40 protein-coding genes and 1 pseudogene are annotated in these 47,506 nt (G+C 68.4%); 29 read left to right on the top strand and 12 right to left on the bottom strand.

Features of this window, described 5'->3' with window-relative positions:
• Both ACFXQA_RS14375 and ACFXQA_RS14370 read right to left on the bottom strand, forming a co-directional pair.
• The coding region (locus ACFXQA_RS14375) for a phosphatase PAP2 family protein (protein ID WP_394520561.1) at window positions 1-2,441 on the bottom strand (2,441 nt) is incomplete at its 3' end.
• Window positions 2,442-2,550: 109 nt separating this feature from the next.
• On the bottom strand, window positions 2,551-3,051 hold the full coding sequence (locus ACFXQA_RS14370; protein ID WP_394520560.1) for a MarR family transcriptional regulator: 501 nt from the start codon (window positions 3,049-3,051) through the stop codon (window positions 2,551-2,553).
• A gap of 102 nt (window positions 3,052-3,153) precedes the next feature.
• On the opposite strand from ACFXQA_RS14370, the gene ACFXQA_RS14365 reads away from it, so the two are divergent.
• Entirely contained in the window at window positions 3,154-3,504 is a 351-nt protein-coding gene (locus tag ACFXQA_RS14365) for a DUF7882 family protein (protein WP_394520559.1), read from the top strand.
• 82 nt (window positions 3,505-3,586) lie between these two features.
• Here ACFXQA_RS14365 and ACFXQA_RS14360 read toward each other — a convergent pair whose 3' ends face one another.
• Window positions 3,587-4,540 (bottom strand): manganese catalase family protein, encoded by a 954-nt coding sequence (locus ACFXQA_RS14360; protein ID WP_394520558.1) that lies wholly within the window; start codon window positions 4,538-4,540, stop codon window positions 3,587-3,589.
• Window positions 4,541-4,789: 249 nt separating this feature from the next.
• Here ACFXQA_RS14360 and ACFXQA_RS14355 point away from each other — a divergent pair, with 249 nt between their 5' ends.
• From ACFXQA_RS14355 to glmM, 4 genes are all read left to right on the top strand, one after another.
• Window positions 4,790-5,962 (top strand): alcohol dehydrogenase catalytic domain-containing protein, encoded by a 1,173-nt coding sequence (locus tag ACFXQA_RS14355; RefSeq protein ID WP_394520557.1) that lies wholly within the window; start codon window positions 4,790-4,792, stop codon window positions 5,960-5,962.
• 357 nt (window positions 5,963-6,319) lie between these two features.
• Window positions 6,320-6,766: a 50S ribosomal protein L13 gene (gene rplM / locus ACFXQA_RS14350; RefSeq protein ID WP_394520556.1), complete on the top strand. Its 447-nt coding sequence runs from the start codon at window positions 6,320-6,322 to the stop codon at window positions 6,764-6,766.
• Window positions 6,767-6,792: 26 nt separating this feature from the next.
• Window positions 6,793-7,263, top strand: coding sequence for a 30S ribosomal protein S9 (gene rpsI / locus ACFXQA_RS14345; protein WP_394520555.1), 471 nt, complete (start codon window positions 6,793-6,795; stop codon window positions 7,261-7,263).
• 14 nt (window positions 7,264-7,277) lie between these two features.
• Window positions 7,278-8,636 (top strand): phosphoglucosamine mutase, encoded by a 1,359-nt coding sequence (glmM, locus tag ACFXQA_RS14340; protein WP_394520554.1) that lies wholly within the window; start codon window positions 7,278-7,280, stop codon window positions 8,634-8,636.
• Between the two features lie 12 nt (window positions 8,637-8,648).
• Here the strand turns inward: glmM and ACFXQA_RS14335 are convergent, their stop codons facing one another.
• Window positions 8,649-9,329 (bottom strand): hypothetical protein, encoded by a 681-nt coding sequence (locus ACFXQA_RS14335; protein ID WP_394520553.1) that lies wholly within the window; start codon window positions 9,327-9,329, stop codon window positions 8,649-8,651.
• A gap of 480 nt (window positions 9,330-9,809) precedes the next feature.
• Here ACFXQA_RS14335 and ACFXQA_RS14330 point away from each other — a divergent pair, with 480 nt between their 5' ends.
• Both ACFXQA_RS14330 and ACFXQA_RS14325 read left to right on the top strand, forming a co-directional pair.
• A complete protein-coding gene (locus ACFXQA_RS14330) occupies window positions 9,810-10,352 on the top strand; it encodes an NADPH-dependent FMN reductase (protein WP_394520552.1) in 543 nt (180 codons plus the stop codon).
• Window positions 10,349-10,864, top strand: a complete 516-nt coding sequence (locus tag ACFXQA_RS14325; protein ID WP_394520551.1) for a flavin reductase family protein — start codon at window positions 10,349-10,351, stop codon at window positions 10,862-10,864. Before ACFXQA_RS14330 ends, ACFXQA_RS14325 begins: the two co-directional genes overlap by 4 nt.
• A 7-nt stretch (window positions 10,865-10,871) precedes the next feature.
• Here ACFXQA_RS14325 and ACFXQA_RS14320 read toward each other — a convergent pair whose 3' ends face one another.
• A complete protein-coding gene (locus ACFXQA_RS14320; protein ID WP_394520550.1) occupies window positions 10,872-11,804 on the bottom strand; it encodes a Ppx/GppA phosphatase family protein in 933 nt (310 codons plus the stop codon).
• 65 nt (window positions 11,805-11,869) lie between these two features.
• Here ACFXQA_RS14320 and coaA point away from each other — a divergent pair, with 65 nt between their 5' ends.
• From coaA to tsaE, 8 genes are all read left to right on the top strand, one after another.
• Window positions 11,870-12,832, top strand: coding sequence for a type I pantothenate kinase (gene coaA, locus ACFXQA_RS14315; protein WP_394520549.1), 963 nt, complete (start codon window positions 11,870-11,872; stop codon window positions 12,830-12,832).
• Window positions 12,833-13,131: 299 nt separating this feature from the next.
• The gene (locus ACFXQA_RS14310; RefSeq protein WP_394520548.1) at window positions 13,132-18,237 is read left to right on the top strand and encodes a choice-of-anchor G family protein; all 5,106 of its coding nucleotides are present in this window, start codon (window positions 13,132-13,134) and stop codon (window positions 18,235-18,237) included.
• Window positions 18,238-18,319: 82 nt separating this feature from the next.
• A complete protein-coding gene (locus ACFXQA_RS14305) occupies window positions 18,320-19,153 on the top strand; it encodes a DUF5819 family protein (protein ID WP_394520547.1) in 834 nt (277 codons plus the stop codon).
• Window positions 19,153-20,292 (top strand): HTTM domain-containing protein, encoded by a 1,140-nt coding sequence (locus ACFXQA_RS14300; RefSeq protein ID WP_394520546.1) that lies wholly within the window; start codon window positions 19,153-19,155, stop codon window positions 20,290-20,292. Before ACFXQA_RS14305 ends, ACFXQA_RS14300 begins: the two co-directional genes overlap by 1 nt.
• A 69-nt stretch (window positions 20,293-20,361) precedes the next feature.
• Window positions 20,362-22,212: a glutamine--fructose-6-phosphate transaminase (isomerizing) gene (gene glmS, locus ACFXQA_RS14295; RefSeq protein ID WP_394520545.1), complete on the top strand. Its 1,851-nt coding sequence runs from the start codon at window positions 20,362-20,364 to the stop codon at window positions 22,210-22,212.
• A 49-nt stretch (window positions 22,213-22,261) separates the two neighbouring features.
• Window positions 22,262-22,627: a holo-ACP synthase gene (locus tag ACFXQA_RS14290; protein ID WP_394520544.1), complete on the top strand. Its 366-nt coding sequence runs from the start codon at window positions 22,262-22,264 to the stop codon at window positions 22,625-22,627.
• On the top strand, window positions 22,624-23,748 hold the full coding sequence (alr, locus tag ACFXQA_RS14285) for an alanine racemase (protein ID WP_394520543.1): 1,125 nt from the start codon (window positions 22,624-22,626) through the stop codon (window positions 23,746-23,748). Before ACFXQA_RS14290 ends, alr begins: the two co-directional genes overlap by 4 nt.
• Window positions 23,745-24,248 (top strand): tRNA (adenosine(37)-N6)-threonylcarbamoyltransferase complex ATPase subunit type 1 TsaE, encoded by a 504-nt coding sequence (gene tsaE / locus ACFXQA_RS14280; RefSeq protein ID WP_394520542.1) that lies wholly within the window; start codon window positions 23,745-23,747, stop codon window positions 24,246-24,248. The genes alr and tsaE overlap by 4 nt, the downstream gene beginning before the upstream one ends.
• A 36-nt stretch (window positions 24,249-24,284) precedes the next feature.
• On the opposite strand, the pseudogene ACFXQA_RS14275 reads toward tsaE, so the two are convergent.
• Window positions 24,285-25,025, bottom strand: a pseudogene (locus ACFXQA_RS14275) (alpha/beta fold hydrolase); the annotation flags it as partial.
• Window positions 25,026-25,212: 187 nt separating this feature from the next.
• Between ACFXQA_RS14275 and tsaB the strand changes: the two are divergent.
• From tsaB to ACFXQA_RS14255, 4 genes are read left to right on the top strand one after another with little or no spacing between them, the layout of a single operon-like run.
• Entirely contained in the window at window positions 25,213-25,860 is a 648-nt protein-coding gene (gene tsaB, locus ACFXQA_RS14270; RefSeq protein ID WP_394520566.1) for a tRNA (adenosine(37)-N6)-threonylcarbamoyltransferase complex dimerization subunit type 1 TsaB, read from the top strand.
• A complete protein-coding gene (gene rimI, locus ACFXQA_RS14265) occupies window positions 25,857-26,354 on the top strand; it encodes a ribosomal protein S18-alanine N-acetyltransferase (protein WP_394520541.1) in 498 nt (165 codons plus the stop codon). The genes tsaB and rimI overlap by 4 nt, the downstream gene beginning before the upstream one ends.
• On the top strand, window positions 26,351-27,403 hold the full coding sequence (gene tsaD, locus ACFXQA_RS14260; RefSeq protein WP_394520540.1) for a tRNA (adenosine(37)-N6)-threonylcarbamoyltransferase complex transferase subunit TsaD: 1,053 nt from the start codon (window positions 26,351-26,353) through the stop codon (window positions 27,401-27,403). The genes rimI and tsaD overlap by 4 nt, the downstream gene beginning before the upstream one ends.
• A complete protein-coding gene (locus ACFXQA_RS14255) occupies window positions 27,400-27,900 on the top strand; it encodes a hypothetical protein (RefSeq protein WP_394520539.1) in 501 nt (166 codons plus the stop codon). Before tsaD ends, ACFXQA_RS14255 begins: the two co-directional genes overlap by 4 nt.
• 247 nt (window positions 27,901-28,147) lie before the next feature.
• Here ACFXQA_RS14255 and ACFXQA_RS14250 read toward each other — a convergent pair whose 3' ends face one another.
• Window positions 28,148-29,341, bottom strand: coding sequence for a class I SAM-dependent methyltransferase (locus ACFXQA_RS14250; RefSeq protein ID WP_394520538.1), 1,194 nt, complete (start codon window positions 29,339-29,341; stop codon window positions 28,148-28,150).
• Between the two features lie 170 nt (window positions 29,342-29,511).
• On the opposite strand from ACFXQA_RS14250, the gene groES reads away from it, so the two are divergent.
• From groES to ACFXQA_RS14235, 3 genes are all read left to right on the top strand, one after another.
• Window positions 29,512-29,808, top strand: coding sequence for a co-chaperone GroES (groES, locus tag ACFXQA_RS14245; protein ID WP_394520537.1), 297 nt, complete (start codon window positions 29,512-29,514; stop codon window positions 29,806-29,808).
• A gap of 160 nt (window positions 29,809-29,968) precedes the next feature.
• Entirely contained in the window at window positions 29,969-30,922 is a 954-nt protein-coding gene (gene rarD, locus ACFXQA_RS14240) for an EamA family transporter RarD (RefSeq protein ID WP_394520565.1), read from the top strand.
• Window positions 30,923-31,100: 178 nt separating this feature from the next.
• Complete coding sequence (locus tag ACFXQA_RS14235; RefSeq protein WP_394520536.1) at window positions 31,101-32,381, top strand: ABC transporter substrate-binding protein; 1,281 nt, start codon at window positions 31,101-31,103, stop codon at window positions 32,379-32,381.
• 150 nt (window positions 32,382-32,531) lie between these two features.
• On the opposite strand, the gene ACFXQA_RS14230 is transcribed toward ACFXQA_RS14235, so the two are convergent.
• The 4 genes from ACFXQA_RS14230 to ACFXQA_RS14215 form a co-directional block, all read right to left on the bottom strand.
• A complete protein-coding gene (locus ACFXQA_RS14230; protein ID WP_394520535.1) occupies window positions 32,532-33,269 on the bottom strand; it encodes an ABC transporter ATP-binding protein in 738 nt (245 codons plus the stop codon).
• Window positions 33,266-34,195 carry an ABC transporter ATP-binding protein gene (locus ACFXQA_RS14225; RefSeq protein ID WP_394520564.1) on the bottom strand — a complete coding sequence of 310 codons (930 nt, stop codon included), beginning with the start codon at window positions 34,193-34,195 and terminating at the stop codon, window positions 33,266-33,268. The genes ACFXQA_RS14230 and ACFXQA_RS14225 overlap by 4 nt, the downstream gene beginning before the upstream one ends.
• Window positions 34,196-34,277: 82 nt before the next feature.
• Window positions 34,278-35,258, bottom strand: a complete 981-nt coding sequence (locus tag ACFXQA_RS14220; protein WP_394520534.1) for a branched-chain amino acid ABC transporter permease — start codon at window positions 35,256-35,258, stop codon at window positions 34,278-34,280.
• Between the two features lie 8 nt (window positions 35,259-35,266).
• Complete coding sequence (locus ACFXQA_RS14215; protein WP_394520533.1) at window positions 35,267-36,607, bottom strand: branched-chain amino acid ABC transporter permease; 1,341 nt, start codon at window positions 36,605-36,607, stop codon at window positions 35,267-35,269.
• A gap of 267 nt (window positions 36,608-36,874) precedes the next feature.
• Between ACFXQA_RS14215 and guaB the strand changes: the two genes are divergently transcribed.
• Both guaB and ACFXQA_RS14205 read left to right on the top strand, forming a co-directional pair.
• Window positions 36,875-38,377, top strand: a complete 1,503-nt coding sequence (gene guaB, locus ACFXQA_RS14210) for an IMP dehydrogenase (RefSeq protein ID WP_394520532.1) — start codon at window positions 36,875-36,877, stop codon at window positions 38,375-38,377.
• A gap of 19 nt (window positions 38,378-38,396) precedes the next feature.
• Window positions 38,397-39,032 carry a TMEM175 family protein gene (locus ACFXQA_RS14205; protein ID WP_394520531.1) on the top strand — a complete coding sequence of 212 codons (636 nt, stop codon included), beginning with the start codon at window positions 38,397-38,399 and terminating at the stop codon, window positions 39,030-39,032.
• Window positions 39,033-39,149: 117 nt separating this feature from the next.
• Here the strand turns inward: ACFXQA_RS14205 and ACFXQA_RS14200 are convergent, their stop codons facing one another.
• A complete protein-coding gene (locus ACFXQA_RS14200) occupies window positions 39,150-40,598 on the bottom strand; it encodes an MFS transporter (protein WP_394520530.1) in 1,449 nt (482 codons plus the stop codon).
• An 81-nt stretch (window positions 40,599-40,679) separates the two neighbouring features.
• Between ACFXQA_RS14200 and ACFXQA_RS14195 the strand changes: the two genes are divergently transcribed.
• The 5 genes from ACFXQA_RS14195 to ACFXQA_RS14175 all read left to right on the top strand — a co-directional run.
• Window positions 40,680-41,306, top strand: a complete 627-nt coding sequence (locus tag ACFXQA_RS14195) for a TetR/AcrR family transcriptional regulator (protein WP_394520529.1) — start codon at window positions 40,680-40,682, stop codon at window positions 41,304-41,306.
• 72 nt (window positions 41,307-41,378) lie between these two features.
• Window positions 41,379-42,494: a GuaB3 family IMP dehydrogenase-related protein gene (locus tag ACFXQA_RS14190; protein WP_394520563.1), complete on the top strand. Its 1,116-nt coding sequence runs from the start codon at window positions 41,379-41,381 to the stop codon at window positions 42,492-42,494.
• Between the two features lie 65 nt (window positions 42,495-42,559).
• Window positions 42,560-43,330, top strand: coding sequence for an SURF1 family protein (locus ACFXQA_RS14185; protein ID WP_394520562.1), 771 nt, complete (start codon window positions 42,560-42,562; stop codon window positions 43,328-43,330).
• 276 nt (window positions 43,331-43,606) lie between these two features.
• The gene (locus ACFXQA_RS14180) at window positions 43,607-45,760 is read left to right on the top strand and encodes a purple acid phosphatase family protein (RefSeq protein ID WP_394520528.1); all 2,154 of its coding nucleotides are present in this window, start codon (window positions 43,607-43,609) and stop codon (window positions 45,758-45,760) included.
• A 2-nt stretch (window positions 45,761-45,762) separates the two neighbouring features.
• A partial coding sequence (locus ACFXQA_RS14175) for a purple acid phosphatase family protein (protein WP_394520527.1) occupies window positions 45,763-47,506 on the top strand: 1,744 nt, incomplete at its 3' end.

Genomic DNA, 47,506 nt, shown 5'->3' with positions numbered 1-47,506 from the left:
AACGAAAACATCACAAACCCCCCCCCCCCCCCCTCCCCACCCCCCCCCCCCGGGGCCACCGCGGTCACGGTGAGTCCTGCCGATGCGGTGATCGCGCTGTCGGAACCGGTCGCGACGATCGTGTGAGCCCCGCCGGTCGTGCTGGTCGGGATCGTCACCGACGCGCGGAACGTGCCCGTGGGTCCGGCGACCACCGTAGTCAGCGTGACGGGGGTCGACCGCAGCTCGAGCTGCACCGACTCGCCCGGACGGAATCCGGCACCGCTGACCGTGACCCGGTCGCCCGCCGTCACCGACGAGTCGCTGAGGGAGAGGTCGGCGGAGACGAGACCGGATGCTGACGCATCGCGCGTCTGCGGAGCGAAGCCCGCCTTCGTTCCGGTGACGCTCACGCTGAGCTGCTGCCCGACGTCGGCGAACCCGGGGGTGTACCGGGCATCCGTCGCACCGTCGATCGGCGCGCCGGCCCGGTTCCACTGGTAGGTGAACTCGACGGGTGCCGGTCCCCACGTACCGGGCGCGGCCTCGAGCGGCTGGCCCGCGACGGGCATTCCCTCGATCGAGGGGACTCCGGCCGACAGGGCGCCGACGACCGGCGTGGAGTTGACCAGGTGCACGGCGCCGTCGCGCAGCTCGATGGTGGGGGTGTAGCCCGCCGGGAGGCCCGAGAACGTCACATCGTCAGCGGTGAACTCGGCCTGCGTGCCCGCGTAGGTCGCGATCACGAGGTCATCGGCGGGGGTGAAGCCCTCGGCGATGGCGACGTTCAGCGATCCGTCGAAGTCGACGCCGCCCGCGACCTGCACGGCGGGTGCGGCGGAGTCGACGGTCAACGCGAGCTCCCCGTCCGCATCGACGACGAGGTCTCCGCCGATCGTGAGGGGCGCGGCGACGGTCTCGGAGAGAACGCCATCCGCGACCGTGACCGAGCCCGAGCCGAGGGCGGTCTCAGAGGCGGCCACCAGCGAGCCTCCTTCGACGAGCGTCTCGCCCGCGTACGAGTTCGCGCCCGAGAGGGTGAGCATGCCGCTGCCGCTCTTGGTCAGCGACCCGACGCCGTCGATGTCGTTGCTCCAGGTGTCGGCGGCGCTGAAGCCGCCGTCGGCCGCGTCCATCTCGACGGACACGTCGGTCGAGAACGCGCTGTAGCCGTCGGCCGCGGCGAACAGGTTGAGGCGACCCCAGCCCTCGGCGTCGTCGAGCAGCGCGTGACCCGACGGCAGGCCGGTGGACTGCAGCACCCAGCGGCGCTGTTCGGCCGTGAGGTACGGCTGACGGGTCTCGAGGAGCACCTCGGCACCCTTCGGGACGACGACGGGCAGGGTGGTGTCCCCGACGACGGGGAGGCCGTAGGTGAGGCGCTCCTGGAACACCTTCTCGTTCGCATCGGCGTCGGCGAAGACGTCATCGCCCACCGGTGCGGTCGCCAGCAGGGCGGCGGCGTTCTCGCGTGCGCGCTCCTTGACCTCCGCGTTGGCGGGGAGGTTGAGAGCTGCGGCGGCTACCGCCGTCGACATCATGCGCCCGCCGATCACGTCGGCGGGGGAGTGCATCCCCGCCACGATCCGCGTGTTGCCGATTTCGGAGGCGCTCGTCAGCAGCTCCTGGAAGCGCTCGGGAGTCGAGTAGGCGAGACCGTAGGTGGCAAGCCAGGCGGCGTTCGTGTGGCCGCTGGGGTAGCCGCCGTCGGCGAGTGCTTCCGCGTCGATCCGCTTGGCCGGCATGAGCGTCGGAAGCACGATGACGTCATCGCTCCACCGGAACGGGCGTGCGTAGTTGTAGTAGGCCTTCGACGGATTGGTCGAGGCGGAGCTGTTGCGGAACAGGTTGATCAGTTCGACCATCGGGCCATAGGTCGTGTCCACATCGGCCCAGGCGCCGTTCGAGTTGCCGGCGTCGTCGTACTTGACCGTCGTCGCGTCGGCGGGGATCTCGTCGGGGATGGTCGTGCCGGCGTTGGTGCCGGTGCGGAACTCCGCAGCGTAGGGGCCGAGTCCGGCGATGGCTGAGTAGTTCTGGTTGCGACGATCGGCCAGATACGCAGCGGTCGCCTGCTCGGCGGTGCGGGTCTGCGTGATCCGGGCAGCCTCGGCGATGTTCGCATCGAGCACCGCGCGGTTCTTGACCGTACCGACGCTCTCGGGGAGGAATTTGCCGTTCGCGTCGAACTCGGCCGACGCCGTCTCTTCCGGGGTCCAGTAGTCGAGCATCGGGGAGAGCAGGCCGATGGCCGCGTTGGTCACCGGCGTCTTGTTCGCCGTCGTGTTGGAGGCCCACGCGTCGACGTAGTAGCGGCCCCACGCGTCGGGCTGGGGGTCGATCGAGGCCGTGGGGGCGGCCTGGGCGGGGGCGGCGATGCCGCAGGCGAGTACGGCAGTGAGCGTCGTCGCGACGACGACACGGACCCGGCGCTTGTGGCGCACGCGGCTTGTTACGTTCATTCAGGAGTCTCCCGGAATCGGCTGTTCATGCTGGCGCAAGAATCTTTGCCAGTGAAGCCAACTCCGGTAGCGCACAGACGGCCTGGAGGTGAACGACAGGCTCTCCGATTCAGGCCGGGTCGGTGGAGACCTGGTCGACGGCGTCGGTCATCCGCTCGAGGAACGCCACGATCGCAGCGGCCGCGACGTCGTCGATGTCGCGTGTCGCCCCCATCATGCGCTCGTGCATGTCTCCCAGGGCGGCGCGCACCGATTCACCGGCGCTCTCGGTCGCCGTGATCGTCACGCTGCGCCGATCAGTGGGATGCGGGCGACGGGCGATGTGGTCTGCGCTCTCGAGCCGGTCGAGGAGTGCGGTCGTCGACGCGGTAGAGACTCCGAGGTACTTGGCGACATCCGTCGGGGTGACGAGGTTGCGCTGTTTGCCCGCTCGGATGATGAACCGCAACGCGGCCAACTCGTTCTCACCCATCGACATCGCGCTCCGAGTGCGTCGGCGCATCGCGACTTCGGCCGCCTGGTAGGTGCGGAGCGACTGAAGCAGTTTTCGCCCCCGCTCGGCTTGGTCCTCGCTCGAGTACCAGAAGGTACTCGTCTCATTCAGGGCCACCGAAACCATCCTCGAATATGCGTTTGCCTAATTGCTAGTCTAACTAGTAACGTGAGGCCCGAGCAACAAGGCCTGGGAGCTTCGACGAGACGGGGATCGGTCATGGGGAACCTTTATTACGGCAACAGCGTCGAACCGATCGAGATGCCCGACCGGCTGCTCGCCCACGTCAAGGTGGTCCTCGCGACGAAACTGCGCCGGAACGAAAGCTTCACGATGTCGTGGCAGCACCCCGGCGACGCCGTCGGCTCCCGGTCCACCATCTGGATCCAGCCGTCGATACCCCTGCGATTCGTGTTCTCGTCGGTGGAGCCCGAGACCCTCGACCCCGCTTTTCTCAAAGATCTCGCGAACGCGGCCAATTCGTCCGCCGGCCTGACGATCGACCCGAACGGCTCTGTGACGCCCGACACCGAGCCGAGCCCGCCGCACGCCGCCCTGCGGGCGGCGTGAGTCCCACTCGTCGTTCCCCGCGCCTGACAGAACGAAGACCCGGTCGCCCTCGACGGCGACCGGGTCTTCGTTGTCTACCGCATCAGCCCTTCATCGCTCCGAAGGTCATCTCGATGTCGGCCATCTCCATCGCCGCCGTCGCTTCGATCAGCGCACGCAACTCCTTGTCGGCGCCGGGGGAGAACTCCTCCGGGCGCTCGGGAGCGATGTCCATCGGAGTGCCCACGGGGGCCTGCTGCGAAGCATCCAGGTCGGTGCCGTCGTTCGACGGTGACATGCCCTGGAAGATCTTTCCCGCCTGCGACTGGTCGCCGAGGTCGAACGAGAACTGCTTGCTCTGCAGCCCCATCTCGATGAGCTTCTTCACCTCGGGGAACTTCTCGGCGTTCGTCTTCGGGATCGGCAGCGAAGTCTTCCAGTTCACGCCGAGCGTCTCGAGAGCCTTCGCGTAGGCGTTCTCGTGCGCCTGGTCGCGGACGATCAGGTAGGAGATCGTCGAACGAGCCGTCTTGTTGTCGGTCATCTCGTAGAGGCGGCACTTCTGCAGGCGGCCGGTCGACTCGAGCATGAGGTTGTACAGGAGGTCGAGCACGAGGTTGCCCGAGTTGTAGACGTAGCTGCCGCTCCACGGGTTGCCCGCGGCGTCGACCGGAAGAGCTCCCTGCGCACCCACGAGGTAGTGGTGGATGTTGTTCTCCGACATGGCGATGGTCAACGGCGTGGCGCCACCGGCGCCGGGGGCGTCGACAGGGTCGGTGGGCTTGCCGTTGTAGCGCGGCGAACCGTCGAGGAGGCGCGAGATCGTGGTGCCGATGAGCTCGACGTGCGAGATCTCCTCGGTGCCGATGCCCTGGATGAGGTCCTTGTAGGGCTTCGCAGAAGGCCCGCGGAAGTTCATGCTCTGGAACAGGTACTGCATCATCGTGCGCATCTCGCCGAACTGGCCGCCGAGACCCTCCTGGAGGGCGTTGGCGGCTGCCGGATCGGGCTCGTCCTGCTCGATGGGATTGATGAACTGCTGGAGGTGGAAGTACACGGGGGATCCTTTCGAGGGGGGATGCGGCTCACCCTCGGCGTTCTGAGGCCGTTGTCCGACGGGGTAGCCCTGTCACGTGCCATCGGGTACTGTCCGCGACCCGGCAGCTCGGCCCGCGCCGTTCGGAGGGGGGCTTTCGCACCGGCTGTCGGAAGAGGACACTCGGTAAAGAAGTGTCAACCCCCTCGGTCCTCGCCAGTTGCGACCGGAGGGTGAGCAACATTCCCATCGAATGGAGCGTGCTCTGACATGAAGGCTCTCACCTGGCAAGGGCGACGCGACGTCGCTGTCATCGAGGTTCCCGATCCGCAGATCGAGCACCCGCGCGACGCGATCGTACGCATCACCTCTTCTGCGATCTGCGGGTCCGATCTGCATCTGTACGAGCTGTTCGGTCCGTTCCTCGACAAGGGAGACATCCTCGGGCACGAGCCGATGGGCATCGTGGTCGAGGTCGGCCCCGGCGTGACCACGCTCAAGGTCGGCGACCGCGTCGTCGTTCCGTTCAACATCTCGTGCGGCGAGTGCTTCATGTGCCGTCACGGTCTGCAGTCGCAGTGCGAAACGACCCAGGTCACCGAGTACGGCAGCGGCGCCTCCCTCTTCGGGTTCACGAAGCTCTACGGTCAGGTTCCCGGCGGACAGGCGGAGTTCTTGCGCGTGCCGCTCGCCGACTACAACACCGTGGTCGTCGGATCCGAACTGCCCGACGAGCGCTACCTCTTCCTCAGCGACATCCTCCCGACGGCGTGGCAAGGGGTGCAGTACGCGCAGGTGCCCGAGGGCGGCACTCTCGCCGTCATGGGCCTCGGACCGGTCGGCCAGTTCGTCGCCCGCATCGGCATGCATCTCGGTTACCGCGTGATCGCGGCGGACCCGGTGGTCGAGCGTCGCGCGATGGCCGAGAAGTACGGGGTGCAGGTCGCCACTCCCGAGGAGATCGCCGGTCTCGTGAGCGAAGCCACCGAAGGTCGCGGCGTCGACGGAGTCGTCGATGCCGTCGGAATGGAGGCGCACGGCAATTCGATGGTCTCGGCGTTCCAGAAGGCGACGGTGGCCTTGCCGGATGCTGTGGCTCAGCCGCTCATGGAGCACGTGGGCATGGACCGACTGGCCGCGCTCCACTCGGCGATCGACCTCGCCCGTCGCGGCGGCACGGTGTCGATCAGCGGTGTCTACGCCGGCGATGCAGACCTGATGCCGATGAAGACGATGTTCGACAAGCAGCTCACGCTCAAGATGGGCCAGTGCAACGTGAAGCGGTGGGTGGACACCATCCTGCCGCTCGTAGAAGACCCCGCCGATCCACTCGGCACGACCGACCTCGTCACGCACACCGTGGGACTCGACGATGCGCCTCACATGTACGAGGTCTTCCAGAAGAAGGAGGACGGATGTATCAAGGTGGTGGTGAAGCCCTGAGCGGGCGATGGGCGCGAAGCAGCGCCACCCGCCCGATCGAGATTGCGCACCTTCCCCCGCTCGCCCCGCGCACGTCGCGGAGCGCCGGGGGAAGTGCGGGCGTCGGCCGCGAGGCCGGCGACGGCGAGAACGGTGCGCGCGGAAACCGGTCGACCGCGGCGTGACGCCCGTGCCCTCGCCTACGGGCGGGGTTTGGATGCTGCGCCCTCATGCCGTAGTCTGTCCCTTTGGTGCCTCCGCCTGCCGGAGTGCATCGCGAACGTGAGCCCTCCACCGGCCTGTTCCCTCCACGGGGGTGAACGACCACCGGAGTGGGATTCACGAACTTCTCCGTTCGAACCAGAAAGCAGTCTCACTGTGACGCGCACATACACCCCCAAGGCTGGCGAAATCCAGCGCGAGTGGCTTGTCATCGACGCGACCGACGTCGTTCTCGGTCGCCTCGCCTCCCACGCGGCGGTTCTCCTCCGCGGCAAGCACAAGCCCACCTTCGCGAACCACATGGATGCCGGTGACTTCGTCATCATCATCAACGCCGAGAAGGTGGCTCTCACGGGCCAGAAGCTCGAGAAGAAGATGGCGTACCGCCACTCGGGTTACCCGGGCGGTCTGAAGAAGATGTCCTACGGCGAGCTGATGGAGAAGAACCCCATCCGCGCGGTCGAGAAGGCCATCCGCGGAATGCTCCCGAAGAACAGCTTGGGCGCACAGCAGCTGACGAAGCTGAAGGTGTACACGGGTGCGGAGCACCCCCACGCCGCACAGCAGCCCAAGGCCTACGCCTTCGACCAGGTCGCCCAGTAAGCGCGAGAGACTTAGAGGACAAAATCGTGTCGGACATCGACCCCACCAACTATTCCACCGAGACGCCGCTCGACCAGGCGGCCGCCGAGGCCCCGCGTCCCGTGCTCTCCGTTCCCGGCGCAGCCGTCGGCCGTCGCAAGCAGGCCATCGCCCGCGTGCGTATCGCCCCCGGCTCGGGAACCATCACGGTCAACGGCCGCGCGTTCGAGGACTACTTCCCGAACAAGCTGCACCAGCAGCTCATCAACGACCCGTTCACGGTGCTCAACCTCACCGACGCGTACGACGTCATCGTCCGCGTCTCCGGCGGTGGCCCTTCCGGCCAGGCCGGTGCGGTTCGCCTCGGCATCGCGCGCTCGCTGAACGAGATCGACCTCGAGAACAACCGTCCCGCGCTGAAGAAGGCCGGCTTCCTCTCCCGTGACGCTCGCGTCAAGGAGCGGAAGAAGGCTGGTCTCAAGAAGGCCCGTAAGGCGCCTCAGTACTCGAAGCGCTGAGTCCGGCTGCCCGTATGCCGTTGTTCGGCACGGACGGGGTGCGGGGGCTGGCCAACGGCCCCCTCACCGCCGATCTCGCACTTCACCTGGCCCAGGCGACTGCCGTCGTCCTGGGCCAGGGCCGTTCTGCCGAGGCGCGTCGCGCCGAGGGCAAGCGGCTCACCGCGGTCGTCGCTCGCGACCCGCGGATCTCAGGGGAGTTCCTCTCCGCCGCAGTGGCGGCCGGACTCGCCTCATCGGGTGTCGACGTTCTCGACGCCGGCGTTCTTCCGACCCCGGCGGCCGCCTATCTCATCGCCGACATCGACGCCGACTTCGGCGTGATGGTCTCGGCGTCGCACAACCCGGCGCCCGATAACGGCATCAAGATCTTCGCGCGGGGTGGCGTGAAGCTGCCCGACCTCGTCGAGCAGCGCATCGAAGCCGCCCTCGACGCCGACAAACTGCAGCCCACCGGCGCGGGCGTCGGACGGATACGCGTCTTCTCCGACGCAGAAGACCGCTACGTGCTCCACCTCCTCGGATCCCTCCCGCATCGTCTCGACGGAATTCACGTCGTCCTCGACTGCGCGCACGGCGCAGCATCCGGTGTGTCTCCCGAGACCTTCAAGGACGCGGGAGCGACGGTCACGGTGATCGGCGCGGATCCCGACGGCCTCAACATCAACGACGGCGTCGGATCGACCTACCTCGACCATCTCGCCGAGGTCGTCGTGCGTCTCGGTGCCGATGTCGGCATCGCGCACGACGGTGACGCCGACAGGTGTCTGGCGGTCGATGCCGCGGGCAACCACATCGACGGCGATCAGATCATGGCGATCCTGGCGGTCGCCATGAAAGAACGCGGCGCGCTCGCCTCGGACACCCTCGTCGCCACCGTCATGAGCAACCTCGGCCTCCACCGGGCGATGGAACAGCACGGCATTCGCGTGCTCCAGACGGCTGTAGGCGACCGGTACGTGCTCGAGGAGATGACGAAGGGGGCCTACTCGCTGGGAGGCGAGCAGTCCGGACACGTCATCATGAGCGACCACGCCACCACCGGCGACGGCCTGCTGACGGGTCTGCACATCGTCGCCGAGATGGCGCGCCAGCAGAAGACGATGGCCGAGCTCGCCTCGATCATGACCGTCTTTCCGCAGGTGCTGGTCAACGTGCGCGGCGTCGACCGCGACCGGGTGGCGACCGACAGCGAGCTGCAGCGCGCCGTCGACGAGGTCCGTGCCGAGCTCGGCGACACCGGCCGGGTGCTGCTGCGTGCCTCGGGCACCGAGCCTCTCGTGCGGGTCATGGTCGAGGCGGCCGACGAAGCATCCGCGCGCGATGCGGCCGACCGCCTGGCCGAGGTCGTGCGCGAACGCCTCGCGCTCTGAACCGTCCGGCGTTCAGCCGACCGGTTCGGTGAGGCCCTCGATCATCGCCAGATAGGTCAGCGCACCCAGGGTCCACTCGACGGGTTCACCGTCGATCCCCGGCGCCATGATGCGCTCCACGGCGACGGGCGAGCCCATGCGGCGGCGGCTGACGATGCCTTCGACGATCGCCGCTCCGGCCGTGACCACGTGCCGCCACTGCACGCCGGGTCGTGGGCGCAGGCCCATCTGCACGAAAGCGACCGCGTAGAACTCGGTCATCCCGTCGCTGAATCGCGCCTCGGCCGCACGCAGGGCCTCGGCGACGCGCTCCCGTCGGCCGGCAGGGAGGCTGGGCACCGTCGCCGCGAGGGCGAGGAACGTCCGCCATTGAGCCGACGACGCGGTGTCTTCCACGTTCTGGCGAAGAGTCACGCGCACGACCTCGCGGAGCACGGCGGCCGAGCCGGCGGGGTCGCGCGTGCCGTCCGAACGCAGCATGCGACCCGCGTGCTGCGTCATCGATTCGTTCGCAACCCGAACGGTCTCGGGGAAGAACCCGGCGGGGGCGCCGTCTTCGGCGTCGAGAAGCTGCACCATGAGCTCGGTGAGCAGCTCCTCCTTGCCTCCGAACGCCGCGAACGCCGAGCTGCGGGGCACCCCCACGTGACGGATGAGTTCTTCCATGTTGAGGTGGTGGAGGCTGACCGTCACCCCACCCTCGCCCAGAAGCGCGCTTCCGGCTTGAAGCACGCGGGTTCGCAGCTCGGCTTTCGACAGACGTTTCGGGCGATCGTTCTGGACTTGGAGTCTTGAGTCTTGTGATGCTGCGGGCTCTGCCATATCGTCGAGAGTACCGACGGGATGCGCGACGTGCTCCGGATACGAAGCCGCATCGGACCGGGGGGTCGTCGGTACTCGGTGCTGTGCGCTCGGGAAGCCCGTGGGGACACGCTTCCCGGGCGCGCTGCCCGAGGCTCTTCGCGGGGAGATGACGCGGAGGGTCACACTGGTCGTCCTCCCCGTTGATCGTGTTTATAGTGGAAGCGCAACGTAAGCCGTTGTGGGCCACCGGGCCAAAAGATCTCGGTGGAATGTGAGAGACGTCGACGTCGGTCGGGTCCGCATCTCCCTGCAGCTGCGGTCGGCGCGTCGTCTCACCTCCTGTTCATCGGCGGAAGTGTGAGTTTTCGAATGACGCTAAAAGCAACCGTGGTCGTGGGTAACCCCAAACCGCAATCGCGCACCCTCAAGGTCGCGACCACCCTGATCGAACGCCTGCTCGAGCCGGGATCGTTCGATCTGACGGTGATCGATCTCGTCGAGCACCAGTCCGAGATCTTCTCCTGGCCGAGCGAGAAGATGGCCGGGCTCAACGCTCACGTCGCCGAGAGCGACGTGGTGGTCTTCGCTTCGCCCACCTACAAGGCGACGTACACCGGACTGCTCAAGGCCTTTCTCGATCGCTACCCGGCCAACGGGCTGAAGGGGGTCGTCGCTCTTCCCGTGCTGACCGGCGCCGACGCGACCCACTCCATGGGACCCACCTTCACCCTGGCACCCCTTCTCGTCGAGCTCGGAGCGACCGTGCCCGGCCGCGGGTTCTACTTCGTGTCGAGCCAGATGGACCGGCTCGACGAACTCGTCGACGCAGCGGCCGCGGAATACCGCGACAACCTCTCACGCATGGCCGCCCTGGCCGCGTCGGCGTCTCGCACGGCGGCGGTGACCCGATGACGACTCCCCAGCCTCCGTCGTCCGGGATCGACCAGCGCGCACTGCGCGACACGCTCGGACACTTCGCGTCAGGCGTGACGATCATCAGCGGCACCGACGACGAGGGGCCCATCGGCTTCACGTGCCAGTCGTTCTACAGCGTCTCGATGGACCCGCCGCTCGTCTCGTTCAGCGTCATGAAGACGTCGACGACCTACCCGCGCATCCGCGAGACCGGCTCGTTCGCCGTCAACGTGCTGTCGCACCACCAGCACGACGTCTCATCGCAGTTCGCCCGCAAGGGCACCGACAAGTGGGCGGGCGTGCAGTGGCAGCCGACGGCCTCCGGCAACCCCGTGATCCTCGACTCGTTGACGTGGCTCGACTGCGACATCTGGGCCGAGCACGAGGCCGGCGACCACCTCATCGTCATCGGCAAGGTGAACGAGACCAGCCCCGCGGAGTGGCATCGGCATGACCCGCTGCTGTACTTCAAGGGTGCCTACCGACACCTGCGCGACCTGGCCAGCTGAGTCGGGGTCAGCCCACGGCGAGCGACTCGATGTAGCGCAGCAACACTCCTTCTCGGAGCGCCCACGGCGAGACCTCGAGTTCGTCCACATCCATCGCCTTCATCGCCTGGTGGAGCACGACGGCGCCGGCGACGATCTGGAAGGTGCGGTCGGGAGTGATCCCGGGGAGTTCCTGCCGGGCTTCGGCGGGAATCCGCGCAAGCCGGGGGATCCAGTCCTTGAGTGCCGACCGGGGGAGGACCATCCGCTCGATGCCCGACCAGCCGGGCACGGGATAGCCGGCGAGTTTCGCGAGCGACCGGATCGCTTTCGATGACCCGACCACGTGATCCGGACGCGGAAGCGCGGCGAATCGCTCCGCCACGGGGGCGAGGGCGGATGCTGCGTGCTCGCGAAGCGCGTCGATCTCGTCGTCGCGCGGAGGATCGTCGGGCAAGAACTGCAGCGTCATCCGTCCTGCACCCAGCGGAACCGATTCCGCCAGATCGGGGAGCTCGTCGCCGCCCCCGGCGATCTCGAGTGAGCCCCCGCCGATGTCGAACAGCAGAATCTGCCCCGCCGACCAGCCGAACCAACGACGCACGGCGAGAAACGTGTAGCGCGCCTCGGTCTCGCCCTCGAGAACCTGCAGCGGCTGCCCGAGTGCCGCCTCGACCCGCGCGATGACGTCGGCGCCGTTCGTCGCGTCTCGCACCGCGGAGGTGGCGGTGGCGAGAAGCTCGTCGACGCCCTCCGCCTCCGCTCGTTCTCGTGATCGCGTGACCGCGGCGACGAGTGCGCGCACGCCCTCCTCGGAGATGGCGCCTTCGGGGGTGAGGTAGCGCATCAGTCGCAGCACCGTGCGGTCGCTCGTTCGAGCGGTCGGACGCCCGCCGGCGCGGGCACTGGCGACGAGGAGATGAACGGTATTCGAGCCGATGTCCAGAACCCCGAGTCTCACCCTGCGAGCCTACCCGGGCGCCTCCGTCGACCCGCTTCGCAGTGCGGGCGCGCGGCGCCGGTAGCATGGGGCGGGTGTCTGCCGCCGAGACTGCTGCTTCCGCACCGTCGCTGAGCCCGTACCGCGAGATCGCCCGCGCCGACTGGGCTCGGATGGCCGCGGGCATGCCGCAACCGCTGACTGAGAACGAAGTCGTTCAACTCCGCGGCATCGGCGATCGCCTCGATTTGCGCGAGGTCCGCGAGGTCTACCTGCCGCTGAGTCGACTGCTCAGCCTGTACGCGACCGCGACTCGGCGTCTCGGGGCCGCGACCAGCGACTTCCTGGGCGAGCCCGACACCACCACCCCGTTCGTCATCGGGGTCGCGGGATCGGTCGCGGTCGGAAAGTCGACGATCGCCCGCCTGCTGCGCGAGCTGATGAGCCGGTGGTCCGACACTCCTCGCGTCGAGCTCGTGACCACCGATGGCTTCCTGTACTCCAACGCCGAACTCGAACGCCGCGGCATCATGCACCGCAAGGGCTTCCCCGAGTCGTACGACCGTCGAGCTCTGGTCGACTTCGTGAGGCGCGTGAAGAGCGGCGATCCCGAGGTGCGGGCGCCCTTCTACTCGCACGTTCGGTACGACATCATGGCCGATGCCCACGTGACCGTGAGCCGCCCCGACGTCGTGATCGTCGAGGGTCTGAACGTCCTCCAGCCGCCGCCGTCGCCGAACGAGGTGGCGGTGAGCGATCTGTTCGACTTCTCGATCTACGTCGACGCGGCGTCGGCCGATATCGAGTCGTGGTACGTCAGCCGCTTCCTCGCGTTGCGGCAGGGCGCGTTCGCCGATCCGTCGTCGTACTTCCGGGTCTTCGCCGAACTCACCGACGACCAGGCCGCCGAGACGGCCTTGAAGTACTGGAACGACATCAATCTCCCCAACCTCGAGGAGAACGTGCTCCCGACACGTCACCGCGCCACGCTCGTGCTGCAGAAGGCGGTCGACCACGCCGTCGAGCGCGTGCTGTTGCGGAAGGTCTGATCCCCAGCATCCGCCCCGCCCCCAGTGCGGACTACTGGTGTCGAGCACCGGAGTGTTCTCAGTAGCCACTGAGACGCGGATTTCCCTACGGGGATGCATTCGCCAGGGTTCAGCCCGCTCATAGGTTCCCGTACGTTCGGCCAGAACGCCGCGCTCTCGCCCACAGATGCGCGGTGAACGGCAGCGACGGCACAGGAGTCGGGGAGTTGGCCCACATGAATCGCGAACGTACGTACGGCCCGAAGATCAGGAAGAACCGGCGCGCGAGGACGAGGAGTCTCGGACTTCGCATCACGGCCATGGTGGGCGTCACGACGCTGGCCGTTTTCGGCGGCGCCACTGCCGCGAACGCGGCCGCCGGCGACTCCTCGAATGCGACGGGCACCTTTCTCGGAGGGTCGATCCTCGACCTGATCGACCTCGACGCCGTCGCCGACCTCGAAGGCGCCGCGGCGAGCAACGACGGCGTGGGGCCGACCGTAGAAGACTTCAACACCCTCGACCTCACCGCGCTCGGTGCGATCACCGTGACCGTGCCCGGCGGCATCCAGATTCCCCTCAACCTGGCCGACGCCGGTGTACTCGGCCAATACGCGAGCGCCGACCCCGACGGCTCGTCGTTCGGCGCCTCGGGCGCGGTGGGCTCCGACGGCGTGGTCGGCGTCGGGCCGGTCCCCGGTGATCCGCCGGGTCCTCTCACTCTCGACCTCACCGACGCGGTCGGGTCACTCGGTCTGCCGACGGCCCTCGCTGACGATGTCGCCGACGTCGACCTGTCGGTCGGTGCGGTCACGGCGGAGGCCGCCCTCGTCGGATCCACCGGCATCACCCGCGACTACACGATCGCCGACGCGTCGCTGACGCTGCAGAGCGACACGGTCGCGGGCTTCGCGGGCACGGTGAACACCGCGATCGCGCCGCTGCAGTCCGCCGTCGACGGGCTCGAAGACACCGTTAACGATGCGGTCGACGCGCTCGACGGCTTCGTGCTCGAGGCTGACCTCACGGTCGGCACGGCGAGCCTGACCTCGGCGGTGTCCGGCTTCCTCTCCGGCCCGATCACGAGTGACGAATACGACGGTGTCGTCGTCGACCTCAGCACCGGGGTGATCTCGGTCGACCTTGAGCAGATCGTCGACCTGAACAACCTGGGCGTGGGGCAAGAGATCCTGAGCGGTGCGACCATCCAGTACATCCAGGATGCTGTGCTCGATACCATCGAAGACACGCTCGCCGACGTGACACAAGAACTCGTCGACGCGATCGAGGACATCACGATCACCGGCGGCGTGGGTATCGACCTCGGCCTCGGCGTGCTGCCCGCGCTGACGGTGGACACCACGGTGGGCGAGGTCGCGGCGGGGGACGCGTCCGGCATCACTCTTCTCGAAGGTCTCCCCGTCCCGCTGCCGGGGCTGGTGGGTGCGGTCTTGGACGCCCTCGCGACCCCGCTCGACGCTCTCATCGCCTCGGTCGCCGACGTCGCCACGGCCGCGCTCGCTCCGGTCAACGACGTGCTGCTCGAGGTGATCGACCTCGTGCTCCCGGGCATCGTGAGCCTCACCGCGAACAACCAGTCCGAGGCGGCGGGGGTCTACTCGATCACCGCGCTGATCCTCACCGTGCTCCCCGGGGCAGGCGGCGCACTCGCGATCGAACTCGCCAACGCGACGGTCGGTCCGAACGTCGTCGACGGCAACCCCGACGTGACCATCACCGCGCCGACGGAGGGCGAGATCTTCGTCGTTCCCGACGTCGATGACGTCTACGACGCGACGATCACCGGTACCGGCGCCGAAGGGGCGACCATCGACGTGGCCGTCACCGGCCAGGCGACGCAATCCGTCACCGTCACCGGCGGAATCTGGACCGCGGAGTTCCCCGACCTCCCGGTCGGCACCTACGCGGCCACGGCGACGCAGACGGTCGACGGCTCGACCGCATCGGTGACCTTCTCGGTCGCGGCCGCACCCGACGTCGTGATCACCGACCCGATCGACGGTGACGAGTTTCCGGTCGCCGGCCCCGCCGACACCTACGACGTTCCCGTCTCGGGCACCGGCGCCGCCGGATCGATCGTCGACGTCGAACTCGACTCGGGCGAGACGGAGCAGGCGACGGTGACAGCCGAGGGCATCTGGACGGTCACGTTCGATGACCTCGCGGTCGGCGCGTACACGGCCACGGCGACCCAGGCGATCGACGGCTCGACCGACGAGGTGGACTTCTCGGTCGTCGAAGCGGTCGATGTCTCGATCACCGAGCCCGTGGAGGGCGAAGAGATCGTCGTCGATGGTCCGGCTGACACCGCCGACGTCACGGTGGCCGGCGATGGCGCCCCGGGTGCGAGCGTTGCGGTCACCATTCCCGGCGTCGGCACCGAGACCGCCGAGGTCGATCAGGACGGCGAGTGGGCGGTCGTGTTCGATGACCTGCCGGTTGCCGACTACACCGCGACCGCGGTGCAAGATGCCGACGGCTCGACCGACAGTGTGTCGTTCGAGGTGGTCGCCGCCGAAGACGTGATCATCGAATCCCCCGTCGAAGGCGCCGTGATCTTCGTCGACGACGCGGACGACACCGCATCGGTGACCGTGTCGGGTACCGGGCAAGCGGGTGAGACCGTGACCGTCTCGATCCCCGGTGAGCCCACCCCGCCGGCCGGGACCGTCGAAGAAGACGGCTCATGGGCCGTCACGTTCCCGACGCTCGGTGTCGACGTCTACACCGCAACGGCGACGCAGAGCGACGGCTCGACCGACACGGTGAACTTCTCCGTCGCGGCCGAGACCGATGTGGCGATCGCGACGCCGACCCCCGGCCAGGTGTTCGTCGTGCCGGATCCCGGTGACACCGCCGACGTTCCGGTGACCGGAACCGGTCAGCCGGGTGCGGTGGTCACCGTCGTGCTCGACGGTGACGACGACAACCCCGAGACCGACACCGTCGCGGACGATGGCACGTGGAATGTGATCTTCGAGAACGTGAGCCAAGGCAGCCACGAGGCCGTCGCGACGCAGGACGTCGACGGCTCGACCGACAGCGTCGAGTTCTCGGTCGAAGAAGCCGACGACGTCGAGATCGAGTCGCCCCTGGAGGGCGAGGAGTTCTCGGTCGACGGCCCCGCCGACACCGCCGATGTGGAAGTCACGGGAATCGGACAACCGGGAGCCGTCATCACGCTGACGGGTGTCGGCATCACGACCCAGACGGCCGACGTGTCGCCGCAAGGGACGTGGACGGCGGTCCTGCCGGCGCTCGGCGTAGGGGACTACTCCGTGACCGCGACGCAGAACATCGACGGGTCGACCGATTCGGTCGACTTCGAGGTCGACGATCGCGACGACGTGCAGATCACCGACCCCGATGAGGGCGACGTGATTCTCGTTCCCGACGTGGGCGACACCACGACGGTCATCGTCACCGGAACCGGAAACCCCGGTTCGACGGTGACGGTCACCGTCGGCGATCTCGACCCCGAAACGACCACGGTCGAAGAAGACGGATCGTGGACGGTGCCGGTTGCCGGCGTGCCCGAGGGCGAGCACGTCATCACAGCCGACCAGGACGACGGGTCATCGAGCGCGGTGACCATCGAGGTCGCCGCGGCCGCCGACGTGACGATCACGGAGCCGGACCCCGGTCAGGTGTTCACCGTGGACGGCGTCGATGACACGACCGACGTGGCCGTGACCGGCACGGCTGAGCCGGGTGCCACCGTCACCGTGGTTCTGGAGGGCACCGATTCCATCGAGACCGCCGAGGTCGCGCCGGGCGGATCCTGGACCGTGACATTCGATGATCTGCCGGTCGGCGATTACTCCGCCGTGGCGACCCAAGACGTCGACGAATCGGAGGCGGAGGTCGCGTTCGTGGTCGAAGCCGAGATCGCGCCGGTCGAAATCATTGCCCCCGAGGACGGCGACGAGATCTTCGTCGACGAAGCGGGCGACACGGCCACCGTCACCGTCTCGGGGCAGGGCGAACCCGGCGCCGAGGTCGAGGTGGAGCTCGACGGCCTCGCAGAAACCGAGATCGCCGAGGTCGAGCAGGACGGCAGCTGGAGCGTCACGTTCGAGGAGGTCGAGGTCGGCGAGTACGTCGTGACGGCGACGCAGGACGTCGATGACTCGACCGACTCCGTCGACTTCTCGGTGGCTGTGGAGGGGGCCGTCGATGTGGTGGACGCGGATGCTGACGCGGACACCGATGCTGACGCTGACGCGGATGCGGATGCCGACACGGATGCCGACGCGGACACCGATGCGGATGCTGATGCTGACACGGACGCGGATGCGGATGCCGACACGGATGCGGATGCTGACGCGGACACCGATGCTGACGCGGACACCGATGCGGATGCCGACGCTGACGCTGATACCGATTCAGACGCGGATGCGGATTCAGACGCTGACGCTGACGCTGACGCTGACGCTGACGCGGATGCGGATGCGGATGCGGATGCGGATGCGGATGCGGATGCGGATGCGGATGCGGATGCGGATGCGGATGCGGATGCGGATGCGGATGCGGATGCGGATGCGGATGCGGACGCCGACGCCGACGCTGATGCCGATTCAGACGTCGACGCGGATACCGACGCCGACGCGGACGTAGATGCCGATGCCGACGCGGATGCGGATACCGACGTGGATGCAGACGTTGACGCGGATGCCGATGCTGACGCGGATGCGGATACCGACGTGGATGCCGATGCTGACGCTGACGCGGATGCTGACGCCGACGCTGATGCCGATTCAGACGTTGACGCGGATACCGACGCCGACGCCGATGCGGACGTGGATGCAGATGCCGACTCGGATGCTGATGCTGATGCTGATGCCGACGTCGATGTGGACACGGACGCCGATGTCGACGACGATACGGACATGGATACGGACACCGACGCCGACGCTGACGTGGATGCCGACGCGGACACCGACACAGGTACAGACGCCGACGCAGACACCGACGGTGGAGACACCGCTCAAGCGGAGGCAACGGTGACGCAGACGCGCATCGTCCGCGGAACCGGCACCATGCAGGTGGTCGTCGGAACCGGGTTCGAACCCGGGGAGACCGTCTCTGCGACGGTCAACTCGACGCCGTTCGAGCTGGCGCCGGTGGTCGCCGACGCGGCCGGCAATGCGCGGTTCACCTTCCCGGTCGGGTCCGCCTTCGAACTCGGTACCCACCGCGTCGAGGTGCGCGGGTCGGTCTCGGGTGAGATTCCGTTCGAGCGGGAGAGCACCGCCTTCACGGTGGTCGCTGCTCCGTTGCCGGCAGCCGGGCTACCGGCGACCGGTGGAGAGCCGAACGGTCCGGCGCTCGGTGGTCTCGGTATGGCGATGCTGATGGCCGGTGCCGCCGCGCTGGCGATCCGCCGCCGGAGCACCGCTGAGTAAAAGTGGAGCGGCGGGGGCGCCTCGAGCAGGTGTCCCCGCCGCTCCATCCGACGTCACCGGCGACGAGGCCGCTCCGTCGCCGGTGACGACTCCGTCTCGGGTCGGTCGTCTACAGGCGCTCGCGGCGGTCATCACCGTCCTCGTGGTAGCGGGTTATGTCTTCGTCAGTGCGACGTTCACGCTCCCGGCCACACCCGCGCAGGCATCGGTGAGAGAAGTCTTCGCCCCGTACTTCTCACAGCAGTGGAACGTCTTCGCGCCGAACATCCTGCGCGTGAACCGGGAGCTTCAGGTGCAGGTGCAGTGGCGTGAGGAGGGTGAACTCGTCCACAGCGACTGGGTCGACGTCACGAACATCGAGTTCGCGGCGTCCCGCGGCATCCCATTCCCGTCCCGCATCTCGAAAAGCTCGTTCAACGCGACGCAGGCGTATCTCTCGCGCTATCGCGCGCTGTCGGGTGCGCAACAGACGCGCGTGCGCGACACGTTCATCGAGTCGGCGGGCCAGGGCGGGTTCTCTGCCATCGAGAACTCCGAACTCATCGACGAGATCGATAATGCGCGTGCCGGTGACGGGCAGGAGTTCGAACCACTCACCGACGGCGACGTCGTCGATGAGAGCGCGGCGACCGAGCCGACCGGCAATCGTTCCGCCGTGGTGCGCTTCTTGCGCTACGACTACATGCTGACGAGGTTCGCTGCAGCTTTCGGCTCTGCGTACTTCGACGAAGACGTCGAGCGCGTGCGCTGGCGTGTGCAGACCGAACGCCCGAATGATTTTCTCCACCGCTTCGACACCGAGCCGCAGTCACCCGTCTCGTATGCGACCTTCGGGTGGCGTCAGCCGACCGTCGAGACCGACCCCGAGGTGCTGGACATCTTCGACGACGTCGTGGGGAGGTACACGGGGCGATGATGACGACGAACACGACCAGGCGGTCGCCGGCGGTCTGGGCAGCGCAGACCCTCGACCCGGCGACGCTGTGGTCGGGATTCCGAGGCTGGCTCTCGGGGCGCCAGCACTCCACGATCAGCTTCTCGGTGATGCGCGTCCTGCTGTCGGTGGGCATGCTCGCCGTGCTCGTCCCGAGTCTCCCCGATCGCCTCTACCTGTGGGGCCCCGGCTCGTGGTGGGTCGAGCCCGAGGCGCGTCGCCGCGGGTGGTGGGAGCCGCTGCGGCTGATCTTCTCCAAAGAGAGCGTCTTCTGGTTCGACGTGGCCTACGGGGCGCTCCTCGTCTTGGTGCTCCTCTTCCTCGTGGGGTGGAAGACGCGGTGGGTGACACCGGTACTCCTGGTGTTCTGGGTCGGACTCTCGACGAACAGCACCCTGCTCACCAACGGGGGCGACACCCTCATGCGCATCGTTCTGCTCTTCGCCGTCTTCGCGAATCTGAGTGCCCACTTCTCGGTCGATGCCTGGGTGCGCCGTCGACGACCGCCCGGTGCCGTGGCGCCGCGCCGGCGGATACCGAGGCCGCCGGAGTGGGTCGCGAACTGGACGCACAACACGGTGCTGATCCTGTGCGTCTATCAGATCCTGCTCGTCTACCTGGTCTCGTCTGTGCTGAAGCTCGCCGGCGAGGAATGGCTCGAGGGAACAGCGATCTATTACGCGCTGAGCATCGACCAGTTCCGGGTTCTCCCCGTCCTCAGCGACACGGTGTGGCAGTTCACCCCCGCCGTGATGATGGCGACGTGGACCGCCCTGTGGGTGCAGCTGCTGTTCCCGGTGCTGATCCTCTGGCGCCCCACGCGCTACGTCGCCATCTTCCTCATCACCGGAATGCATCTCGGCATCGCGGTTCTCCTCGGACTCTGGCCGTTCTCGCTCACGATGATCGCTCTCGATCTGCTGCTGATCCGCGACCGCTCGTGGGTGCGGGCGGGCGGCTGGGCGACCCGCGCGGGACGAGCCGCCAGGCGGGTCGTCTCCCACGCGTGGCGGGGCGACCACACGCGTCCGCGCGACCGTGCGGGTGGGCCGTCGGGCACCCTCCGCCCGCCTCGCAGGCCTCGACGGCCCGCCCGCGAGTCGCACCATCCGGCGCTCTGACCCTCGGCCGACGCGCCGCCTCCGGCCTCGAAGCCGACGGCCAGGCCGCCCGGCTTAGGATGAACCCCTATGTGCGGAATCATCGGATACGTCGGCCCCCGGCAGAGCCAGGGCATCCTTCTCGCGGGCCTCGCCCGTCTGGAATACCGCGGCTACGACTCGGCCGGTGTCGCGATAATCGATGCCGACGGCGACCTGGGCATGCGCAAGCGCGCGGGCAAGCTGGCCGTTCTCCGTGACAACCTGGCCGAGCAGCCGCTGAACGACGGCACCACGGGCATCGGCCACACCCGCTGGGCGACTCACGGCGGACCCACCGATTCGAACGCGCACCCCCACCTCGCCGACGATGACAAGCTCGCCGTGATCCACAACGGGATCATCGAGAACTTCGCCGAGCTGAAAGCCGAGCTCGTGAGCGACGGCTACACCTTCCAGAGCCAGACCGACACCGAGGTCGCCGCCGTTCTCCTCGGCCGCGAGTACCGCGCCACCGGCGATCTCGTCGCCGCATTCCGGGCCGTCGTGTCGCGGCTCGAGGGTGCCTACACGCTTCTCGCCATGCACCGCGATCACCCCGGTCTCGTCGTCGGCGCGCGCCGCAACTCGCCGTTGGTGATCGGCCTCGGCGAGGGCGAGAACTTCCTCGGTTCCGATGTCGCCGCATTCGTCGAGCACACGCGCCACGCACTCGCCATCGGGCAGGACGAGATCGTCGCCATCACCCCGTCGGGCGTCGAAGTCACCGACTTCGCCGGTCAGCGGGTCGAGGTCGAGCCGTTCGAGGTGACGTGGGATGCTTCGGCCGCCGAAAAGGGCGGATGGTCGTCCTTCATGGCGAAGGAGGTCTCGGAGGAGCCCGACGCCGTCGCGAACACGTTGCGCGGACGCATCCGTGACGGCGAGGTCGTCATCCCCGAGCTCGAGGGCCTCGACGAGCTGTTCCGCGACGTGTCGCGCATCGTCGTCATCGCCTGCGGCACGGCGGCGTACGCCGGCCAAGTCGGCAAGTACGCCCTCGAGCAGTGGGCGCGGGTGCCGGTCGACGTCGAACTCGCGCACGAGTTCCGCTACCGCGACCCCGTGCTCGGCCCCGACACCCTCGTCGTGTCGATCAGCCAGTCCGGCGAGACGATGGACACCCTCATGGCGGTCAAGTACGCCCGCGAGCGCGGTGCGAAGACCCTCTCGATCTGCAACACGCAGGGCGCGACGATTCCCCGGGAGTCCGACGCGGTCGTGTACACCCACGCCGGCCCCGAGGTCGCGGTCGCTTCGACGAAAGCGTTCGTGGCGCAGATCACCGCGCTCTACCTCTTCGGCCTCCACATCGCGCGACTTCGCGGATCGCTGACCCCGACCCAGATCGCGGAGCACATCGTCGAGCTCGACGCGGTGCCCGGCAAGATCGCTCAGATCCTCGAGCGCGAGCAGCCCCGTATCGAGCAGTTCGCGCACTGGATGGCCGACACCCGCTCGGTGCTCTTCCTCGGCCGTCACGTCGGCTTCCCGATCGCGCTGGAGGGCGCGCTGAAGCTGAAGGAGCTGGCCTACATCCACGCCGAAGGGTTCGCGGCGGGCGAGTTGAAGCACGGACCGATCGCATTGATCGAGCCCGGCCAGCCCGTGTTCGTCATCGTGCCGTCGCCGCGCGGGTCGGGTGAGCTGCACCGCAAGGTGATCTCGAGCATCGAAGAGATCAGTGCTCGAGGCGCTCGGGTCATCGCGATCGCCGAAGAGGGCGACGCCGCCGTTCTGCCGCAGGCCGACGAGGTGCTGCGCATCCCGCTCGCCGGGCCTCTTTTCGAGCCGCTCCTCGCCGTCGTGCCGCTGCACATCTTCGCGATGGGTCTCGCCAGAGCCAAGGGACTCGACGTCGATCAGCCGCGCAACCTCGCGAAGTCGGTCACGGTCGAGTGAGCGCCGTCGCATGAACGCCGTTCGAATGAACACCCCCGAGTAGGGCGCCGTGATCGTCGGCATCGGGGTCGACCTCGTCGACATCGCGCGTTTCGAACGCTCCATCGCTCGCACCCCGCGCTTGCTCCCGCGGTTGTTCTCTCCCGCCGAGCGGATGCTGAAACCCCGCTCGCTGGCGGCGCGCTACGCCGCCAAAGAAGCGCTGATCAAGGCTCTCGGCGGTTCGGACGGCGTGCACTGGAGTGAGATCGAGATCACCTCCGAAGCATCCGGTCGTCCGCTGTTCCGCCTGTCGGGGTCGACCGCGCGCGTCATGGCCGAGCGCGGCATCACCGCCGTGCACCTGTCGATGAGTCATGACGCGGGAATCGCCACGGCCTACGTGGTCGCCGAAGCTGACAGGGTTGCCGCATGAGCAGGCTGCCCCCGGGTTCGATGCGCGAAGCCCGCATCGACGTCGACGCGATCGCCGACAACGTGCGACACCTGCGCCGACTGACCGACTCCGAGATCATCGCGGTGGTGAAAGCCGACGGCTACGGTCACGGCGCGTTCCGTTCGGCGGTGGCCGCCCTGCGGGGCGGGGCCACGAGGATCGGCGTTGCCGACGTCGCCGAGGCGCTCGCGCTGCGTCGCGCCGGCATCCGGGCGCCGATCGTGGCGTGGCTCCATGCGCCGGGCGCGTCGTTCGACGCGGCCGTCATGGCAGACATCGAGCTCGGCATCTCAGGAATCGATCAGCTGCTGCAGGCGGCGGCATCAGCATCCGCTTCTCGTCCGGTGTCGGTGCACCTGAAGATCGAGACCGGGCTGTCGCGCAACGGCATCGCCCCGGCCGACTATCGCATCGTCTTCGCCGAGGCTGCCCGTCTCGAGCGCATCGGCAAGGTGCGGGTGGTCGGAATCTTCTCCCACCTCGCGAACGCGTCGGAGGCCGACGATCGCGCGGCACTGGCTGCGTTCGAAGAGGGCGTCGTCGTCGCGGCGGCGGCGGGCCTGCACCCGCCGCTGCGGCACATCGCCGCGACGCACGCCGCGATCGCCCTCCCCGAGTCGCGCCTGGGCTGCGTGCGCATCGGGATCGGACTCTACGGACTCTCGCCTTTCGCCGATCGCACGTCTGCGGATCTGGGGCTGCGGCCGGCGATGACCCTGCGCGCCGCCGTCGCCGCGGTGCGACGCGTGCCCGCGGGGAAGGGCGTGTCGTACGGGTACGACTACCGCACCGACCGCGACACGACGCTGGCCCTCGTGCCGGTCGGCTACGCCGACGGCGTGCCGAGGCAGGCCTCGGGGTCGGGCCCGGTGTGGATCGGGGGGCAACGCTTCACGGTCGCCGGTCGCGTCGCCATGGACCAGTTCGTCGTCGACGTCGGCGAAGCGCCCGTTGCCGTGGGCGACGAGGCGGTGCTCTTCGGCGATCCGACGCTCGGCTTTCCCGCCGCGTCGGAGTGGGCGGATGCTGCGGGCACGATCGACTACGACATCGTGACGCGGATCGGCCCGCGCGTGCCGAGGGTGCAGGTGTCGGGATGAGCGTGCCCGACGAGCTGCTCGGAGCGCGCGAAGTGGCGTCCGCGGCTGAGATGGAAGACCTCGGCCGCGCGATCGGCGCGGCACTGACGCCCGGCGACGTGGTCGTGCTCACGGGGCCGCTCGGGGCGGGGAAGACCACGCTCACGCGCGGCATCGGCACGGGCCTCGGCATCAGAGGGCCGGTCCAGAGCCCCACCTTCGTGTTGGCCCGCACGCATCCTTCACTCGTGGGCGGTGCGCCGCTCGTGCACGTCGACGCCTACCGGCTCGGTTCTGCGGTCGAACTCGACGATCTCGATATCGACGTCGCGGGGTCGGTCGTCGTGGTGGAGTGGGGCGGTGGAATGGCCGAGTACCTCGCCGATGAGTGGTGGGAGATCGAGCTGGTGCGCCAGACGGGCGGTCGCGGCATCGATTCGGCCTGCGGCGACATCTCGCGGGCGGCGGCTGAGCTCGACGCCGACGCGCCGCGCACGGTCACGATCTCGCGTCGACCCTGAAGGGCGCATCACCGGCGCGAGAAGGCGAAGCACGTCGTCGGGCCGCTCGACCGCGGCGTAATGCCCGGCCGTGCTCAGCCTGGTGACCGCGTAGTCGGCGATCCGCCGTGCGAACCACGCGTCGTCCGAGCGCCGTGAGAACACGTCACGTTCTCCGACGACGGCCCGCACGGGGCAGTGGATGCGGCGCCACCGGCGGTCGTCGTACGCGCGTGCCGCGCGTGCCGCCCGCAGAAAGGCCACGGGGCGGATCTCGTCGGCGAGGGCATCAGACACCGACCGGTCGACGTCGAGAGGGTGGCGGAAGAGCGGCATCGCCAGGATTCGAAGGAGGCCGATTCTCCGAAGGAACCGCAACAGCGGGGGAGCCGCCCGACCGAGCCGGTGCAGCAGGTGCATCGCGAGCAGCATGCCGGTGAAGCCCCGGAGCCGCATGCCGCCGCGCACCGGGCGCCGCAGCGCGTCGAGCACGCTGCCGCCGGTCGCCGAGACCAGCCCTACCGCGAGCGTCTCGTCGGGGTGTCGCGCGGCGATGTCGAGCGCGACGAATCCGCCGAGGGAGTGCCCGACCAGCCGCCAGCGGCTGTATCCGAGCGCGTGCACCGCGGCGACGACCGCGGCCGAGAGGTGCGCGATCGAGGGGGCGCGTTCGCCGCTGGCGCCCCAGCCGGGGAGATCGATGAGCACGACGTCCGTGAGCGGGTCCAGCGCCCGATCGGCCGCGGCGAGCAGGGGCGTCCAGGTCGTCCAGCGCGCGGCCGCGCCGTGCAACAGCACCAGCGCAGCGCCTCCGGAGCGGCGACCCGCGTAAGTCGTGACCGCGCCGACCGCCGTCGGCACGACGACCCGGCTAAGCCCCAATCGAAGCTCGTTCGTCTCGAGGGAGGTCGGCGCGGTCACGGGCCGTATTCGGTGCCGACGCCGAATCGGATGGGGTGGGGCGGTGGACGATTATCCTGGACGAGTGTTCCTCGCCATCGATACCTCCCTCGGCACGTCCGTGGCGGTCGTCGAAGACGATGGGGTCATCGTCGCCGAGGCGAGCAGCGACAACCCCCTCGGTCACGCCGAGGTGATCGGCGACCTCCTCGCGCGAGTGGTGGGCGAAGCATCCGCCCCGCTCACGCACGTGGCGTCTGGCATGGGTCCCGGCCCGTTCACCGGACTGCGCGTGGGTATCGCCGCGGCGCGCACGTTCGCGCTCGGTCGCGCCCTCCCCGTCGTGCCCGTGCCCAGCCACGACGCCGTCGCGCTGGGTGTGCTGCTGCAGCGCGCGATCATCGACGGCGCTGACGCCGCGCCCGAGCGCTTCGCGGTCGTGACCGATGCGCGCCGGCGCGAGTTCGCCTACTCGGTCTTCGAGGGGCTCGACGACGACGGGCTGCCGGTGCGCACCGACGGCCCGGCGCTCGCACCCCGCGACGATCTCGACGGCATCGTGGCAGAACTGCGGGCCGTGCGGATCGACGCGGCGTCGGTCCCCGCCACGATGATCGCCCTGATGGCCGCCCGGGCGGTCGCGGCGCGACGCAAGCTGACCTCGTCGGAGCCGCTCTATCTGCGAACACCCGACGTCACGGTCGGCGCCGTACGCAAGCGGGTGCGCACGTGAGTTTTCGACCCGCAACCCCCGACGACCTCGAGGCGATCATGGTCCTGGAGCGCGCGTCGTTCCAGGGTGATGCGTGGTCGGACGCCGTGATGCGTGCGGAGTTGGCGTCGGAGCACACCTGGTACGTCGTGGCTCAGACCGCGGGCGGTATCGAAGGCTATGCCGGGCTCCGCGCCCCCGCGGGCGGAACCGACGCCGACGTGCAGACCATCGCGCTCGCCGAGTCGGCGCGCGGCCGTGGCCGTGGCCGTGCCCTTCTGCGGCAGCTGTTGACGGAGGCGTCGCGCCGCGGCATGCGCGAAGTCTTCCTCGATGTCCGCGACGACAACGACACCGCGCAGAAGCTGTACCGGTCGGAGGGTTTCGTCGAGATCGGGCGTCGACCGAACTACTACCCCGCGGGCAACGTCGACGCGGTGGTCATGCGTCTCGACGTCGCGGGATGGCGGCAGGCCGCCGAGTCGTCTGCGACCGACGCGGGAGCGTGCTCGTGAGCGGCGCGCCCCTGGTGCTCGGGATCGAGACCAGCTGCGATGAGACGGGGATCGGGATCGTCCGCGGGCGCACGCTGCTCTCGAACACCATCGCCTCGAGTATGGAGGAGCAGGCCCGGTACGGCGGTGTCGTCCCCGAGGTCGCCGCCCGCGCGCACCTCGAGGCGTTGCAGCCCGCCATCGAGGCGGCGCTTCGCGAAGCATCCGTTCGTCTCGAAGATCTCGATGCGATCGCGGTCACCAGCGGGCCCGGGCTCGCGGGGGCGCTCATGGTGGGTGTCGGCGCCGCGAAGGCGCTTGCGGTGTCGCTCGACAAGCCCCTGTACGCGGTGAACCATCTCGTCGGCCACATCGCCGCCGACATCCTCTCCGACGACGCGCCGCCGCTGGAATACCCGACCGTCGCCCTGCTCGTCAGCGGTGGGCACACTTCGCTCCTCCTCGTGCGAGACCTCACGGGTGATGTCGAGCTGCTCGGCGAGACGATCGACGACGCCGCCGGCGAAGCGTTCGACAAGGTTGCGCGCATCCTCGGGCTGCCCTACCCCGGCGGCCCCGAGATCGACCGGGCGGCCGCGGCCGGCGACCCCGCTGCCATCCGCTTCCCCCGGGGACTCTCGCGGTCTTCCGACCTGGCCGAGCACCGCTACGATTTCTCGTTCTCGGGGCTCAAGACGGCGGTCGCGCGGTGGGTCGAGCAGCGCGAAGACGCGGGGGAGCCGGTGCCCGTGGCAGACGTGGCCGCGTCGTTCCGAGAGGCCGTCGTCGACGTACTCGTGACGAAGGCCCTCGATGCCTGCGCCCGCCACGACGTGCCGCGACTGTTGCTCGGGGGCGGGGTCATCGCGAACCGGCGCCTTCGCGACGTGGCTCTCGAGCGAGCGGATGCTGCCGGGGTCACCGTGCGCATTCCACCCCTCACCCTCTGCACCGACAACGGCGCGATGATCGCCGCGCTCGCCGCCGAACTCATCAGCGCGGGACGCGAGCCGTCGACGCTGTCGTTCGGCGCTGACTCCACTCTGCCCGTCACGGAGATCCAGGCATGAGCGAGCCTGAGCGGCCGGCCGACGCGGAGTCTGCTGCGCAGCTTCCCGGGCCGCCGCCACCCCTCCCCGACCTCGCGGCGGTGTCGGCGTCGATCGAACGACCTCGCCTCGCGTCGCCCGCCCCGCGCGCGGTGGCCCACGCTCCGGTGGCACCGGTGTCGGCGGTCCCCGTCGCGGCGGCCCCGGTGGGGGAGGCGCCCGCGGTCGAGACGGGTGAGAGCCTCGCGCAGTGGGCGCCCGCTGAGCCGCGCGCGCCGCGGCCCGTCGTCGGACCGTGGGCCCTCGGGCTCGCGATCGTGGCGCTCGCGGCATCGTTCGTCGTGGGATGGGGGCTGCCGGTCGGACTCACGGCGATCCTCGTGGCGATCGTCGCACTGCGCCGGCCGGTCGAGCGGCGGGGTGTCGCGGTGTGGGCCCTGGTGCTCGGCGTTCTGTCGGTTCTGTACAGTGCGGGCTGGCTGCTGTGGGCCGCCTGGCAAAGCGGCCTCATCGGCTGAGCCCCCCCCCGCCACCGCCCCCCTCCTCCTGACCTTCGCTGTCCCCTCCCACGAAATGGGCTTCCCCTGTCGCAAGTGGTGAGCCAGGGGCGCCGTTCGTGACAGCGGAAGCGCAGTGGAGCACGCTCGCCTGTCACGAACGGTGAGCGGCACCCGCCTTATGCGACAGGGGAAGCACGTGAGGGCGGATGCCGCGGGGGTGGGGAGACGTCGCCGGAGCAGAGGGCGAGGGGCGGATGCTGCGGGGTCAGGCGACGCGGTCGGCGAGGAGGGCGAGCCGACGCGAGCCGACGCGCGTCATCAGCAGCGTCGCGGAATCGTCGCCGCGCAGGGCGAGCTTGGTCCGCAGAGCGGCGGGATCGATGTCGACGCCGCGCTTCTTGATCTCGAGCGACCCGATCCCACGGGCACGCAGCACCTTGGTCAGCGCCCGCGTGTCGGCGGGAACCTCCTCGCGTACGCGGAAGGTCGACACGAACGGGCTCGTCAGCGCCGTGTCCGACGTGAGGTAGGCGATGCCGGGGGCGAGCATGCCCGCATCGAGGGCGCGGGCGACATCGCCGATGAGCCGGGAACGGATGACCGCGCCGTCGGGTTCGTGAACGAAGGCGCCCAGGTCGCGGGCCGGTGCGTCTTCGGCGTCGGCGGCACTCGTGATCTCCCAGGTCTCGGCGCCGCGCATCACGAGCGCGGCGCGGCGCACGCCCTCGCGGGCGAGTCCGCCCGACCAGAGCACGAGTTCGACCGTCGAGCCGTCGGAGCTCACCCACTGCGCTTCGAGATCGTCGGGGATCGCATCGCGGTCGTGCGCGGGCCCGAGCTTCATGCCCCCGGGAAGCCGGTTCATCGTGTCGAAAGCCCAGTCGAGAGGGGGCGAGTAGTCCGCCGCCGAGACCCGGGTGGTCTCGGTGTGCCCCGGCGTCCGGCGTGCCGGGTCGAGCCAGACTCCGTCGACACCGGCGAGGTCGGTCTGCTCGGCGGTGCCGTGGCGCACGTCGACCGTGCCGCCGAAGGGGGCGAGGTTGTAGGCCGCGATGGCCGCCGTGACCTCGTCGGCATCGACGGCGCGGACGTTGAGCCCGAGGGCCGCGAGCCCCATCGCGTCGCCGCCGATACCGCAGCCGAGGTCGGCGACGGTGATCATGCCCGCATCGCGGAAGCGTGCCGCGTGACGCCCCGCGATCGACAGGCGCGTGGCCTGTTCGAGCCCGGCCCGGGTGAACAGCATCCGCTCGGCGAACTCACCGAACTTCGCCGAAGCGCGGCTGCGAAGCCTGGCTTGACCGACGACGGCCGAGACGAGTTCGGGGGAGTGGCCGGCCGCGCGGAGGCGCGAGACAGTGCGTGCCACATCGTCGGCAGCCCCGGGGGTGGTCGAGGTCTCATCGAGCAGACGCAGCCCGTCGGGGGTGAGGAGGGCTGTCAGCTCGGCGATGTCCATCGCTCCCACACTACGGGGCGGAGCCGCGAGGATCGGGCTACCGCAGGCGCCGTCATTGGCACTCGCGTTGCATGAGTGCCAGCAGTTCCCTAGACTTGGGTTTAGCACTCTCCACGTGCGGGTGCTAACGAGTCTTCCGTACCGAAGCGTCAAGAAAGAAGAGGTAGACCGTGTCGGTTTCCATCAAGCCGCTCGAAGACCGCATCGTCATCCAGCAGGTCGAGGCTGAGCAGACCACGTCCAGTGGTCTCGTCATCCCCGACACTGCCAAGGAGAAGCCCCAAGAGGGCAATGTCGTGGCTGTCGGCCCCGGCCGCATCGACGACAACGGCAACCGTGTTCCGATCGACGTCGCCGTCGGCGACCGCGTCATCTACAGCAAGTACGGCGGCACCGAAGTGAAGTTCGGCGCCGACGACTACCTGGTGCTCTCGGCGCGCGACGTCCTGGCGGTCGTCGTTCGCTGATCGCGATCTGTTTCGCGAAGGGCTCGGATGCTTCTGCATCCGGGCCCTTCGTCATCCCCGGGGCAACTGGCAGTAATCGCGTCAGTCTCGGCAGTCGGCGGGCCATGAACGCCGCCTCCGTGTCTCCGGCGAGACCTAGGCTTGTCGAGTGACAGACCGGATGACGAAGCCCGCACCCGGTGCCACCGGTTCACCTTCTCGCGAGATCGCGGTCGGTGGGTTCTACGCGTTCATCGCTTATCTGCTGTGGGGCTTTCTCCCGCTGTACTTCCTCCTCCTCGTTCCGACCGGCGCGTGGGAGGTCGTCGGGTGGCGCATCGTGCTCTCGCTCGTCTTCTGCGCCGTCCTGCTCGCCGTCGTCCGCGGGTGGTCTGCCCTGTGGCGGATCGTCCGACAGCCGCGACTGCTCGGGCTCACGGCGCTCGCCGGGGCACTCATCTACGTCAACTGGCAGGTGTTCCTTCTCGGAACCCTGAGCGGTCACGTCATCGAAACGAGCCTCGGCTACTTCATCAACCCCATCGTCACCGTGCTCCTCGGCGTCCTGGTGCTCCGCGAACGGTTGCGCCTCACGCAGTGGATCGCGATCGGCATCGCGGTCATCGCCGTGGTCGTCATCATCGTCGGGTACGGCACGTTCCCCTGGATCGCGCTTTCGCTGGCCGCGTCCTTCGGGTTCTACGGACTCGTGAAGAAGAAGATCGGCCCCGCCGTCGACGCCGTCAGCGGTCTCACCCTCGAGTCGGCGTGGCTGCTTCCCGTCGCCCTCATCCAGCTCGCCGTTGTCGCCGCGACCGGTGGCCTCACCTTGTTCACCGCCGGCGCCGGCCACGCGACCCTTCTCCTGCTGGCGGGGGTCTTCACCGCGACGCCGCTGCTGTTCTTCGCGGCGGGCACCCGGCGTGCACCGCTCAGTCTCGTGGGGCTGCTGCAGTTCGTCGCGCCCATCCTGCAGTTCATCACCGGGGCGTGGCTGCTCGGAGAGCCGATGCCCCCCGAGCGGTGGATCGGTTTCGCTCTCGTCTGGGTCGCGCTCCTCGTTCTGACCGTCGACTCGCTCGCCGCCGCCCGCCGCGGGCGCACCGCGCCATCGGACGTCGCCGAACTCACCTGAGCGCCGCTGACGAACACATCGTGCGGCGCCGCGCATCATTTGTGCGTTGATAACGATTAAGTCGCGTTACACATCGTTAACGAACGGCAACACCGGCGAGACGAGCGGACCAATAGGTTTAGGGCACTGGGCCGGTTCCCGAACCGCGCGCCCGCAATCATTCACAGCAAGGAGCAACATGAGCGTCATTTCACGTTCGCGTGCAGGCAAGGTCCTCGGCGGTATCGCCTTGGTCGGTGTCAGCGCACTCGTCCTGGCAGGCTGTGCCGGTGGCGGCGGAGCAGCTGAATCCTCCGCACCCGCAGCCGAGCCCGGCAGCGACATGACCCTGAAGATCGGCACGGCGCTTCCCCAGACGGGAACGCTCGCCTTCCTCGGCCCGCCCGAAGAAGCCGGTGTCGCGTACGCCGAGTCGCTCATCAACGAAGCCACCGCCGACACCGGACTCACCCTCGAGACCGTCTTCGGCGACTCCGGCGACACCGACAACAAGGCGTACGAGACCGAGATCCCGCGTCTGCTCGGCGAAGATGTCTCGGCGATCATCGGTGCCGCATCGTCGGGTACGTCGCTGCAGTTCATCGACCAGGTCGTCGGTGCGGGCGTCATCCAGTTCTCGCCGGCCAACACGTCCGACGCCTTCACGACCTACGACGACAACGGTCTGTACTTCCGCACCGCTCCGTCCGACGTCCTCCAGGGCGAGGTCCTCGGTAACCTGATCGCCGAAGACGGCGCTCAGTCGCTCGGACTCATCGTGCTGAACGACTCCTACGGAACCGGCCTCGCGAAGTACGTCTCCGAGGCATTCGAAGCCGCCGGCGGCGAGGTTGTCGCTGAAGCCACCTACAACACGGGTGACACGACGTTCGACTCGCAGATCAGCACGGTTCTCGCGGCCGACCCCGACGCGATCGCGCTGATCACGTTCGACGAGGTCTCGACGATCCTGCCGAGCCTCTTCGGTCAGTTCCCCGCCGAGGGCCTGTACTTCGTCGACGGAAACCTGAAGAACTTCACCGACGCGGGCTTCGCGCCCGACGCCCTCACGGGTGCCAAGGGTACGCTCCCGGGTCTGTCGATCGACTCGATCGGCGACTTCACGTCGGCGCTCGACGAGTTCGTCTCCACCAACGGAGACGCCCCTCTGGCCGACTACAGCTACGCGGCGGAGTCTTTCGACGCCACCGTGCTGCTGGCACTCGCATCGCTCGCAGCCGGTTCCACCGACTCCGAGGCGATCGCCGGCAAGCTGCAGGAAGTCTCCGGCGGTACCGGTGACGGCGAGAAGTGCGAGTCGTACGCCGACTGCGCCGAGATCATCCTCGGAGGCGGCGTCGCCGACTACGACGGTGTCTCGGGTCCGATCACGTTCGACGACGCCGGTGACCCCACCGAGGCGTCGATCGGCATCTACGAGTACGTGTCGGACAACTCGTACGTCGCGTACGAGGGCTGATCCGCAGTAACCCTCACAGGAAGGGCCCCGGTCTTCGGACCGGGGCCCTTTCCCGTTCCCGCAGGCGGGAACTGCTTCGACCTCTTCCCGCGAAAACGACGAGAGGGGCGGATGCTTCGCAGCATCCGCCCCTCTCGTGTTTCTCGTCGGTCAGACGCCGAGCGTTCCGAGATACAGCTCGGTGACCTTCGGGTCGTTCAGCAGCTCACGACCGGTGCCCGTGTAGGCGTCGCGGCCCTGGTCGAGGACGTAGCCGCGGTCGCAGATCTGCAGGCAGCGACGAGCGTTCTGCTCGACCATGATGCAGGTCACGCCGGCCTTGTTGATCTCGGAGACGCGGATGAACGCTTCGTCTTGACGGACGGGCGAGAGTCCCGCAGACGGCTCGTCGAGGAGCAGCACCTTGGGGTCCATCATGAGCGCACGGCTCATCGCCACCATCTGGCGTTCTCCGCCCGACAGTGAGCCGGCGCGCTGTTTGAGCCGCTTGCCCAACTCGGCGAAGATGCCCGTGACGAACTCCAGACGCTCCTTGTAGATCTTGGGGTTCTGGTAGAGCCCCATCTGCAGGTTCTCTTCGATCGTGAGGCTCGGGAAGACGTTGTTGTTCTGGGGGATGAAGCCCACACCTCGGCGCACGAGCTTGTCGGCCTTGAGGCCGGTGATGTCATCGCCCTCGAGCTGCACGGTGCCGCTGCGAACGTTCACCTGCCCGAAGATCGCCTTGAGCAGCGTCGATTTTCCCGCGCCGTTGGGCCCGATGATGCCGATGAGCTCGCCCTGGTTGGCCACGAGCGAGCAGCCGTTGAGGATGTTCACACCCGGGAGATATCCGGCATGGACGTCGTCGACGAAAACGACGGGGGTCTGGGTGGCGGTGGCGCTCATGCGCGGTTCCCTTCGTCTTCGGCGACGCCCTGTTCGACGAGCAGCGTCGCGTCGGCGTCGATGGATGCGTCGGCATCCGTCGTCGGGTCTGCTTCGACGACGTCGACGCGGCCGGTGACGACTCCCAGGTCGAGATCTTGGTGTGCGCCCAGGTAGGCGTCGATGACCGCGGGGTTCTTCATCACCGAGATCGGGTCGCCCTCGGCGACGATCTTGCCCTCGGCCATGACGACGACCCAGTCGGCGATGTGGCGCACCATGTGCATGTCGTGCTCGACGAACAGCACGGTCATACCCAGGTCTTTCAGATCGAGGATGTGGTCGAGGAGCGACTGGGTCAGCGCCGGGTTCACCCCGGCCATCGGCTCGTCGAGCATGACGAGCGTCGGGTCGGTCATGAGCGAACGCGCCATCTCGAGCAACTTCCGTTGCCCGCCCGAGAGCGAGGCGGCGAAGTCGTCGGCCTTCGCGTCGAGCTTGAACTTGGCGAGAAGAACCATGGCGCGTTCGGCGATCTCGTCGTCCTGCTTGCGCCACAGGGCGGGGATCAGGCTCTGCCAGAAACGCTCGCCGCGCTGTTTGCGCGCGCCGAGCTTCATGTTGTCGAGAACCGTCAGCAGGCCGAGCGCCTTGGTGAGCTGGAACGTGCGGACGAGGCCCATGCGCGAAACGCGGTAGGCCGGGATGCCCGAGAGCGATTTGCCCTCGAACGTCCAGGTGCCGCTGTTCGGCTTGTCGAACCCCGTGAGCAGGTTGAACAGCGTGGTCTTGCCCGCGCCGTTGGGACCGATGAGTGCCGTGATCGCGCCGCGCGGAACCTCGAGGTGCTGCACGTCGACGGCGGTCACACCCCCGAAGGTGCGGGTGACGTTGTCGGCGACGATGATCGGGTCGACCTTCTTGACCCCGGGCACCGCGTCTCCGATGTGGAGGCCCGTCGCCTTCGGCCGCGAGACCGGCGCGGAGACCGTTGACTCGAAGGGAGCGTCGCTCGAACCGGGTGAGGTGCTATTTGACAAAGGTCAGCTCCTTCTTGTTGCCGAGGATTCCCTGCGGCATGAAGATCACGAGAGCCATCAGCGCGACACCCACGAGGATGAAGCGCACCGTTCCGGCCTGGATCTCCGACATGAACGGCAGGACGCCCGCGCTCACGAGAGCGGGGAGGACGTTCGAGAGGAAGGTCTGCAGCACCCAGAAGATGAGCGAACCGAGAAGCGGGCCGAACACGGTGGCCGCGCCGCCCAGGAGGAGAGCGGTCCAGATGAAGAAGGTCAGCGACGTGACGTACACACCGGGGCTGACCGCCGACGGCAGGGCGTAGACGATTCCTCCGGCCGCTGCGAGGATTCCGCCGAGCACGAGGGCCTGCAGCTTGTACGAGAAGACGTTCTTGCCGAGCGAGCGCACGGCGTCTTCGTCTTCACGAATGCCCTTCAGCACGCGACCCCACGGGCTGCGAACCAGCAGCCACACCACGAGCGCGCCGATCGCGAGAGTGATGAGGCCGACGATGCGCACCCACCAGTCGGTCTCGTTGTACGTCCACGGGCCGAATCCGTAGGTTCCCGGCGGGATCGGGTTGGCCGCGCGGAAGCTGGCGTGGTACCCGCTGAGACCGTCGGCGGAGCCGGTGACATCGTCGAACGCCGTGGTGAGGAAGAGCAGCCGTACGACTTCGGCTGCGGCGATCGTGACGATCGCGAGATAGTCACCGCGCAACCGGAGTGTGGGGATGCCGAGGATCAGCGCGAAGATCGACGCGGCGACCAGGCCGATCAGCGCAGCGGCCCACCAGGGGAGGCCGAAGCTCAAGACCGAGATGGCGTACCCGTAGGCGCCGACAGCCATGAAGCCGGCGATGCCCATGTTGATCAGTCCACCGAAGCCGAAGTGCACGGCCAGGCCGAGCGCGGCCAGGGCGTAGCCCATCGTCGCGGGGCTGAGGATCGAAGATGCGGAGTTCGAGAGGATCTGTAGCCAGTCCATGTTCGCGCCTAACCTATTCTTTCGCGGCGGCCGAGGATGCCCTGCGGGCGGAAGAGCAGGATCACGATGAGCACGACCAGCGCCGTGGCGTACTTCAGATCCGAGGGGACACCGAACAGGGTCGAGACCTCGACGAGGAGGCCGACGATGATCGAGCCGACGAGGGCGCCGAGTGCCGTGCCGAGACCGCCGAGGGTGACGGCGGCGAACATGAGCAGCAGCACCTGCGCGCCCATGTCCCACTTGATGCCGGGTCGGAAGTAGGCGTACAGCACGCCCGACAGCGCGGCGAGGCCGCCGGCGACGACCCACACGACGCGGACGACGAAGTCGACATCGATGCCGGACGCCGAGGCGAGCGACGGGTTGTCCGAGATCGCGCGGGTCGCCTTGCCCAGCCGGGAGTAGGTCAGCCAGGCCGCGAAGGCGACGATGACGACAATCGAGATGGCGATCGAGACCATGTCGATGACACTCAGCTGCACGACGCCGAACAGCGGGATCTTCGGCTCGGACGAGAAGGGGAGCTGGCTCGTGCCGCCGCCGATGAAGTACTGGAAGAGGTAGCGCATCGCCAGCGAGAGTCCGATGCTCACGATCATCAGCTGCACCGCACCCACGCGCCTTCGCCGGAGCGGTCGCCACAGGATCATGTCGAGGATGAGTCCGAGGCCCGCGCCGAGGATCACCGCCAGCGGGAATCCGACCCAGACCGGGAGGGCCAGGGTCGCCGGGCCGACGAGGAACAGTGCGATGACGGCACCGAAGGTGACCATCTCACCGTGGGCGAAGTTCGAGATTCCGGTCGTGCCGAACACCAGCGAGAGGCCGACGGCCGCCAACGCGAGCATCAGGCCGAAGCTCAGGCCCTGGACGACGCGCTGAACCAGCTGATCGGCGAACCCGGTGACGTTGCGCTCACCCTCACCGATGAAGAAGTTGACGCTGACGCGCCCACCGGCGCCCATCTCGACCTCTTTGACATTGGGGGTGTCATCGGGCGCGACGCCTTCGGCGGCGTCGGCAACCACGGCGATGCCCTCGGGGAGGCTCGACTCGTCGAGGGTGACCGTGTACGTCTCGCCGCGCTCGGGGACGCCGACTCGCCACTGGCCTTCGGCGTCGGTCTCGACCTCTTGCGTGCCGCCGGGGCCATCGATGACGAGAACGGTTCCCTCGAGGGGTGCGCCGTCGAGTTGCACGTTGCCGCTGATGCGGTACGGATCGTCTTCGGCGGCCATGGCGGGCGTCGCGCCGGCCACGAGACCGAACAACGTGAGCAGCAGCGCGACGACGGCGGGGATAGTTCCCGCACGGACGCGTCGTGGCGCGGTGGTGGTGGGACTCACGAATCCTCCAGTCGGGGGCGCCGACATCGAGTCGTATCGGCGGTGATGACGACGTTACGAGCGTAATGTGTCGGTGGTGTTTCACGGCGTAGCGCGACCATCGCACCGACGCTCTCCGGAATCATAGGTGTAGAGGTCTCTCCTCATAGCATCCGGGGGAATGAACCTCGTTCACCCGCGCTTAGAATCGGTATCGGCGCGCGTGAGCGCACCGGCCGTCGTCGTCCTTTCGAGCAACGCGCCGAGCGCGCAGGAGAACCGAGAATCATGGAGTACAACGATCCCTTCGGCTTCGTAGGTCTGACTTACGACGACGTCCTGCTGCTTCCGGGTCACACAGACGTGATTCCGAGCGAGGCAGACACCTCGTCACGCGTGTCGCGGCGCATCACGGTGGCGACCCCGCTGCTCTCGAGCGCGATGGACACCGTCACCGAAGCGCGGCTGGCGATCGCCATCGCTCGAGAGGGCGGGTTGGGCATCATCCATCGCAATCTCTCGATCGAAGATCAGGCGGCGCACGTCGACCGCGTGAAGCGCAGCGAGTCGGGCATGATCTCCGACCCGATCACGACGACCCCCGACGCGACCATCGAAGAGGTCAACGACCTCTGCGCGAAGTACCGCATCTCGGGCCTCCCCGTCATCGACGAGGACAACCGTCTCGTCGGCATTGTGACGAACCGCGACATGCGCTTCGTTTCGGGCTTCGAGCGCCAGACCACCTTCGTCCGAGACGTCATGACGACCGAGGGCCTCATCACCGGGCCGGTCGGAATCAGCGCGAACGAGGTCATCGCGACCTTCGCGAAGCACCGGGTCGAGAAGCTTCCCCTCCTCGACGACGAGGGCAAGCTCGCGGGACTCATCACGATCAAGGACTTCGACAAGAGCGAGAAGTATCCGCTGGCGACGAAGGACGAGCACGGCCGACTGCGCGTCGGTGCAGCCATCGGTTTCTTCGGCGACGCCTGGCAGCGCGCCGAAGCCCTCCGCGACGCCGGTGTCGACGCGCTCGTCGTCGACACCGCCAACGGCCAGTCGGCGGGCGTGATCGACCTGGTCCGACGCCTCAAGGCCGACTCGACGTTCGACCACATCGACATCATCGGCGGAAACGTCGCCACGCGAGAGGGCGCCCAGGCGCTCATCGACGCCGGTGTCGACGCCGTCAAGGTGGGTGTGGGCCCCGGGTCGATCTGCACCACCCGCGTGGTGGCGGGGGTCGGCGTGCCGCAGGTGACCGCGGTCTACGAGGCTTCGCTGGCCGCGCGTGAGGCGGGCGTGCCCGTGATCGCCGACGGCGGACTGCAGTATTCGGGCGACATCGCGAAGGCGCTCGTCGCCGGCGCTGACACCGTCATGCTCGGCTCGCTCCTCGCCGGCACCGACGAGTCGCCGGGGGAGATCGTGTTCCAGGGCGGCAAGCAGTTCAAGCAGTACCGCGGCATGGGATCGCTCGGAGCGATGCAGACCCGGGGTAAGAAGACGTCGTACTCGAAAGACCGCTACTTCCAGGCCGACGTGCCCAGCGACGACAAGCTCATTCCCGAGGGCATCGAGGGCCAGGTCGCCTATCGCGGCCCGGTCGCTGCGGTCGCCTACCAACTGGTCGGCGGGTTGCGTCAGTCGATGTTCTACGTCGGGGCTCGCACGATCGACGAGCTGAAGGCCAAGGGCAAGTTCGTTCGCATCACCGCTGCAGGGCTCAAAGAATCGCATCCGCACGACGTGCAGATCGTCGTCGAAGCGCCCAACTACAAGAAGTAGCGGCGGCTACGCTGAGCGCATGTTCGCCCGGCGTTCCCACCCCGACGCGACCCAGTCGACGCGTCGGCTCGAGGGCTTCACCGACGGCGTCTTCGCGATCGCGGCGACCCTCCTCGTGCTCGATCTGACGTCGCATCCGATCGGCGCGGTGAGTTCCGACGATGATCTCGTCAGTGCGCTGTTCGGGATGGGCGAGCTGTTCCTGAACTTCGTGTTGAGCTTCGTGCTGCTGTGCCTGTTGTGGATGACCCACGTTCAGCAGTTCGAGCACGTCGCCCGGGTCGACGGCGTGATCGTCTGGTTGAACAACGCCCGGCTGCTCTTCATCGTGCTCGTGCCGTTCGCGACCGGTCTGATGACGGAGTATCAGCAATACCTCGTCGGTCGTCTGGCGATGCCGGTCACGTTCTCCCTCGCGGTGATGTGCAGCTGGCTCCAGTGGATCTGGGCGCAGCGCCATCGTGCGCAGATGCTCCCCGACCTGACCGACGGACAGGCCCTCGCCATCGGTCGCGGAGGCATGAGTGCCGCGATCATCTCGATCGCCGCGGTCGCGCTGGCCACGGTCATCGGCTCGGTCGCATTCGTCCTTTTCCTCCTCGACCCGGTACTGACTCGGCTGCTGCAGCGCGGGGCCTCCCGCGCAGCATCCTGATCCGCTGACCCGCACCGTTTCGCGGGTGCAGGGTGTGGCACGCGATTCGGTGCGGGCGAGCGCGGCCGGCTCGGGGCCCGGGGGTCCCGCCCCTCGGGCCCCGGGCAGCGGGCGCGGTCAGGCGGTGAGCTGCGGCTCGTGGGCAGGGGCGGCGGATGCTGCGGGGGTGCGCGGTGAGCGACCGGCGGGCAGCCAGAGCGCGATGACGGTCGCCGCGAGAAGCACGCCGGCTCCGATGAAGACGGCGGGTCGGGCGGCGTCGACGTAGAGGTCGGGGCGGAGCTCGCCACCCGCGCTGACGAAGACCGCCGTCATCACGGCCGTCCCGAGCGCGACGCCGAGCTCTCGGACGGTCGAGTTGACCCCCGAAGCCTTCGCGTGGTCGATGACGCCGAGGGTCGCCAGCAGCGCCGTCGCCGAGGGGGCGAAGACGAGTCCCATTCCGACGCCGGCCAGGACGAACGGGACGACGAGCTGGGGGTAGTCGAGCGTCTGCGACATGACGGTGGCGATCCAGGCCAGGGCGACGCCCTGGAAGAGCAGGCCGGCGACCATCAGAATGCGGGTTCCGATCCGCGGCGCGAAGATGCCAGCCAGGGGAGCGATGAACATCGGTGCGAGGGTCCAGGGTGTCGTCTGCAACGCCGCCTCGAGGGGGGATGAGCCGCCGACGACCTGCATGTACTGGATCAGGATGAACACCGCTCCGAACGTGCCGAAGCTGAACGCGAAGCCGACGATGTTCGTCACCGAGAACGAGCGGTCGCGGAAGAGGCGGAGAGGAATGAGCGGTGCCTTCGCCCGCGACTGCCACACCAGGAAGGCGACGACGAGCACCACCCCGACGATGATCTCGGCGACGACGCCCAGCGAGCCCCAGCCGTCGTCGTTGCCGCGGACGATCGCATGGACCAGCGCGAGAACGCCGCCGCCGGCGAGCACGGCGCCGACCACGTCGATTCGGGCGCGCGAGCCGAAGTCGTTGTTCAACGCCCACCAGGCGAGCGGAATCGCGATGACGGCGACGGGGACGTTGAGCCAGAAGATCGACTGCCAGTTCCACCCTTCGATGACGGCCCCGCCGACGAGGGGGCCGACGGCCACCCCGAGCCCCGAGACGCCGCCCCAGATGCCGATGGCGAGTGGGCGGCGTTCAGGGGCCACGGCTCCCGAGATCAACGCGAGGGACAGCGGAAGCACCCCTGCCGCGCCGAGACCCTGCAGCGCCCGAGCGGCGATGAGCTGGCTCGGATCGACGCTGAGAGCGGCGAAGACCGACCCGATGCCGAAGAGGGCGATGCCCGCGAGAAAAACGGTGCGCCGACCGAGGCGGTCGCCGAGGGCGGCGGTGACGAGGATGAAGCTCGCGAAGACGAGCGTGTAGGCGTTGACGAACCACTGCAGCTCTTCGACGGTGGCCCCGAGCTCGCTGTGGAGCACGGGGAGGGCGTTCGTCATCACGAGGTTGTCGAGGGTTGCCATGAACATCGGAAGGGATGCTGCGGCGAGCACGAGTCCGAAGGCTCGGCGCCGCGGAGGACTCGCGACGGGGGTTGAGGCGGACATGGCCGCTCCTTTCGATGAGTTGTAATCGAATGATTACTACAATGAGAGCGACTGTAGTAATCGACTGATAACATGTCAAGCATGGACACTCAGGCAGCGACGCCCGCCGATCCTTCACCGCGTATGAGTTCGGAGGACCGACGCGAACAGATCGTGCAGGGCGCCCTTGCCGTGTTCGGGTCGAAGGGATATGTCGGGTCGACGACCGACGATGTCGCCCGGGCGGCGGGCATCTCGCAGCCGTACGTCGTGCGCCTGTTCGGGTCGAAAGAGAACCTCTTCCTCGCCGCGATGGACCGCGCACTCGATGAGCTGCTCGCGGCCTTCCGCCGGGGACTCGCTGAGACCACAGACGCTCGGCCGACCGCGAACCGCATCGGTGACGCGTACGTCGACCTGCTGCGCGTGCGCGGCCTGCACCAGACGCTGTCGCACTGCTTCCTGCTCGGCGGCCACCCCGTCATCGGCCCGGCCGCGCGGCGCGGGTTCGCCACGGTCTGGCGATTCCTGCGCGACGAGGCCGGTTTCGACGCCGACACCGCGCGGTCGTTCCTGGCGGAGGGCATGCTCATCAACACGTTGATCGGGCTGCGTCTCGTCGACGACTACGGCAACGACCCCTCGATCACAGAACTCTTCCTCGCGTGCTTCCCGACAGAACTCCCCGAGGTGCTCGAGATCGCTCCTCGCGGCAACGCTCCCTGGTGACGGGACGCTCAGCATCCGCTCGTCCAGCCCGCGCGAGGCGAAACAGGGCGCGGGTAGGCTGAGGTGGTGAGTATGGAGATCGAAGTCGGACGCGCCAAGCGCGCTCGCCGCGCGTACACCTTCGACGACATCGCGGTCGTGCCATCACGGCGCACGCGTAATCCCGAAGACGTCTCGACCGCTTGGACGATCGACGCGTTCCAGTTCTCGATCCCTGTTCTCGGGGCGCCGATGGACTCCGTCGTGAGCCCGCGCACGGCCATCATGCTCGGGCAACTGGGCGGACTCGGCGTGCTCGATCTCGAGGGGCTGTGGACCCGGTACGACGATCCCGAGCCGCTGCTCGCCGAGATCGCCGCGCTCGGCGACGGTGAGGCGACCCGCCGCATGCAGGAGCTGTACTCCGAGCCGATCAAACCCGAGCTCGTGCGCGACCGGCTCGCCGAGATCCGCGCCGCGGGTGTCACCGTGGCCGGATCCCTCACCCCGCAGCGCACGCAAGACCTCTACGAGACGGTGGTCGCCGCCGGCGTCGACCTCTTCGTCATCCGCGGTACGACGGTCTCGGCCGAGCACGTGTCATCGGTCGACCAGCCGCTCAACCTGAAGAAGTTCATCTACGACCTCGACGTGCCCGTGATCGTCGGAGGCGCTGCCACCTACACCGCGGCGCTGCACCTCATGCGCACCGGCGCCGCGGGAGTGCTCGTCGGATTCGGCGGGGGTGCCGCATCGACCACTCGCGCCACGCTCGGCCTGCACGCTCCGATGGCGACCGCGGTCGCCGACGTCGCCGGGGCGCGCCGCGACTACCTCGACGAGTCGGGCGGCCGCTACGTGCACGTCATCGCCGACGGGGGAGTCGGAACGTCGGGCGACATCGTGAAGGCACTCGCCATGGGTGCCGACGCCGTCATGCTCGGCGTCGCGTTGGCGCGGGCGACGGATGCGCCGGGGCACGGGTACCACTGGGGCCCGGAATCGCACCACGCCCAGCTTCCGCGCGGCCGACGCGTGCGGGTCTCGCAGGTCGGCCCGCTCGAAGAGGTGTTGTACGGCCCGGCGCTCGTGGCCGACGGCACCGCGAACCTCATCGGCGCGCTCCGCAAATCGATGGCCACCACCGGGTACTCCGACCTCAAGGAGTTCCAGCGCGTAGAGGTCGTCGTCGCGCCCTACGCCCACTGATGACAGATCGCTCGGACACCGAACTCGCGGCACCGGAGGTCTTTCCTCCGACGTTGCGCGAAGTGATGGTGCGCCCTCGCTGGATCGGCGTTCTCTTCGTGTGTCTCGTCGTGGCGGGCGCATTCGCGTGGCTCGGGCAGTGGCAGCTGAGCCGAGCGATCGACACGTCTCCCGCCCCGCCCGGCGCGACCGAGCAGGTGCGCCCCATAGACGAGGTCGTGGCTCCGGGCGAGTACCTCCCCGAGCCGCTCGTCGGCCAGCAGGTCGAGGTGTCGGGGCAGTGGATTCCCGAGGACTTCCTCGTCGTTTCGACGCGGTTCAACGACGACGTCGAGGGGTATTGGGTCACCGGGCAGTTGCGCGTCAGCGATCAGGGCGAGCCGGTTTCTCTCGCGGTGGCCGTCGGTTGGACGAGCGACCGTGAGCGGGCGGATGCTGCAGCATCCGCTCTCTCTGAGGAGGCCGTCTCGTCGCCCGTTTCCGTCGACCTGACGGGCCGCATCATCTCGGACGAGGGGCCGGGGCTCCCTCCGGGCGCCGATCCGCAGGAGATGCCGCGAATGTCGCCCGCTGCGCTGCTCGCCCGCTGGCACGACGTGGAAGACCTCGAGGTCTACCGCCCGTACCTGACCGCTTCGGAGCCGTTGGGCGGGCTCGACGCCATCTCGTCGCCCGCTCCTGCCGAGGGGTCGAACGTCAACTGGCTGAATATCTTCTATGCCGCCGAGTGGGCGGTCTTCGCCGGGTTCGCCTTCTATCTCTGGTATCGCCTCGCGCGTGACGCGTGGGAGAAAGAGGTCGAAGACCTCGACGACGAGGCGGCCGCGGCGAGCTGACCGGTGACGGGCGACCTTCGCTCAGCACGGGATGAACGATCGGTGTCTCGCCCGTACACGGGCAGTGCCCGTGTCGAGACCACGGCACTGCCGGGGGATCAACGTTGGTCGATGCAGATGAATAGTCCTCGAACGCTGGTGAATTCCGGTTCGATCTCTGCAAAGCGGCACTGACGCCCCGCCACACTCGAGACGAACTCGCTACCCGAGCGAGTGTGCGCCTTCGTGCGCTCCTTCGCCGGATCCCGAGTCCGGCCCTCTCGAGAGGTGTTCCGCGTGCCTCGATTCGCGCGTCCCGCAATGATCACGGCCGGCTGCCTCGCCGTCGTGATCGGCCTGGCCAGCTTCGGAGGCGGCGTCGCCGTCGCCGCCGGCGGAGGCCTCGCGCCGCCCGCCGTCGACCCGAAGACGGTTCATGCTCCCACCGCCGCACCCGACCGGGTGATCCTCACTCCGGCCGAGACGCCGACCACGAGCCAATCGGTGACGTGGCGCACCTCGAGCGCCGTCACTACGCCGCGCGTGGAGTGGACGCTGAGCGGGCCCAGCACCCCGACGGGTGCGCAGTCGGTGGATGCGGCCTCGACCGTGCGCTACGACGCCGACCTCGGGTACGAGGTCGCGCACCACACGGCGACCATCCCCGGGCTCACGGCCGACACGACGTACATCTACCGCGTCGGCGACGGCGAAACCTGGGGCGAGTGGCTGGAGTTCACGACCGCGAGCGAAACGCCCGGCGACTTCAGCTTCTTGGTTCAGGGCGACGCCCAGAACGACAACAAGGCCTACACCTCGCGGACGTTCCGCGCCGCTTTCGAGGCTCGACCCTACGCACGTGCCGTGGTGCACGCCGGCGACCTCATCGACACCGACAACAGCGACGCCGAGTGGGGCGAGTGGCACGAGGCCGCTGCCTTCTCGAACCAGTACCTCAACGTGCTCGCAGCGACGGGCAACCACGAATACTGGCCGTCCGACGTGCTGTCGCGCAACTGGCGCGCACAGTTCGAATACCCGCTGAACGGGCCTGCCGCGCAGCCGACGCTGAGCGAGACCGTCTACTACGTCGACTACCAGGGTGTGCGGTTCGTCACCCTCGACTCGACCCAGGCCGGCGCGGCCGCCTCCCGCGACGCGCAGACCGAGTGGCTCGACGGAGTGCTCGCGAACAACCCGAACCAGTGGACCGTCGTCACCTTCCACCACCCGGTGTTCTCCGTGACGAGCGGCCGTGACAACGCGGTGCTCCGGAACGCCTGGCTGCCGCTGTTCGAGAAGTACGACGTAGACCTGGTCGTGCAGGGACACGACCACGCCTACGGCCGGGGCAACCTGGTCGCCAACCAGCAGAACCTGCCCGCCGGAGCCGACCCCGCGAAGAGCCACACCGGCCCCGCCTACCTGGTGAGCGTCGCCGGCCCGAAGATGTACGTGCCCGATCCGGCCGGGGCGAACAACTGGACGGCCAACGGAGCGAACCTCCGCGTCGTCGGCCGCGACGTGCAGCTGTTCCAGACCGTCGATGTCACCGCTGACGGCCGCATGCACATCGAGGCACGCACGGTCGACGGTGCCCTCTTCGACGCCTTCACCATCACCAAGGATGCTGCGGGCAACAAGCTCGTCACCGATGACGACACCGCGTGGACGGGCGGCCCCGGGTCGACTCGCGACGGAGTCGCCGCTCCCGGCACGCCCGACCCCGAGCCGACGCCGACGCCGACTCCGACGCCGACGCCGACCGCGACGCCGGAGCCCACCGCGACGCCGGAGCCGACAGCGACGCCGGAGCCCACCGCGACGCCGGAGCCGACCGCGACGCCGGAGCCGACCGCGACGCCGACGCCGACCGCGACGCCGACTCCGACGCCGACCGCGACGCCGACGCCCACCGCGACGCCCGAGCCCACCGCGACGCCCGACCCGACGCCCACCCCGACGGTTCCGCCCACGGCGAGCCCCCAGCCGACGACCGTTCCCACCCCGGGGCCGGACGGCGGCACGCCCGATCCGACCACCCCTGCCATGGCCATGATGCTCGGCGACAGCACGGTGGCCTCGGGCGGTTCGCTCTCGGTCTCGGGAACGGGCTTCGCACCCGGCGAACGCGTGGCGATCGAGCTGCACTCCTCCCCGGTCACCCTCGCGCTGGCCACCGCCGATGCGACAGGCGCCATGGAGGCCACCGTCACGATCCCCGCCGACACCGATCCCGGCGAGCACACGATCGTCCTCACCGGTCTCGATTCGGGTCGGTCGGCGAGTGCCGCCATCACCGTCACTCAGCCGGCGGGCGCCGCGGCCGGTTCGCTGCCCGCCACGGGTGCTGCTCTGCCGCTCGGCCTGATGGTCGTCGGCGGCGCCCTCGCCGTCGGCGGCGGCATCGTCGTCAGCCGTACCTTCCTCCGCAACCGAAAGGCCTCCTGATCATGGCTCGCTTCCGCACCGCCGGGCGCGTCCTGGCCGCCGGGCTCACCTTCGGCGTCATCGCGGCGAGCGGTGTGCTCGTCGCCACCGCGCCGGCCACCGCAGCATCCGTGCCCGTTGCCGAGCGCTACGCGCCGCACATCGTTCCCGACCGCATCACCCTTCTGCCCGGGGAAGACCCCACGACCCAGCAGGTCGTCTCATGGCGGTCGTCGACCGGCGTGAAGCAGGGCGTCGTCGAGTACCGCACGATGACCGCCGAGCCCTACCCCGGCGGCATCGTCGCGATCGATGCGCAGAAGCGCGTCGAGCAGGTGACGCAGTTCGGGTACACGAATGTCGTCCACACGGCGACCCTTTCGGGCCTGCGCCCCGGGGCGACTTACATGTACCGCGTGGGCGACGGCACGAACTTCAGCGAATGGCAGGACTTCGACACTTCTGCCGCCGATGACGAAGACACGTTCTCGTTCCTGTACTTCGGAGACGTGCAGAACGGCATCCTCAGCGACGCATCGCGCGTCGTCCGCAACGCGTTCCGCGACCGTCCGAACGCCGACCTCGTGCTGCAGATCGGCGACCTCGTCGACGACGCAGAGTCGGAAGAGCAGTGGGGCCAGCTGTACGAGGCCTTCTCGTACGGTCTGGGCACTCAGGATTTCCTGACGACGCCGGGCAACCACGAGTACGAGGGCCGGCTGTCACCCCAGTGGGACAGCATGTACTCCTACCCCGACAACGGACCCCAGGGCGAGGGCGCGATCTACGACCAGCTCCACGGCACGGTGTACTACACCGACCACGAGGGTGTGCGGTTCATCTCGATGAACAGCAACGTCGTCGACACCGAGGGTCTCAGGGTGCAGGGCGAGTGGCTGCAGAAGGTGCTCGACGAGGGCACGCAGCAGTGGACCGTCGTGTACTTCCACCACCCCGTGTACTCGCTCGACGAGGGGCGCAACAACCTCGGCATCCGCCAGGAGTGGGGCCCGATCCTCGAGAGCAACAACGTCGATCTGGTGCTCAACGGCCATGACCACGCCTACGGCCGCGGCAACCTGCTCGCCAACGAGAAGAACCTGCCCGAAGGCGCCGACCCCGAGTTGAGCTCGACGGGTCCGGTGTACGTCACCTCCAGCGTCGGGTCGAAGTTCTACAACGCGGGTCCGCGGCACTGGAACGAGAACGAGGGGCACCTCCGCCGCCTCGAGACCGGCCTGCAGACGTACCAGATGATCGACGTCAGCGGCGGAACCCTGCGTTTCGAGTCGCGTACCGCCGACGGCGATTTCTTCGACGGCTTCACCATCACGAAGGACGGCGACGAGAAGCTCGTCGTCGACGGCGTCGAGCCGCAGGTCATCGATCCCGGAACCCCGCCGCCCTGCCTGGGGTGCGAGAACCCGGACCCGACCGATCCGACCGACCCCACCGACCCCGAAACGCCGACCGGCGAGTTCGAGTACGAGCAGACCGCTCTGCTCGACGCGGTCATGCCGAACGGAACGACGGATGCTGCACACACCGCCGCTCTGCCGGCCGGCACCGCCTACGACCAGACGCGCGACGTGCTCTACCTCGGCGACCAGAACGGCCGGAAGATCTTCGAGATCGACCCCGACACCGACGCGGTCAAGAGGGAGATGACCCTGCCGGAGAACATCCGTGACCTGGGCATCGACGAGGAGAAGCAGCTGCTCTACGTCGGTCAGCAGAACAAGAACTGGATCGTGGTGTCCATCGCGG

The sequence above is a fragment of the Microbacterium shimangi genome, from assembly GCF_043556445.1.
GTDB lineage: Bacteria > Actinomycetota > Actinomycetes > Actinomycetales > Microbacteriaceae > Microbacterium.
Note: the sequence above shows the minus strand (reverse complement) of the source record. Positions and strands in the feature narration are given on the sequence as shown.

Bases quoted from the DNA above. Each gene is read 5' to 3' on its own strand.
- ACFXQA_RS14250 (WP_394520538.1), bottom strand. From the start codon at position 29,341: ATGGACATCGCCGAGCTGACAGCCCTCCTCACCCCCGACGGGCTGCGT.
- ACFXQA_RS14310 (WP_394520548.1), top strand. From the start codon at position 13,132: ATGGTGGGCGTCACGACGCTGGCCGTTTTCGGCGGCGCCACTGCCGCG.
- ACFXQA_RS14365 (WP_394520559.1), top strand. From the start codon at position 3,154: ATGGGGAACCTTTATTACGGCAACAGCGTCGAACCGATCGAGATGCCC.
- ACFXQA_RS14205 (WP_394520531.1), top strand. From the start codon at position 38,397: ATGTTCGCCCGGCGTTCCCACCCCGACGCGACCCAGTCGACGCGTCGG.
- rarD (WP_394520565.1), top strand. From the start codon at position 29,969: ATGACGAAGCCCGCACCCGGTGCCACCGGTTCACCTTCTCGCGAGATC.
- ACFXQA_RS14300 (WP_394520546.1), top strand. From the start codon at position 19,153: ATGACGACGAACACGACCAGGCGGTCGCCGGCGGTCTGGGCAGCGCAG.
- guaB (WP_394520532.1), top strand. From the start codon at position 36,875: ATGGAGTACAACGATCCCTTCGGCTTCGTAGGTCTGACTTACGACGAC.
- glmM (WP_394520554.1), top strand. From the start codon at position 7,278: ATGCCGTTGTTCGGCACGGACGGGGTGCGGGGGCTGGCCAACGGCCCC.
- coaA (WP_394520549.1), top strand. From the start codon at position 11,870: ATGGGGCGGGTGTCTGCCGCCGAGACTGCTGCTTCCGCACCGTCGCTG.
- glmS (WP_394520545.1), top strand. From the start codon at position 20,362: ATGTGCGGAATCATCGGATACGTCGGCCCCCGGCAGAGCCAGGGCATC.
- ACFXQA_RS14330 (WP_394520552.1), top strand. From the start codon at position 9,810: ATGACGCTAAAAGCAACCGTGGTCGTGGGTAACCCCAAACCGCAATCG.
- ACFXQA_RS14195 (WP_394520529.1), top strand. From the start codon at position 40,680: ATGGACACTCAGGCAGCGACGCCCGCCGATCCTTCACCGCGTATGAGT.
- ACFXQA_RS14200 (WP_394520530.1), bottom strand. From the start codon at position 40,598: ATGTCCGCCTCAACCCCCGTCGCGAGTCCTCCGCGGCGCCGAGCCTTC.
- ACFXQA_RS14235 (WP_394520536.1), top strand. From the start codon at position 31,101: ATGAGCGTCATTTCACGTTCGCGTGCAGGCAAGGTCCTCGGCGGTATC.
- ACFXQA_RS14190 (WP_394520563.1), top strand. From the start codon at position 41,379: ATGGAGATCGAAGTCGGACGCGCCAAGCGCGCTCGCCGCGCGTACACC.
- ACFXQA_RS14355 (WP_394520557.1), top strand. From the start codon at position 4,790: ATGAAGGCTCTCACCTGGCAAGGGCGACGCGACGTCGCTGTCATCGAG.
- ACFXQA_RS14220 (WP_394520534.1), bottom strand. From the start codon at position 35,258: ATGGACTGGCTACAGATCCTCTCGAACTCCGCATCTTCGATCCTCAGC.
- ACFXQA_RS14325 (WP_394520551.1), top strand. From the start codon at position 10,349: ATGACGACTCCCCAGCCTCCGTCGTCCGGGATCGACCAGCGCGCACTG.
- ACFXQA_RS14255 (WP_394520539.1), top strand. From the start codon at position 27,400: ATGAGCGAGCCTGAGCGGCCGGCCGACGCGGAGTCTGCTGCGCAGCTT.
- ACFXQA_RS14230 (WP_394520535.1), bottom strand. From the start codon at position 33,269: ATGAGCGCCACCGCCACCCAGACCCCCGTCGTTTTCGTCGACGACGTC.
- ACFXQA_RS14185 (WP_394520562.1), top strand. From the start codon at position 42,560: ATGGTGCGCCCTCGCTGGATCGGCGTTCTCTTCGTGTGTCTCGTCGTG.
- tsaE (WP_394520542.1), top strand. From the start codon at position 23,745: ATGAGCGTGCCCGACGAGCTGCTCGGAGCGCGCGAAGTGGCGTCCGCG.
- alr (WP_394520543.1), top strand. From the start codon at position 22,624: ATGAGCAGGCTGCCCCCGGGTTCGATGCGCGAAGCCCGCATCGACGTC.